Source organism: Geodermatophilus sp. URMC 64 (assembly GCF_053502555.1).
Window position 1 is genome coordinate 3,490,078 of the sequence record NZ_CP199955.1, and the last position, 55,841, is coordinate 3,545,918.

Annotated in this window: 55 protein-coding genes (1 of these 55 running past the window's edge); 19 read left to right on the top strand and 36 right to left on the bottom strand. The window is 73.3% G+C overall.

The genetic code is table 11. From position 1 onward, the window contains the following. Positions 1–853 precede the first annotated feature (853 nt). The gene (locus tag ACWIYF_RS16975; RefSeq protein ID WP_448624003.1) at positions 854–1,039 is read left to right on the top strand and encodes a hypothetical protein; all 186 of its coding nucleotides are present in this window, start codon (positions 854–856) and stop codon (positions 1,037–1,039) included. Next, on the top strand, positions 1,040–1,276 hold the full coding sequence (locus ACWIYF_RS16980) for a helix-turn-helix domain-containing protein (protein WP_448624004.1): 237 nt from the start codon (positions 1,040–1,042) through the stop codon (positions 1,274–1,276). A gap of 27 nt (positions 1,277–1,303) precedes the next feature. Here ACWIYF_RS16980 and ligD read toward each other — a convergent pair whose 3' ends face one another. Both ligD and ACWIYF_RS16990 read right to left on the bottom strand, forming a co-directional pair. Beyond that, positions 1,304–2,266, bottom strand: a complete 963-nt coding sequence (gene ligD, locus ACWIYF_RS16985; RefSeq protein WP_448624005.1) for a non-homologous end-joining DNA ligase — start codon at positions 2,264–2,266, stop codon at positions 1,304–1,306. A gap of 145 nt (positions 2,267–2,411) precedes the next feature. Continuing rightward, positions 2,412–2,876, bottom strand: coding sequence for a hypothetical protein (locus ACWIYF_RS16990; RefSeq protein ID WP_448624006.1), 465 nt, complete (start codon positions 2,874–2,876; stop codon positions 2,412–2,414). Positions 2,877–3,234: 358 nt separating this feature from the next. Here ACWIYF_RS16990 and ACWIYF_RS16995 point away from each other — a divergent pair, with 358 nt between their 5' ends. Together ACWIYF_RS16995 and ACWIYF_RS17000 are read left to right on the top strand one after the other, a co-directional pair. Beyond that, on the top strand, positions 3,235–3,702 hold the full coding sequence (locus tag ACWIYF_RS16995) for a hypothetical protein (protein WP_448624007.1): 468 nt from the start codon (positions 3,235–3,237) through the stop codon (positions 3,700–3,702). A 274-nt stretch (positions 3,703–3,976) separates the two neighbouring features. Further along, a complete protein-coding gene (locus ACWIYF_RS17000; protein ID WP_448624008.1) occupies positions 3,977–5,257 on the top strand; it encodes a hypothetical protein in 1,281 nt (426 codons plus the stop codon). A 13-nt stretch (positions 5,258–5,270) separates the two neighbouring features. Here ACWIYF_RS17000 and ACWIYF_RS17005 read toward each other — a convergent pair whose 3' ends face one another. The 4 genes from ACWIYF_RS17005 to ACWIYF_RS17020 form a co-directional block, all read right to left on the bottom strand. Continuing rightward, positions 5,271–5,606, bottom strand: a complete 336-nt coding sequence (locus ACWIYF_RS17005) for an STAS domain-containing protein (protein WP_448624009.1) — start codon at positions 5,604–5,606, stop codon at positions 5,271–5,273. Between the two features lie 74 nt (positions 5,607–5,680). Further along, entirely contained in the window at positions 5,681–6,451 is a 771-nt protein-coding gene (locus ACWIYF_RS17010; RefSeq protein ID WP_448624010.1) for a hypothetical protein, read from the bottom strand. A gap of 71 nt (positions 6,452–6,522) precedes the next feature. Then, positions 6,523–7,422: a hypothetical protein gene (locus ACWIYF_RS17015; RefSeq protein ID WP_448624011.1), complete on the bottom strand. Its 900-nt coding sequence runs from the start codon at positions 7,420–7,422 to the stop codon at positions 6,523–6,525. Between the two features lie 149 nt (positions 7,423–7,571). Then, the gene (locus tag ACWIYF_RS17020) at positions 7,572–7,814 is read right to left on the bottom strand and encodes a hypothetical protein (protein ID WP_448624012.1); all 243 of its coding nucleotides are present in this window, start codon (positions 7,812–7,814) and stop codon (positions 7,572–7,574) included. Between the two features lie 139 nt (positions 7,815–7,953). Here ACWIYF_RS17020 and ACWIYF_RS17025 point away from each other — a divergent pair, with 139 nt between their 5' ends. Both ACWIYF_RS17025 and ACWIYF_RS17030 read left to right on the top strand, forming a co-directional pair. Next, positions 7,954–8,346 (top strand): hypothetical protein, encoded by a 393-nt coding sequence (locus tag ACWIYF_RS17025; protein ID WP_448624013.1) that lies wholly within the window; start codon positions 7,954–7,956, stop codon positions 8,344–8,346. Positions 8,347–8,585: 239 nt separating this feature from the next. Next, the gene (locus tag ACWIYF_RS17030) at positions 8,586–10,295 is read left to right on the top strand and encodes an alpha/beta hydrolase (protein WP_448624014.1); all 1,710 of its coding nucleotides are present in this window, start codon (positions 8,586–8,588) and stop codon (positions 10,293–10,295) included. A gap of 9 nt (positions 10,296–10,304) precedes the next feature. Here the strand turns inward: ACWIYF_RS17030 and ACWIYF_RS17035 are convergent, their stop codons facing one another. From ACWIYF_RS17035 to ACWIYF_RS17090, 12 genes are all read right to left on the bottom strand, one after another. Next, entirely contained in the window at positions 10,305–11,447 is a 1,143-nt protein-coding gene (locus ACWIYF_RS17035) for a YVTN family beta-propeller repeat protein (RefSeq protein WP_448624015.1), read from the bottom strand. Between the two features lie 105 nt (positions 11,448–11,552). Beyond that, on the bottom strand, positions 11,553–11,942 hold the full coding sequence (locus tag ACWIYF_RS17040; protein ID WP_448624016.1) for a YybH family protein: 390 nt from the start codon (positions 11,940–11,942) through the stop codon (positions 11,553–11,555). Positions 11,943–12,017: 75 nt separating this feature from the next. Next, a complete protein-coding gene (locus tag ACWIYF_RS17045) occupies positions 12,018–13,142 on the bottom strand; it encodes a 5-methyltetrahydropteroyltriglutamate--homocysteine S-methyltransferase (RefSeq protein ID WP_448624017.1) in 1,125 nt (374 codons plus the stop codon). Positions 13,143–13,283: 141 nt separating this feature from the next. After that, positions 13,284–14,225 carry an RNA polymerase subunit sigma-70 gene (locus tag ACWIYF_RS17050; RefSeq protein ID WP_448624018.1) on the bottom strand — a complete coding sequence of 314 codons (942 nt, stop codon included), beginning with the start codon at positions 14,223–14,225 and terminating at the stop codon, positions 13,284–13,286. Then, a complete protein-coding gene (locus ACWIYF_RS17055) occupies positions 14,222–14,623 on the bottom strand; it encodes a VOC family protein (protein ID WP_448624019.1) in 402 nt (133 codons plus the stop codon). Before ACWIYF_RS17055 ends, ACWIYF_RS17050 begins: the two co-directional genes overlap by 4 nt. Positions 14,624–14,689: 66 nt before the next feature. After that, positions 14,690–15,319, bottom strand: a complete 630-nt coding sequence (locus tag ACWIYF_RS17060) for a class II aldolase/adducin family protein (protein WP_448624020.1) — start codon at positions 15,317–15,319, stop codon at positions 14,690–14,692. Beyond that, complete coding sequence (locus ACWIYF_RS17065) at positions 15,316–16,293, bottom strand: s-methyl-5-thioribose-1-phosphate isomerase (protein WP_448624021.1); 978 nt, start codon at positions 16,291–16,293, stop codon at positions 15,316–15,318. Before ACWIYF_RS17065 ends, ACWIYF_RS17060 begins: the two co-directional genes overlap by 4 nt. Before the next feature lie 83 nt (positions 16,294–16,376). Beyond that, the gene (gene pucD / locus ACWIYF_RS17070; protein ID WP_448624022.1) at positions 16,377–18,674 is read right to left on the bottom strand and encodes a xanthine dehydrogenase subunit D; all 2,298 of its coding nucleotides are present in this window, start codon (positions 18,672–18,674) and stop codon (positions 16,377–16,379) included. Then, complete coding sequence (locus tag ACWIYF_RS17075) at positions 18,671–19,141, bottom strand: (2Fe-2S)-binding protein (protein ID WP_448624023.1); 471 nt, start codon at positions 19,139–19,141, stop codon at positions 18,671–18,673. Before ACWIYF_RS17075 ends, pucD begins: the two co-directional genes overlap by 4 nt. 4 nt (positions 19,142–19,145) lie before the next feature. Beyond that, positions 19,146–20,018, bottom strand: a complete 873-nt coding sequence (locus ACWIYF_RS17080; protein ID WP_448624024.1) for an FAD binding domain-containing protein — start codon at positions 20,016–20,018, stop codon at positions 19,146–19,148. A gap of 297 nt (positions 20,019–20,315) precedes the next feature. Further along, positions 20,316–21,827, bottom strand: a complete 1,512-nt coding sequence (locus tag ACWIYF_RS17085; protein ID WP_448624025.1) for an MFS transporter — start codon at positions 21,825–21,827, stop codon at positions 20,316–20,318. 64 nt (positions 21,828–21,891) lie between these two features. Continuing rightward, positions 21,892–22,770 (bottom strand): SDR family NAD(P)-dependent oxidoreductase, encoded by an 879-nt coding sequence (locus tag ACWIYF_RS17090; protein WP_448624026.1) that lies wholly within the window; start codon positions 22,768–22,770, stop codon positions 21,892–21,894. A gap of 76 nt (positions 22,771–22,846) precedes the next feature. Here ACWIYF_RS17090 and ACWIYF_RS17095 point away from each other — a divergent pair, with 76 nt between their 5' ends. Next, positions 22,847–23,857 (top strand): iron-containing redox enzyme family protein, encoded by a 1,011-nt coding sequence (locus ACWIYF_RS17095; protein WP_448624027.1) that lies wholly within the window; start codon positions 22,847–22,849, stop codon positions 23,855–23,857. Positions 23,858–24,283: 426 nt separating this feature from the next. On the opposite strand, the gene ACWIYF_RS17100 is transcribed toward ACWIYF_RS17095, so the two are convergent. The 11 genes from ACWIYF_RS17100 to ACWIYF_RS17150 form a co-directional block, all read right to left on the bottom strand. Next, positions 24,284–24,553 (bottom strand): CDGSH iron-sulfur domain-containing protein, encoded by a 270-nt coding sequence (locus ACWIYF_RS17100; protein WP_448624028.1) that lies wholly within the window; start codon positions 24,551–24,553, stop codon positions 24,284–24,286. Between the two features lie 41 nt (positions 24,554–24,594). After that, positions 24,595–25,428 (bottom strand): aquaporin, encoded by an 834-nt coding sequence (locus tag ACWIYF_RS17105; protein ID WP_448624029.1) that lies wholly within the window; start codon positions 25,426–25,428, stop codon positions 24,595–24,597. A gap of 124 nt (positions 25,429–25,552) precedes the next feature. Next, the gene (locus ACWIYF_RS17110) at positions 25,553–26,170 is read right to left on the bottom strand and encodes an FMN-binding negative transcriptional regulator (RefSeq protein WP_448624030.1); all 618 of its coding nucleotides are present in this window, start codon (positions 26,168–26,170) and stop codon (positions 25,553–25,555) included. Positions 26,171–26,175: 5 nt separating this feature from the next. Next, a complete protein-coding gene (locus tag ACWIYF_RS17115; protein ID WP_448624031.1) occupies positions 26,176–29,271 on the bottom strand; it encodes a bifunctional [glutamine synthetase] adenylyltransferase/[glutamine synthetase]-adenylyl-L-tyrosine phosphorylase in 3,096 nt (1,031 codons plus the stop codon). Between the two features lie 2 nt (positions 29,272–29,273). Further along, positions 29,274–30,026, bottom strand: a complete 753-nt coding sequence (locus tag ACWIYF_RS17120; RefSeq protein WP_448624032.1) for a type 1 glutamine amidotransferase — start codon at positions 30,024–30,026, stop codon at positions 29,274–29,276. Positions 30,027–30,240: 214 nt separating this feature from the next. Next, positions 30,241–31,038: a pentapeptide repeat-containing protein gene (locus ACWIYF_RS17125; RefSeq protein ID WP_448624033.1), complete on the bottom strand. Its 798-nt coding sequence runs from the start codon at positions 31,036–31,038 to the stop codon at positions 30,241–30,243. Between the two features lie 108 nt (positions 31,039–31,146). Beyond that, complete coding sequence (locus tag ACWIYF_RS17130) at positions 31,147–32,487, bottom strand: glutamine synthetase family protein (protein ID WP_448624034.1); 1,341 nt, start codon at positions 32,485–32,487, stop codon at positions 31,147–31,149. Between the two features lie 46 nt (positions 32,488–32,533). Continuing rightward, a complete protein-coding gene (locus ACWIYF_RS17135; protein ID WP_448624035.1) occupies positions 32,534–32,905 on the bottom strand; it encodes a DUF488 domain-containing protein in 372 nt (123 codons plus the stop codon). Continuing rightward, positions 32,902–33,975 (bottom strand): flavin-containing monooxygenase, encoded by a 1,074-nt coding sequence (locus ACWIYF_RS17140; protein ID WP_448624036.1) that lies wholly within the window; start codon positions 33,973–33,975, stop codon positions 32,902–32,904. Before ACWIYF_RS17140 ends, ACWIYF_RS17135 begins: the two co-directional genes overlap by 4 nt. A 52-nt stretch (positions 33,976–34,027) precedes the next feature. Beyond that, positions 34,028–36,754 (bottom strand): AAA family ATPase, encoded by a 2,727-nt coding sequence (locus tag ACWIYF_RS17145; protein ID WP_448624037.1) that lies wholly within the window; start codon positions 36,752–36,754, stop codon positions 34,028–34,030. A gap of 49 nt (positions 36,755–36,803) precedes the next feature. Then, positions 36,804–38,159: an FAD-binding oxidoreductase gene (locus ACWIYF_RS17150; protein ID WP_448624038.1), complete on the bottom strand. Its 1,356-nt coding sequence runs from the start codon at positions 38,157–38,159 to the stop codon at positions 36,804–36,806. Positions 38,160–38,358: 199 nt separating this feature from the next. Between ACWIYF_RS17150 and ACWIYF_RS17155 the strand changes: the two genes are divergently transcribed. From ACWIYF_RS17155 to ACWIYF_RS17175, 5 genes are all read left to right on the top strand, one after another. After that, entirely contained in the window at positions 38,359–38,592 is a 234-nt protein-coding gene (locus ACWIYF_RS17155) for a heavy-metal-associated domain-containing protein (RefSeq protein WP_448624039.1), read from the top strand. Between the two features lie 26 nt (positions 38,593–38,618). Next, the gene (locus ACWIYF_RS17160) at positions 38,619–39,026 is read left to right on the top strand and encodes a hypothetical protein (protein ID WP_448624040.1); all 408 of its coding nucleotides are present in this window, start codon (positions 38,619–38,621) and stop codon (positions 39,024–39,026) included. 11 nt (positions 39,027–39,037) lie between these two features. Beyond that, positions 39,038–42,247 (top strand): heavy metal translocating P-type ATPase, encoded by a 3,210-nt coding sequence (locus ACWIYF_RS17165; RefSeq protein WP_448624041.1) that lies wholly within the window; start codon positions 39,038–39,040, stop codon positions 42,245–42,247. Further along, the gene (locus ACWIYF_RS17170) at positions 42,244–42,696 is read left to right on the top strand and encodes an N-acetyltransferase family protein (protein WP_448624042.1); all 453 of its coding nucleotides are present in this window, start codon (positions 42,244–42,246) and stop codon (positions 42,694–42,696) included. The genes ACWIYF_RS17165 and ACWIYF_RS17170 overlap by 4 nt, the downstream gene beginning before the upstream one ends. Positions 42,697–42,774: 78 nt before the next feature. Further along, positions 42,775–43,611 carry a slipin family protein gene (locus tag ACWIYF_RS17175; RefSeq protein WP_448624043.1) on the top strand — a complete coding sequence of 279 codons (837 nt, stop codon included), beginning with the start codon at positions 42,775–42,777 and terminating at the stop codon, positions 43,609–43,611. 19 nt (positions 43,612–43,630) lie between these two features. Here ACWIYF_RS17175 and ACWIYF_RS17180 read toward each other — a convergent pair whose 3' ends face one another. After that, the gene (locus ACWIYF_RS17180) at positions 43,631–44,350 is read right to left on the bottom strand and encodes a YcnI family copper-binding membrane protein (protein WP_448624044.1); all 720 of its coding nucleotides are present in this window, start codon (positions 44,348–44,350) and stop codon (positions 43,631–43,633) included. A 152-nt stretch (positions 44,351–44,502) separates the two neighbouring features. Beyond that, a complete protein-coding gene (locus ACWIYF_RS17185) occupies positions 44,503–45,531 on the bottom strand; it encodes an ion channel (protein WP_448624045.1) in 1,029 nt (342 codons plus the stop codon). Between the two features lie 109 nt (positions 45,532–45,640). Between ACWIYF_RS17185 and ACWIYF_RS17190 the strand changes: the two genes are divergently transcribed. The 6 genes from ACWIYF_RS17190 to ACWIYF_RS17215 all read left to right on the top strand — a co-directional run bounded on the left by ACWIYF_RS17190 (position 45,641) and on the right by ACWIYF_RS17215 (position 52,093). Further along, positions 45,641–46,129 carry a SixA phosphatase family protein gene (locus ACWIYF_RS17190; RefSeq protein ID WP_448624046.1) on the top strand — a complete coding sequence of 163 codons (489 nt, stop codon included), beginning with the start codon at positions 45,641–45,643 and terminating at the stop codon, positions 46,127–46,129. 48 nt (positions 46,130–46,177) lie between these two features. Further along, positions 46,178–48,022: an NAD+ synthase gene (locus tag ACWIYF_RS17195; protein ID WP_448624047.1), complete on the top strand. Its 1,845-nt coding sequence runs from the start codon at positions 46,178–46,180 to the stop codon at positions 48,020–48,022. Beyond that, positions 48,019–48,849: a 3-methyl-2-oxobutanoate hydroxymethyltransferase gene (gene panB / locus ACWIYF_RS17200; protein WP_448624048.1), complete on the top strand. Its 831-nt coding sequence runs from the start codon at positions 48,019–48,021 to the stop codon at positions 48,847–48,849. Before ACWIYF_RS17195 ends, panB begins: the two co-directional genes overlap by 4 nt. Positions 48,850–48,901: 52 nt before the next feature. Then, positions 48,902–50,020, top strand: coding sequence for a nucleotide disphospho-sugar-binding domain-containing protein (locus ACWIYF_RS17205; RefSeq protein WP_448624049.1), 1,119 nt, complete (start codon positions 48,902–48,904; stop codon positions 50,018–50,020). A gap of 10 nt (positions 50,021–50,030) precedes the next feature. Further along, positions 50,031–51,146, top strand: coding sequence for a glycosyltransferase (locus ACWIYF_RS17210; RefSeq protein WP_448624050.1), 1,116 nt, complete (start codon positions 50,031–50,033; stop codon positions 51,144–51,146). A gap of 92 nt (positions 51,147–51,238) precedes the next feature. Further along, entirely contained in the window at positions 51,239–52,093 is an 855-nt protein-coding gene (locus ACWIYF_RS17215; protein ID WP_448624051.1) for an alpha/beta fold hydrolase, read from the top strand. Here the strand turns inward: ACWIYF_RS17215 and ACWIYF_RS17220 are convergent. The 3 genes from ACWIYF_RS17220 to ACWIYF_RS17230 all read right to left on the bottom strand — a co-directional run bounded on the left by ACWIYF_RS17220 (position 52,042) and on the right by ACWIYF_RS17230 (position 53,458). Then, positions 52,042–52,413, bottom strand: coding sequence for a DUF2784 domain-containing protein (locus ACWIYF_RS17220; RefSeq protein WP_448624052.1), 372 nt, complete (start codon positions 52,411–52,413; stop codon positions 52,042–52,044). The two genes, ACWIYF_RS17215 and ACWIYF_RS17220, sit on opposite strands and share 52 nt — an antisense overlap. Before the next feature lie 113 nt (positions 52,414–52,526). Continuing rightward, on the bottom strand, positions 52,527–53,219 hold the full coding sequence (gene npdG / locus ACWIYF_RS17225; RefSeq protein WP_448624053.1) for an NADPH-dependent F420 reductase: 693 nt from the start codon (positions 53,217–53,219) through the stop codon (positions 52,527–52,529). A 56-nt stretch (positions 53,220–53,275) separates the two neighbouring features. Further along, positions 53,276–53,458, bottom strand: coding sequence for a hypothetical protein (locus ACWIYF_RS17230; protein WP_448624054.1), 183 nt, complete (start codon positions 53,456–53,458; stop codon positions 53,276–53,278). Between the two features lie 234 nt (positions 53,459–53,692). On the opposite strand from ACWIYF_RS17230, the gene ACWIYF_RS17235 reads away from it, so the two are divergent. Next, positions 53,693–53,920 (top strand): hypothetical protein, encoded by a 228-nt coding sequence (locus ACWIYF_RS17235; protein ID WP_448624055.1) that lies wholly within the window; start codon positions 53,693–53,695, stop codon positions 53,918–53,920. 664 nt (positions 53,921–54,584) lie between these two features. Here ACWIYF_RS17235 and ACWIYF_RS17240 read toward each other — a convergent pair. Together ACWIYF_RS17240 and ACWIYF_RS17245 are read right to left on the bottom strand one after the other, a co-directional pair. Further along, on the bottom strand, positions 54,585–54,851 hold the full coding sequence (locus ACWIYF_RS17240; RefSeq protein ID WP_448624056.1) for a hypothetical protein: 267 nt from the start codon (positions 54,849–54,851) through the stop codon (positions 54,585–54,587). Between the two features lie 317 nt (positions 54,852–55,168). After that, a protein-coding gene (locus tag ACWIYF_RS17245) for a DUF6414 family protein (protein WP_448624057.1) crosses the window boundary here: on the bottom strand, positions 55,169–55,841 show its 3' portion. 206 nt of this gene lie beyond the right edge of the window; only the last 673 of its 879 coding nucleotides appear in the window; the start codon falls outside the window, past its right edge; the stop codon is at positions 55,169–55,171.

The following is a 55,841-nucleotide window of genomic DNA, read 5'->3' on the forward strand; positions in this document are numbered from 1 at the left end:
CGCGACACGTAGTCCGGGTCGGCTGAGCTGAGCGGCGGGAGCACCGCTCAACAGCCGGGCCGAGCGTGCCGGCTTCAGCGGGTCGCCCCAAGGGCGCTGCGCGTCCGTTCGGGATGGGCCTGCGGCCGCGACGGGACGCCAGCGTCAGTCTTGCCATCTCCCCCTTCCTCAAGGGCGTCACCGCTTGACGCGGCACTAGAGAACGCGGTGAGCCCCCAGCTCCAGTCCCCATTTAGTCCCCAAGACGTTCAGCGAGACCCGTCCGCCTCCATATGTGCACAACCTTGAAAGCTCAGGTCAGCGGCACTATCCGTTGACAGCCAGGAGTCCTCAATCACGCAGGGGGAGTTCGCGATGTACTACGACATCTGAGTCTTACGGCCGCCGACCTGCGGTTCTGCTGCAGGTCGGCGGCCGAGCTCCGCACCGAGTCCGCACGAGCAGCCGGTACCGCACCCACAGCCCCCTCGTGCGGACTCGTTGCTGTCCGACCCCAGCTCCGTCCAGGTGTCCGACGGGGCTTGGCTTATCGACAAAAGCGACTCCCTCCCCTACGGCGACACGCTCCGGGTCCCGATGCAGATCTCCACCGAGGACCTGGGCCCACTCCCGTCAGCGCTCGTCTTTGACTCCTGGGCCGACGTCACCGTCGATGTCAGGGATCCCACGGTCGGGCAGATGCTGCTGCAGTCGGCGCGGGACATGGGCCCGCTCGCGCTGGTCATCGGCGCGCTGTGGCTCGTGCGCGGACTCCTGCAGTCCGTGGTGCGCAAACGACCCCTTCGGTCCGAGCAACGTCCGCCGGCTGCGCAGCCTCGGAACACTGCTGGTCGCCGGCGGACTCGTCGTCGAGGTGGTCGACTACTCGCTGCGGACGGCGCTGTTCGACGACCTGCCACCCCAGGCGTCGGTCGACCTCGGCGTCGCCGGATTCACTCTGCCGGGCGGCCTCCTCCTCGGTGGCCTGCTGGCCTTCGCGCTCGCCGCGGTCTTCGCTCACGGCGCGGAACTGCAGGACGACGTCGCGGGAACGATCTGAATGGCGCCGGAGCAGGCGGAGCACCAGATCAGCGTGCACCTCGACCCGTTACTGACCGAGCGGGGCATGACCCTGACCGAGCTCGCCGCGCGCGCGAACATCACCATCGCGAACCTGTCGATCCTCAAGAACGACCGCGCACGTGCCATCCGGTTCTCCACCCTCACCACCCTGTGCGAGATCCTCGGCTGCCAGCCGGGTGACCTGCTCAGCTACACCGGGCGGTCCCCGGACTGACCGGCGCCGTGCGCGGACCGGCGGGAGTCACTCCGGCACCTCGCGGATCACCTCCGCCGGGTCCTTGTCGTCGCGCAGGCCGAGGAACCGCGGCTGGCGGAGCTGACCGTCGTCGGTCCACTCGGCGAAGCCGATCTGGGCGACCAGGCGCGGTTGCACCCAGTGCACTCCCCGGGGCGCCGGCAACCGCCCCTCGGTGAACGCCGGGGCATCGCGCTCCGCCGGGGCCAGCCGGTTCCGCAGATCTCTGAGCGTCGCGGTGTCGAACCCGGTGCCGACCTTGCCGGCGTAGACCAGGTCGTCGCCGTGGTAGTAGCCGAGCAGCAGCGCGCCGAAGCCCACCCGCGAGCGCTGCGGGTCGGTGTAGCCGCCGATCACGAACTCCTGCTCGTTCAGGCACTTGAACTTCAGCCAGTCCCGCGTCCGCCCGCCGAGGTACGGGGAGTCGGCGCGCTTGGCGATCAGCCCCTCCCAGCCGTCCCGGCAGGCCTGCGCGTAGAGGGCCTCGCCGTCCCGAGCGTGGTGCTCGGTCAACCGCAGTGGGCCATCGAATCCGAGGCTGCGGGCCAGGATCTCCTTGCGCTCCAGCAGCGGCCGCGACCGGACGTCCTCACCGTCGGCGAAGAGGACGTCGAAGACGCAGTAGACGACCGGCACCTCCCGGAGCAGTTCCTCGGACGGACGGACGACGCCGAGCCGGTGCTGCAGCCGCTCGAACCGAGTCTGCTCCCCGTCGAACGCCACGATCTCCCCGTCCACCAGCAGGTCCCGGCGGCGCTGGGCGGTCAGCGCGCCGGTGACCTCGGGGAACGTCGCCGTGATCTCCTTCCGGCTCCGGCTCATCAGCCGCACCCCGGACGAGTCGGCGAAACCCAGGCACCGCTCGCCGTCCAGCTTCCGTTCGAAGATCCACGCCGGGTCGGAGAACCGGTCGTGGGTCAGCGTCGCCAGCTCCGGCTCGACCCAGGAGGGCAGGACGTCCACGGCCATCGGTGCACCTTCCGGAGTGCTCGGCAGTCCACTTCCCGCATTGAACGGGCCGGCTCAGCCGAGGGGAACCAGGTGGCCGCCCCCGGCATACGGGAGTCCCACCAGAACGGACGTCCCTCGGCCCGGTGAGCACCGGATCGACCGATCACGCCTCGTCGAGGTCGGCGGTCAGGGCGTCCAGCAGCCGGCGGTGCGCCTCGGCCAGCGCCGACAGTTGGCGACGTAACCGGCGCACCTCGGTCTCGAGCGCCTCGACCCGCCCGGACGACGCCGGAGCGGCCACGCCGCGTCCGACCGTGCGCGGGACGGGATCCGGTTCCGACGCGATCGCCGGCGGTGCCGGCCGGACGTCCGCGGCCCGACCGGGCGGGGACGGCGGCGCTTCGGGTGGCGCCGCGGGAACCGCACCCCCCGCCTTCCCCAGGTAGCCGCGGGCGACGCTCACCGGGATGCGCCAGACCGTCCGCTGGCCCTGGAGCACCTGCTCACCGGCGAGGTTGCCGGCCCGCAGCTGTGCGCGGATGGCCGCCGGGGTGACCTGGCGCAGCTGGGCCAGCTGCTCCACCGTGAGGAAGTCACCCTCGAGGCCGTCGGCCGCCGAATCCGTCATGTTGCGCAACCTCGCGTCGGTCATTGCGCAACACCTCGTCGCGCCTGCGAATCCCGAGCCACGCTACCCGCAACGCTCTGACCCAGTGACGGGTCGCGACGGAGCAGTCATTGCGCAACTGACGGCAGAAATGGTGTGAGTAATTGCGCAAGCTGAGCACTTTCGCAACTAGGGAGGGTCACCCCCGAAGAGCCGACGCAGGGCGTGGGACCACTCCGGGGATTCGCCCCCCGATTGGGACTGGAGGGACGTACCCCGCGAACTCCCGGGACGGACCCCGCGAGTCGTGCGGGCGGGCTCCTCGGCGCGTGTGAGGATTTCGCCGGTCAATCACACGCGTGTAACTCGAGGAGGTCTGGTGGCGACGAGCAGCGCGGCGCCCACCCGAGCGCGCCGTACCTCTCGTGAGCCGGGGTTCTACACCCGCGCACAGGTGGAGGACGAGCTCGGACTGACGGCGACGGAGCTGGACACCTTCGAGCGCGCCGGCGTGCTCGGCGCCGAGCAGCGACGCCGTCGCGGCGACACCCGCCCGGTCCTCTACTCGACCAGCGATCTGGCCGTCGGCCGCTTCGCGATGGCCGCGCACCGGCTCGGTGTCCGCGGTGAGCAGCTGCGCCGGCTCAGTGATGCGCTACGGCTCAAGCGCAAGCGGCTGCAGCCCGGCTGGAGCGGCCTGGTGGTCATCGACGGGGACGGCGACGTCGAGCTCCTGAACGACGCCGGCGGCCTGGCGGACTACCTGCGCAGCTACCCGCTGCCGGACGCGTCGCTGCTGGTGATCACCCTGTCGGTGCCCGACGTGGTCGCCGGCGCCGCCGCGTGATCGTCGCGATGCAGGAGAAAGATGCGGTGACGATGCGTCCGCACACCACTGACGCGCCCTGCGGGAGGGGCGTCGTGAGCTGATCGCCCCCAGAAACGCAACGTGGCACCAGCCTGCCAGCTGATGCCACGCACACGCCCGACGGCCTGCGAAAGCCTCCGGAGTAGACGCCACACAGGCTAGCAGGGTCCGCCGGGTTGTTCTGTTGCCTTCGGGACGAGTGGGTCCGCTGTTGCGGTGCCGCACGCCCAGCGCCAGAGAAAGTCGCCTGACGATGACCCTTCCCCCTCCCCCGGTGCCGGGGGCCAGTGCGCCGACCGCTGCCCGGCCGACGCTCGTCTTCGAGGTCACCAAGACCATCGCCGCCTACACGACCGACGGGATCGCGCCCGGCGGCGGCCTGAAGGTGACCGTGATGCCCGAGGCCGCCCTGCAGTTGCAGAAGGCCCTCGGTGTCAAGCTGTTCTCGGCGCTGTTCACGCTGATCTGCATGGCCGGCGACGACGGCTACCGCCTGGTCGTCGACACCAACGCCACGAAGCTCGCCGAGCAGCTCGGCTGCAGCCGGCAGAAGGCCGGCGAGATGGTCACCCAGCTGGAGCAGGCCGGCTTCCTCGACCGCCAGCAGGCCCGCGGTGTCGGCGGGCGTGCCGACCGGTTCGGCCGCGGCCGGTACGTGCTCTGCCCGGAGCTCTACCGCGCGGTCGAACGCCGGCAGACCCTCACGCTCAGTGACCGGCCGTTGGGTGATGCGTCCACCGTTGTCACGAAAGCTAACGCCGGTTCTGCGGCAGCCGATGTCACCGAAACCGACATCACGTCGACCGGTGTCACCACACCTGACATCAGGACCGGATCCGCAGGTCGCACCGGTGGCAGGTTCTCCGACACCGGTGCGCGCAGTCACCGTCATGAGGATGAGATGAATGAAGATCATTCATCTCTCTCGACTCCCGACGCGCGGCTGACGCCGCCGTCGGTCGCGGCTCGAGCGGACGAGTCGGGTCCGGCCCCGCTGCCGGCCGTCGTCGCGGGCCTTCCGGCAGCCGACGTCGTCGCGATGCTCGAGCAGTGGGGCGTGTTCGACGCCGAGTCCGTCGTCCGCACCGCCGACCCGGAGGTGCTCGAGGCCGCCCTGCGGGAGATCTCCGCGCGGTTCGCCGAGATCAAGAACCCCGGTGCCTACCTGCGCCGGCTGCTGGCCGGCGGCGGCCCGGCGGCACCGCGGAGCCGGCCGGTCGTCCCCGCGTCGCCCCAGACCGCCCCGGCGGCCCCGGTCGCCGCCGCACCGGTCGCGCCCGTCGCGGCCGCTGCTCCGGCAGCCGACGTGCCGGTGCCGGCCGGGCCCAGCCTGCCGGAGCTGACCGGCGCACAGCTCGTCGCGGTGTACGCGCAGCTACCCGAGGACGCGCGTGCCGAGGTCGATCGCACCCTCGGCCGGATGGCGCAGGTCGCCGGCCACGGGTGGTGCAACGTCCCGGAGCTGATCCGTCCCCGCCGGCTCTACCTGGTCGGCGTCCTCGAGCGACTGGGCCTGCTGGACGGGGTCCGGTGACCGGCCCCTCCCGTCAGCCCTCGCGGACGAACATGGAGCTCAGCCCGATGAGCTCCAGCGTCTGGTCGAACCGGGCGGTGGCCCCCCGGATCAGCGCCGGCCGGTCTTCCAGCGCGCAGTCCTTCGCCCACTGCACGAGGAAGGCCAGGCCGGTCGAGTCGATGTAGGTCATCGCGCCGACGTCGACCGCGATGACCTTCGGCGCTTCGTCGTGGGTCGAGTTCCGCCACCGGTCCATCGCCAGTGCGTCGATCTCACCCTGCATGTGCAGGACGACGCCGTCGGGCTCTGCCTTCACCTCGATGCTGCCGGCTGACAGGTCCGGCCCACCCCATGGCCAGGAATCCACGGGGCCCACCCTGCAACCCCGCGGTGCCGGCGACAAGTGCTTTCGCGGTCATGTTCCTCGGTCGGGTGGTGTCCTCAGGCGGTGGCGACCTGGTCGGCCGGCGGGGCGCTGATGCGGACCGGCTCGTCGAACTCGCTGAAGGTCACCACCGTGGCGACGTCCTGGCCCTGGACGGTCAGCTCCTGGCCGGCCTGCACCGGCCGGCCCTCGACGTCGACCCACAACTGCACCGGCAGTCGCACCACGCCGGCGCTGAGCAGGTCCCGCCGGCCGGGGATGTCGTTCGGGAGCTGCAGGACGTCGACGGTCAGCGCGTAGTGGGTCGCGACCACACCGGCCACCTCCTCCTCCCCCACCACCTCGAGCGTCGCCGCCTCGGTGAAAGTGGCGTACTGGTCCAGGTTGCTGGACTGCGTGAGCGAGTCCAGGGACGCGGCGAGTCGCCGCACCGCCGCATTGCCGCTGGTCGAGGAGATGAGCAGCCACGGCTTGTCGGAGGGGTTGACCGCTTCCGGCAGCTGCACGTACGTCTCCCCGTCGACCAGCACCACGCGGATGTCCCCGGCGCCGGGGATGGTCTGGGTCAGGTCCAGCGTCTCGGTGCGCCCGTCGTCCAGCGTCTCGTCGCCGCTACCGGTGATCGTGGCGCCGGCGGCCGTGGCCTCCAGGTCGACGTGCGCCGAGCGCAGGGCCGCGATGCCCTCCCGCAGCAACGCCGCCAGGCCGGGAGCGTCGGTCGGCATCGCCGCCCGGGCGACCTCGTCGAGCCACGCCGTCTGGTCACAGCCGACGAGGAGGGTCGCGGCCACGGCGAGCACCGGGACGACGGCCCGCTTCCTGGTCACCCTGCGGACGGTAGCCGCGGGCGCAAGAACCCGGGCCCGCGCCGCGCGTGCGGAGGGAGCGGCGGGCTCCGTCAGCAGTACGCGGGACGAGTGCTGAGCACCGTCACGAACTCGAGCCGCAGGCTGTCCGAACGCGGGAGGAGGATTGCCGGCCGCGCATCGGGCGCCCAGTCGGGAGGGAGCAGGAGGTACTGCTCCCCGGGCTGCGGAACGAGCTTGAGCCCCGGGTACCGGAAGGGGTAGCCCTGCTCCGTCTCCGGCGAGGTGTCCGGCGAGCGCTCCTCGGCGACGCCGGAAGCTCCCAGGTTGAGGCTGCGCGCGCTGTAGAGCGTCACGTCCGGCCCGCACGCCAGATGGACCGCGAATCCGCGCGCATCCTCCAGGCCCACCCGGAGCGCGTAGCTGCCGACCGCCCAGAACAGTCCGACGCCGATCAGCGTGCAGAGACACACCCATTTCGCCACCGTCAGCGCGACCGGCTCGCCCGTGGACCGACGGGCGCGCCGCGAGCGCAGGAACGTGCGACGCAGTCGGGACGCATAGCCCAGGCACGCCATCCCGATGGTGAGGCTGAGTCCGCGGCCCTCGTAGAACTTCCCGAACACCGGCGCGCCGAAGAGGACGTCGGCTCCCACCAGGCCCAGCAGCACGGCGCCGGCCGCGGCCACCGCGGGAAGCAGGCCCCGGACGACGAGCCGCCGCGCCGCCGGGGATGCCCGGTCCAGGGGCTGCCGGTAGACCCACAGGACCAGGAGCGCCGCGCCGGCGAGCACGGCCAGCGGGAGGACCGCCGCGCTGGCGCTGAGGGTCAGGACGCCCGTGAACGGCAGCTCGAGCACGGTGTAGTTGATGCCGAAGAACCGGTAGTACGCGATCGCGTAGAGCAGGCCGAAGTAGAAGAACAACCCCGTGAGGAGCGTCGTCGGGGCGACGACGGAGCCGAGCACCTGCATGACACGGGGCAGGGCCACGGCCGCTTCGTAGGACGCATCCCCCGGGACGTCGCTGCTCGCCACCTGGGCGACAGGCTCGCGATCGGCGGTCGTGGGCGAGTCGTCGGATCCCGCTTCGCGGACCGCACCGTCCGGAGCCGCCGCGGCGACGTGCTCGGTCGGGAACCTCACGGTGCGGTCCCGTCCTCCTGGTCGGTGCCGCCGGTGCCGTCGTCCTCACCCCCGCCGCCGGGCTGCTCCTCGTCCGCGCGGCACACGATCGTGAGGTGGATGACGGTGCCGACCGGCACCGGGGTCTTCGGCGATGGCTCGAGCCGCTCCACCCGGCAGCTGTACGTGCCGTCGCGGTCGTCGTACTCGTCGCCGGGATTGACGATCGGGGTGCGCGCGCCGCCCTCTTCCGCGTACACCTCGTAGCTGAACGTCAGACAGTCCCGTTCGAAGCCGTCGTCGTCGCAGCCGTTCCGGAGGCCCTCTTCCCACTGCTGCTGCTGGTGCAGGTCGTCGCCCTTCCCGGGAAGGTCGTACGAGGTCGTCCCCGGCGGCGGATTGGGATTCGACCGCGACCGGGAGGACGAGGACGCCGACGGCGAGGATGCCGACGGCGGCGGCGCAGCCGATGTCCGGGATGCCGATGTCCGCGATGCCGAGGACGCCGTTGCCCCGGACGCCGCAGACCCGGGTGACGAGTACGAGGACGAACCGGCCGACATCGCTGACGACGGCGAGGTCGTGGGCGACTGCCCGGTCGGCGATGCCGTATCCGACGACGCCGCCTGCGACGCCGACGATGACGAGATCGCCGCCTGGGGCGAGCAACCGCACAGCACCAGCCCGCACAGGAGAGCGACCGCAGGCAGGCCCGACCGCCGGCTCCGGATGTCCACGGCGCCCCCTTCCGACGGTGTCCCGTGCAGAAGAGGCGCAGGACCCAGCGGTTGATACCGGGGAATGGTGCGCCGGCCAGCGTAGAGGGAACGGCGTTGTTCCGGAGCCCTTGCGACGCCGGCCGGACCGAGACCCGGGAGAACTGCTCGGGACCAACGTCACCGGTCCTGGTTGCGGTGGTCGACCGGGTGCCGCCGACCGCCCTACGCTCGTCCCCCGAGCGCCGGCCCGCGCCCCGACGCCCGCAGGACCCCGTGCTCCGACCCGCTCTCGGACCGCTGGTGGTGGGGCAGATGACGACACTGGACCAGGTCGAGGCGCCGGCACCGGCGCCGGCCGGCACGCGGAAGCGGGCGCGACCCGAGCGACGGTTGCAGCGCTGGCGCTGGCGCTGGCGGTACACGCTGCCGGGCCTCTCCGGCGCCCTGGTGTTCGCCTGCCTGTCGCTGACGCCGTCCCTGCTGCCGCGCAGCGGGCTGATCCAGGGGATCGTCTGCGGCATCACCGCGGCGATCGGCTACGGCGTTGGAGTGCTGGCCGCGTGGATCTGGCGTGCCTTCGCCGACCGGGAGGAGCGCCCGCCCCGCCGCCGCTCCTGGCAGGTGTTCGCCGTCGTCGCGCTGGTCCTGTTCACCGTCGCCTCGGCGTTCGGGCGCTCCTGGCAGACGCGGATCCGGGAGCTGATGGGGCTGCCGCCGGACGGCCTGAGCTCGCTGCTCGTCGTCCCTCTGGTCGCCGCGGTCCTGTTCGCGTTCCTGATCGCGGTGTCCCGGGCGCTGCGCTGGGTCTACCGGTGGCTGGCCAGCCGGCTCAACCGGTGGATAGGCGAGCGTGCGGCGCGGGCGGTCGGCTGGGCCGTCGTCGCCGTCAGCGCGCTGCTGATCGGCAACGGGGTCGTGCTCGACGCCCTGGTCTCGGCGGCGGACCGCACCTTCTCCCTGAGCAACGGGCGCACCGACGAGGGGGTGACCCGGCCCGAGGTGCCGGAGCGATCCGGCAGCCCCGCGTCGCTGGTCTCCTGGACGTCGCTGGGCCGGGAGGGCCGCAGCTTCACCGGGACCGGCCCGACCGCGGCCGAGATCGCCGCGTTCACCGGCGCCCCGGCGCAGGAGCCGATCCGGGCGTACGCCGGCCTGGACTCGGCCCCGTCGCCCGAGCGGCGGGCCCGGCTCGCCGTCGACGACCTGCAGCGCGCCGGCGGGTTCGACCGCGCGACGCTGGTCGTGGTGACGAGCACCGGTTCCGGCTGGGTCGATCCCGGGGCGGTCGACTCGGTGGAGTACCTGACCGGCGGCGACGTCGCGACGGTCGCGATGCAGTACTCCTACCTGCCGTCGGTGATGTCCTACCTGGTCGACCAGGACCGGGCGCGCGAGGCGGGACGGGACCTGTTCGACGTCGTGTACGACCGCTGGTCGAGGCTGCCGCTCACCGACCGGCCGCGGCTCGTCGTCGTCGGCGAGAGCCTGGGCTCCTTCGGCGGCGAGACCGCCTTCAGTGGCGAGTACGACCTGCGCAACCGGACCGGCGGCGCCATCTTCACCGGTCCGCCGAACTTCAACACGCTCTTCCGGGAGTTCGTCGACGGCCGCGACGAGGGCAGCCCCGAGGTGGCACCGGAGTACCGGGACGGGCGGACGGTGCGCTTCACCGACGACCCGGCCGGTGTGATCGGTCCCGTCGACTCGGCGTGGAGCGGATCGCGGGTGCTCTACGTGATGCACTCCTCGGACCCCATCGTGTGGTGGAGCCCGCAGCTGATCTACGCGCGGCCGGACTGGCTGGAGGAGGCGCCCGGCGACGACGTCCTCGGCGAGATGACGTGGATCCCGTTCGTGACCTTCTGGCAGGTCACCGCCGATCTGCCGTTCGCGTCGGGCGTGCCGTCCGGGCACGGGCACGTCTACACCCGCGAGTACGTCGACGCCTGGGCCCAGGTGCTGCGGCCGGCCGGGTGGACGGAGGACGACGCCGCGCGGCTCCGGGAGCTGGTCGACCCCTGACCGGCGTCCTCACGACCCCGTCTCGAGCACCGCCACGGTGCCGTCGTCGAAGTTGGTCACGAACGCGGTGCTGCCGTCCGGGGTCAGCCCGACGCCGGTCGGGCTGACCCCGGTGGGCATCCGGGCGGTGACCGTCGCGGCCGCCACGTCGACCACGGCGACGGTGCCGTCACCGCCGTTGGTGGTGTACAGGTGCCGGCCGTCCGGCGCGAAGGCGACATCCTGGGGTCCGGCGCCGACGGCGGGCACGGTCGCGACGACGGCGGCGGTCGCCGGATCGATCAGCGTGACGTCGTTGCTGAGGTAGTCGGCCACCGCCAGCCTCGTGCCGTCCGGTGACATCTCGACGCTGTGCGGGGCGTCGCCCACGGGGATCTCGGAGACGACCCGCCGCGCCGCCAGGTCGAGGATGCTCACCTCGTCGGAGAAGTGGTTGGCGACGTACCCCGTGCGGCCGTCGCGGCTGAGCGCGATCCAGTGCGGGCTCGGGGGGGCCGGGATCCGGCCGACCACCGTGCCCCCGACCGGATCGATGACGACCACCTCGTCGCCGCCGTACAGCGCGACGTAGAGCAGGCGGCCGTCCGGGCTGGGGGCGAGCGCGTACGGCCCGGGGCCGACGGGGACCCGGCCGACCACCGCGTCGGTGGCGGTGTCGACGACGGCCACGAGGCCGGTCGTGTAGTCCTCGGTGTAGACGCTGACGTAGGCCTGCCGGCCGTCCGGGGAGAACGCCAGCATCTGCGGAGGCCCCTCGGGGACCAGGATCTTGCCGGTGACGCGGCGGGCCTCGGTGTCCACCCGGTACAGGGCCCCGTCGGCGGGGTCGGCCACGTAGGCGAAGCGTCCGTCGGGGGCCACCGCGACGGCGTGCGGCGCCGTCCCCACGGCGATCGCCTCCCCCAGCGTGGGCGTGGCCGAGCTGGCCACCGTCACCGGTGCGGCCGGGGTCGCCGTCCCGTCGGGCGAGGGCTCCGCGCGCTCGGTGTCGGCGCTCGGGGTGCTCCCGCGGGCCTGCGGTGTGTCGTCGCCGTTCCACCACAGCACGGCGGCGACGGCCCCGGCGGCGAGCACGGCGACGGCGATCAGCGCCAGGCGCAGCCGCTTGCGCCGGCGCCGGTGCTTTCCGTGGTGGTGGTGGAGGAGTTCCATCGACGCACCCGTTCGCTGAGGAGAGCCGTGGAAGCAGCGTCCTCCCCGGAGCGCCGTCGCGGAACACCGGACGGAACGGTGTCGTATCCCGCTCCCCCGCGACGGTCAGGCGCTGGCCATCGCGGCGGGGTCCATCACGGTGAACGGGTGGTCGAGGATCCACAGCCAGCCGCCGTCCGGCTGCCGCTGCGCCACCTCCGACGAGACGCAGGTGGCCGACTCGTCCCCGACGGACAGCGTCCACTCCGCGCTCAGCAGCGCCAGGTCGCCGGACTCCATGACGTAGCGGGTGCTCATGGACAGCCGGCCGCCCGGCACCGAGAAGAACGCGTCCAGCTCCTCGCGGATCGCCTGGAGGCCGGTGAGGTACGTGCCGTCCTGCCGCGCCAGGGTGGCGCCCGGCGCGTACAGCGCCAGGACCTGGTCGAGGTCGTGGGCGTTGTAGCCGGCCTCGAAGGCCGGGTGCAGTTCTCGCAGTTCGACGCCGCGTGGCATGAGCCCTCCTCCGTCGCAGGGAGCGGTCGGGAGGACGGCGACGTTAGTCCCGGGTGGGTGCCGGGGGCAGGGCCCTCAGCCCCAGACCTCCTCGGCGGTCTCGACGATGAGCGCAAGCTTGGCGATCTGCTCGTCCCGGGTCAGGTTGTTGCCCTCGACGGTCGAGGAGAAGCCGCACTGCGGGGACAGGCACAGCTGCTCCAGCGGGACGACCTTCGCCGCCTCGTCGATGCGCCGCTTGAGCTCGTCCTTGCTCTCCAGCTGCGGCCGCTTGGTCGTCACCAGGCCGAGGACGACGCGCTTGCCCGGCGGCACGAACCGCAGCGGCTCGAACCCGCCGGAGCGGGCGTCGTCGTACTCCAGGAAGAACCCGTCGACCTCCAGCCCGCCGAACAGGGCCTCGGCGACGAAGTCGTAGCCGCCTTCGGCCACCCACGAGGAGCGGAAGTTGCCGCGGCACATGTGCGTGGTGACGGTCAGCCCCTCCGGCCGCCCGGCCAGCGCGGCGTTGATCTGCCGGATGTAGCGCTCGTGCTGGTGCTCGGCGTCGCGGCCCTGCTCGGCGAGCTCGGCCCGCTGCGCCGGGTCGTTGAGGTAGGCGAGGCTGGTGTCGTCGAGCTGCAGATAGGTGCAGCCCTGCGCGGCGATGCCCCGCACCTGGGACGCGTAGGCGGCCGACAGCGCGTCCCAGAACTGGTCCTCGTCGGGGTACACCGCCGGATCGATCGCCGCCGGGCCGCCGCGGTAGTGGACCATCGACGGCGACGGGATCGTCAACTTCGCCGTCTGGTCCTCGCTCACCTGGCTCTGCAGGTAGGCGAAGTGGTCGCCGAAGATCGGCCGGTCGATGGAGAGCGGGCCGTCGACGTGCAGCCCCGCCGGCGTCCAGTCGATCGTGCCGTCGGCGTTGCGGAAGTGCACCGGCCGGCCCTGGCCCTCCACCTTGGTGATCCCGTTGATCGAGTAGATGAAGTCCATGTGCCACGTCGCCCGGCGGAACTCGCCGTCGGTCGCCGTCCGCAGGCCGACGTCGCGCTGCAGTCGGACGACGTCGGCGATCGCCTCGTCCTCGATGCCGCGCAACTCGTCGTCGTCGATCTCGCCGGCCGCGTGCCGGGCGCGGGCGTCGAGGAGCTTCTCGGGTCGCAGCAGGCTGCCGACGTGGTCGGCGCGGAACGGAGGACCGGAGGCATCAGTCATGCCCCGCAGCATGGTCGAGTCCTCCGTCCCGCGCAGCCCCCTCGCGCCCCCTCTGACGGTGTGCGCGGACCGACAGTTCCGCCACCTGCACCTGGCACCGTGCGCACACCGTTGCCCGCGCACATCGTCGCCGACCCGGGCTCATTCCACCGTCAGCGGCAGGGCCATCGCCTCGAACAGAGCGGGTCCGAACGTGGTGATCTCGGCGATCGCGCCGTCCTCGATGCGCAGCACGTCGAGCTTGAAGGCACGGAAGACCGTGTCGCCGGGCCGGCGCAGGTAGCTCGCCGCGGCCGGCATCCGGTTCGCGCTGGTGGCGAGCAGCCGCCAGTCGCCGTCCCGGTCCGGCCCGAAGGCGCGCTCCAGGAGCGGGGCGAGCGCGTCCCGCCCGTCGAAGCGCCACGGGTAGGGCGGCATCGTGACGCGGATGTCCTCGGCGGCCACCGCGAGCGCGGCCGCGGCGTCGCAGCGCTCGTGCGCGGCGATGAACCGGTCGAGCAACTCCTTCTCGGCCGGGCTCGGCTCGCGGGCCGACCAGTCGGCGCGGTGCGACGGCAGGTGCTGGGCCATGGTGGCCCGGGCCCGCTGGAGCGCGCTGTTCGCCGCGGCGACGCTGGTCTCCAGCAGCTCCGCCGTCTCCGCGGCCGGCATGCCGAGCACCTCCCTCGCCAGCAGCGCCGCCCGCTGCCGGGCGGGCAGCACCTGCAGGGCGGCGAGGAAGGCCAGCTCGATCGTCTCCCGGGCCACCGCCAGCTCGTCCGGCGAGGCGTCGTCCGCCGGGATCTCGTCGAGCAGCCGGTCGGGGTACGGCGTCAGCCAGGCGACCTCGGTCGCCCGCTCGGGCGCGCGCCGGGCCCGGGCGCGGATGAGGTCGGTGCACACGTTGGTCGCGATCCGGTACAGCCAGGCACGCGGGTGCTGCCCGTCGAAGCCGTCCCACGCCCGCCAGGCGCGCAGGTAGGTCTCCTGGACGGCGTCCTCGGCGTCGTCGAAGGAGGCCAGCATCCGGTAGCAGTGCACGTGCAGCTCCCGCCGGTGCGGCGCGGTCGCCGCGTCGAAGTCGCGCTCGAGCGCCGCGGTCACCGCTTGCCCTGCTGCACCGACCAGGTGTTGCCGTCGAGGTCGTCGAAGAAGACAAACGTGCCGAAGTCGGCGTCCTGCGGGTCGCGCCCGGGCGTCTGCACTCCGTCGGCGAAGTGCACCATCCCGCTGTGCTCGATCCCGGCGGCGGTCAGCTGGTCGGCGGCCGCAGCGATGTCGGCGACGACGAACTGACAGCCCTTCATCTGCGAGCCCGAGGGCAGGCCCTTGCCGAACACGATCGAGCACGCCGAGCCCGGCGGGGTCACCTGCACGACGCGGAAGTGCTCGTTCGGTGCGAAGTCGGTGTCGAGGGCGAAGCCGAGCTTGCCGGCGTAGAACTCCTTCGCACGGTCCACGTCGCTCACCGGGACGACGACGACTTCGAGCTTCCAGTCCATGACCTGCCTCTTCTCCGCAGCGGTGTGATGCCTTCTGCCTACTGGAACGACGGCCGCGGCGGGAACTCATCGGTGCAGCGGAACACCCGTCGGGAACGCGGTGGTCGTGTCCCCGAGGAGCAAGCAGCGGTAGGTGGCGACGGCGGCCTCCTCGAGGTTGAGCGCCCGCCGGAAGGCCGTGCCGACGTCCGGGCCGAGCGCCGAGCAGCCGTGGTGGGACAGCACGATGCAGTCGTGCTCCCGGGCCTGCGCGGCGGCGCCGTCGGCCAGCTCGTCCGAGCCGTTCGGGAAGTACGGCACCGTGCCGATCGAGTGCACGTAGGTGGCGTGGTCGAGCGTGATCAGCCGGATCGGGTGGCCCAGGGCGTCGACCAGGACGGCGTGCTGCGGGTGCAGATGCACGACCGCGTTGACGTCCGGCCGCGCCCGGTAGGTCCGCTGGTGCAGCTTCCACTCGGTGGACGGCCCCTCTGCGCCGCCCACCACCTCGCCGTCCAGCGTCATCGTGCTGAAGTCGGCGGGTGCGAGCCGGTCGAGCCACGTGCCGGCGCCGGTCACCACGAACTCGGCCGCGCCGGGCAGCCGCGCCGACAGGTTGCCCCCGCTGGCCAGCACCAGGCCGCGCTCGACGGACAGCCGGCCGACCTCGATCAGCTGCTCGACCGCCTCCTCGCGCGTCCTCGCCGGCGCCCTCATGCGTAGTAGGAGGCGACGTCGGCCGGCGCGAAGCGGCCGCGGTCGGTCACGACGACGCTCACGAACCGCGGCGGCGTGACGTCGAAGGCCGGGTAGACGCCGGTCACCCGCGCCGACGCCGTCCGCCGGCCCAGGCAGTGCAGCACCTCGTCGCCGTCCCGGTCCTCGAGCTCGACGTCGGCGGCCGTCGCCGCCTGCCGGTCCGGGGCCTGCACCAGCGCGACGAACGGCACCCCGAAGGCCTGCGCCGACACCGCGATCTGCAGCGTGCCGATCTTGTTGACCACCGACCCGTCCATCGTCACCCGGTCCGCGCCGGAGACGAACGTGGTGATCTCGCCGCGGCTCATGAGGTGCGCGGCCATGCCGTCGGTGATCAGCCGGGTGGGCACGCCCATCTCGGCCAGGCTCTCCGCGGTCAGCCGGGCGCCCTGCAGGTAGGGGCGGGTCTCGGTGCAGATCGCGGCGATCCGCTTGGCCGAGCGCAGCACCGCGGCGACCGTCTCGGTCAGGTAGGCGTCGGCCCAGCAGTGGGTGAGCACGGTGGCGCCGTCCGGGATGAGGGGCGCGGCGTGCTCGCCCAGCGCCCGGTAGCCGGCTCGGTACCGCTGGGCCAGGGCGTCGGCCGCCCGCTCGACGTCCCCGCCCCTCTCCGCGACCGCGAGCAGCTCCCCGACGACGTCCCGGATGCCGTTGTTGGTCGGCCGGGTGGCGACCAGCCGCCGGGCGGCCTCCCGGACCGCGTCGATACCGCGAGCCGAGCGCGCCGCCAGCACCATGCCGCCGGCGGCCGCGAAGGGCGGCCCGAGGCTCTGCGTGACCATGTCCTCGATGGCCTTGGCGACGTCCTCGTACGAGCGGCAGGTCACCCAGGTGCGCTCGAACGGGAAGACCCGGCGGTCGAGGATGCGGACGGCGTCCGGCTCGACCACCACGCTCTCCCCGACCAGCGTCGGCACGGGGACGTCGGTCATGTGCCTACCTTTCCGGCGAGATCGGCGATCTCGCCGTCATCACGGGCTCCAAGGAGGCGAGATCGCCGATCTCGCCGAGGATCTCACGTGCCGGCGATGTGCTCGGGGCGGATCGGCACCCGGCGCAGCTTCACACCGGTCGCCGCGCGCACGGCCGCCGCGACCGCCGGGCCGGAGGAGATCGTCGGCGGCTCCCCCACCCCGCGCACCCCGTAGGGCGCGTGCGGGTCGGCGTACTCGAGCAGCTCGATGCGCATCGGCGGCATGTCGAGGATGGTCGGGATCAGGTAGTCGGTGAACGACGGGTTGCGCACGTGCCCGTCGGTGACGACGACCTCCTCCATCAGCGCCAGCCCCATGCCCTGCGCGCTGCCGCCCTGGATCTGCCCGATCACGGCGTCCGGGTTGATGGCCTTGCCGACGTCCTGCGCGGTGTCCAGCGCGACCACCTTGACCAGGCCGAGCTCGGTGTCGACGTCGACCACGGCGCGGTGCGCGGAGAACGCGAACTGCACGTGCGCGTCGCCCTGGCCGGTCTCGGGGTCGACCGCGTGCGTCGGCCGGTGCCGCCACTCGACGGTCTCCTCGACCGCGTCGGTCCCGAGGACGTCGCCCAGGCTGGTCAGCACCTCGCCGGAGAGCCCGACGATCTTCTCGCCGTCCAGGGACAGCGAGCCGACCGGCCGGTCCAGCGCGATCGCCGCCCGCTGCAGCACCGTCGCGCGCACCGCCTCGCAGGCGGCCTTCACCGCGCCGCCGGTGACGTAGGTCTGCCGGGACGCCGACGTCGACCCGCCGGACCCCACCTGCGTGTCGGCCGGGACGACGACCACCCGCTCCACGCCGAGCTCGGTGCGGGCGATCTGCGGCTGGATCGTGATCAGCCCCTGCCCCACCTCGGCCGCCGCCGTGTGCACGGTGGCGACCGCCTCCCCGCCGGTCAGCTGCAGCCGCACCCGCGCGGTCGAGTAGTCGTCGAACCCCTCCGAGAACCCGATGTTCTTGTAGGTGACCGCGTAGCCGATCCCGCGCCGCACGCCCTCGCCGTGCGTGGTGTTGCCGACCGCGCCCGGCAGCGTGAGCAGGTCCCGCTCGCCCTCGGCCGGAGGGGGCAGCGGCAGGTCGCGCACCTTCTGCAGCAGCTCCGCGACCGGCGCCGCGGAGTCGATGACCTGGCCGGTGATGTTGCGGTCGCCCTCGCGCATGCCGTTGCGCACGCGGATCTCGACCGGGTCGAGGCCGAGCACCTCGGCCAGCTCGTCCATCAGCGCCTCGTGCGCGAACGCCGCCTGCACGCAACCGAACCCGCGCATCGCGCCGCACGGCGGGTTGTGCGTGTAGACCCCGCGGACGTCGACGGCCACGTTCGGGATCCGGTACGGGCCGAGCCCCAGCGTCCCGGCGTTGCCCACGACCGCCGTCGTCGACGACGCGTACGCCCCGCCGTCAAGCAGCGTGTCGGCCTTGGCGTAGACCAGCGTGCCGTCGCGCTCGGCGCCGAACTCGTAGTGCAGCCAGGCCGGGTGGCGGTGCACGTGGCCGTAGAAGGACTCCTCCCGGCCGTAGACCATCTTCACCGGCCGGCTGGTGCGCAGCGCCAGCATGCAGGCGTGGATGTGCACCGAGAGGTCCTCCCGCCCGCCGAACGCGCCGCCCACGCCGGCGAGGGTCAGCCGGACCTTCTCGGGCGGCATGCCCAGCGCCAGGCACATCTGCCGCTGGTCGACGTGCAGCCACTGGGTGGCGACGTAGAGGTCGATCCCGCCGTCCTCGGCCGGCACCGCCAGCCCGGACTCCGGGCCGAGGAAGGCCTGGTCCTGCATGCCGACCTCGAAGTCGAGCGAGACGACCACGGGCGCGGTGGCGCCCGGGTCGCCGCGGCGCAGCTTCAGGTGCCGCACCAGGTTGCCGGCCGGGTTGACCGGCGGCGCGTCGTCGTCCAGGGCCCGGCGCGGATCGGTGACCGCGGGCAGCGGCTCGTAGTCCACGCGGATCCGCCGGGCCGCCCGGCGGGCGGTCTCCGGGTGGTCGGCGGCCACCAGCGCCACCGGCTCGCCCTCGTAGCGCACCTCGCCGGAGGCCAGCACCGGCTGGTCGGCGTGCTCGAGCCCGTAGGCGTTCTCCCCCGGGACGTCGTCGGCGGTGAGGACGGCGAACACTCCCGGCACCGTGAGCGCCTCGGTGAGGTCGATGCCGCGGATCCGCGCGTGCGGGTGCGGGCTGCGCAGCGTGACGCCCCAGACCATGTCGTCGTGCCACAGGTCGCTGGCGTAGGCGAACTCGCCGGTGACCTTCAGCGTGCCGTCCGGCCGCAGGGGGCTGTCCCCCACCCGGCCGGTCGTCGTGGTCGGCCCGGCCGGGCGGGTGCTCGTCGACGTCACGGCTGCACCTGCTTGGCGGCGGCCAGCCGCACGGCGTCGAGGATCTTCTCGTAGCCGGTGCAGCGGCAGAGGTTGCCGGCCAGCGCCTCGCGGATCTCCAGGTCCGACGGCGACGGCACCCGGACCAGCAGGTCGTGCGCGGCGACGACCAGCCCGGGCGTGCAGAACCCGCACTGGACGGCGCCTGCTTCGACGAACGCCTCCTGGACCGGGTGCAACGACTCGCCCGATGCGAGCCCCTCGACGGTGACGACGTCGCGGTCGATCGCCTGGCCGGCCGCCACCAGGCACGAGCACACCGGCTCGCCGTCCAGGTAGACGGTGCACGACCCGCACTCGCCCTGCTCGCAGGCGTTCTTCGACCCGGGCAGGCCGAGCCGCTCGCGCAGCAGGAACAGCAGGCTCTCGCCGGGCCAGACGTCGTCGACCGCCTGCTCGGTGCCGTTCACGGTGGTGGTGACGCGCATGCTGCTATGCCGCCTTCCGCAGGTCGTCCCAGGCCCAGGTGACCGCTCGGCGGGCCATCACCGACAGCGCGTGCCGCCGGTAGGCCGCGCTGCCGCGGACGTCGTCGATGGGGTCGGCCGCCGCCGCGACCCGCTCGCCGAACGCGCCGGCCAGCGACTCGGGCAGGACGGCGCGGGAGTCCCACAGGCCGGCGGCGTCCAGCTCGCCGGCGAGGAACTCCTCGGCCTCCCCAGCCCGCCGCGGGGTGGGCGCGGCCGAGCCGATGCCGGTGCCCACCGCCCGCCGGTCGGGGTACAGGGCGACGGCGAACGCGGTCACCGCGATGACCATCGCGTTGCGGGTGCCGATCTTGCAGAACTGCTGCGGGCCGGCCGCCGTCGGCACCACGACCGCGGCGATCAGCTCGTCGGGTTCGAGGGCGTTGCGCTTCACGCCGGTGTAGAACTCGGCGGCCGGGACCATCCGGCTCCCCCGCTCGGCCGAGGCCACCTCGACCACCGCGTCGGCGGCCAGCAGCGGCGGGTGCGCGTCGCCGGCCGGGGACGCCGCGCCGAGGTTGCCGCCGACGGTCCCCCGGATCCGGATCTGCGGTGACCCGACCGTGCGCGACGCCATGGCCAGGCCGGGCAGCTGCGCGCCGAGCTCATCGATGACGCGGGCGTAGGTCACCCCGGCCCCGAGCCGGACCACCCCGTCGCCGCTCGACCACTCCCGCAGCTCGGGCACCCGCCCGAGGTCGAGCAGGGCTCCCGGCCGGCGCCGGTCGAAGTTGAGCTCCACCATGACGTCGGTGCCACCGGCGATCGGCAGCGCGTCCGGCCGCTCGGCGCGCAGCGCCAGGGCCTGCGCCCACGACGTCGGTTGCAGGAAGTCCATTGCGCCCCCTCGCCGTCCGAAACGGTTCGGCGAAAGGGAACCCCTCCGTCGAGGAACTGGCAAGGCACCTGCGCCTGCCGCCCGTCGACGAGGCGGCAGGCGCCTCAGGAGGCGAACAGCTGCCCGGCCCAGAGCACGAGCACGAGCACGATCAGCGCGAGCACCCACGCGGTGACGCGCTCGTCGCCCCACTTGTCGCCCATCGCCTCCAGGGTTGCGCGCCGGGAGCGCCGTCACCACCCCGGGACGCGCCGTGGCCCCCGACCCGGGCGGGTCGGGGGCCACGGGGCCGAGGGGTCAGCTGGTGTAGCGCGGCGAGGCCGAGCCCTCCACCCGCGTGCTGCCGGCGCGCCGCGCCGCGAAGGGCGTGGCGACGTCCTCCAGCGACTTGTTCTCGGCCGCGATGCCGATGAACGCGGCGATCAGCCCGCCGAGGACCATCACGCCCGCGCCGAGCAGGTACCCGTAGAACAGCGGGATCCGGGACTGGCCCTCGCCGATCAGCGCGCTGTAGATGAACGGGCCGAACGTGCCGAAGATCTGCGCCAGTGCGAAGAAGACGGCGATCGCCTTCGCCCTGACCTCCTGCGGGAAGATCTCGCTGACCGTCAGGTAGGCCGAGCTGGCGCCGGCGGAGGCGAAGTAGAAGATCACCGTCCAGGCGATGGTCTGCGTGGTCGCGTTGAGGACGTCCGCGCGGAACAGGAACGCGGTGACCGCCAGCAGGACCCCGGAGAGGATGTAGGTGCCGGCGATCATCTTCTTGCGGCCGATGGTGTCGAACAGGTGCCCGATGGTGAGCGGGCCGGCGAGGTTGCCCACCGCGAAGGCGATGAGGAACAGCGGCACGGTGCCCGAGTCGACGCCGTAGAAGTTGCCCAGCACCAGCGCGTAGGTGAAGAAGATCGCGTTGTAGAGGAACGACTGCGTGATCATCAGCGAGGCGCCGTAGACGGCCCGGCGCGGGTACTCCTTGAACAGCACCCGGGCGAGGGCGAAGTAGCCGATGTCCTCGGCCGGCGTCAGGTCGATCGCCTTGTCCTCGGGCACCCGCGGCAGCTGCCGGCCGCCCTGCTCGACCTCGTGCTCGATGAAGTCGATCGTCCGCTCGGCCTCCTCCTGGTGGCCGTGCATGATCTGCCACCGCGGGCTCTCGGGCAGGTGTCGCCGGACGACGAGGATCACCAGACCGAGCACCGGGCCGAGCAGGAAGGCCAGCCGCCAGCCGACGCCCGGCTCCATCGCGTTGAGGAAGATGAAGGTGCCGATCGTGCCGAGGACCGCGCCGGCCCAGTAGGTGCCGTTGACGGCGATGTCGACCCGGCCGCGGAAGCGCGCGGGGATCAGCTCGTCGATCGCGGAGTTGATGGCGGCGTACTCGCCGCCGATGCCCATCCCGGCGATGAACCGGGTGAGGTACAGGAAGCCCACCCAGGCCAGGCTGTTGCCGAGCGTCAGCGCGGTCAGGCCGCTGCCGATCAGGTACACCGCCAGCGTGACCATGAAGAGCTTCCGACGCCCCAGCTTGTCCGAGAGCCGGCCGAAGAAGAGCGCGCCCACGACCTCACCGGCGAGGTAGACCGACGCGATCAGCCCGACCTGCGTCGACGACAGCGCGAGGGTGTCCTCCTCGGTCAGCCGCTCCACGACCGCGCTGGCGACGGTGATCTCCAGGCCGTCGAGGATCCACGCGATCCCCAGCGCGATCACCATGCGGGTGTGGTACGGGGACCAGGGCAACCGGTCGATCCGGGCCGGGATGAGGCTGCGGATCACGCCGGGTGCCGGTGCCTCGCGCGTCGTCGTCACTCAGGCCTCCAGGCTGGGCTCATTCGGTTGTAAGCGGAAACCGTTCTGCCCCGCCGGAACCGGATCAATCTCCGGGACGTTCACCCGCCTCGGTGTGATGCACGTCACGTCTGGCCAGCATCCGCTCCGTTCCGGTGCGGATCCGCTCGGTCTGCCGGGCGAGGACGGCGTCCAGCAGCCGGTTCACCGGGGTCACCTCGCCGAGGCGGGCCACCCCGAACCACCGGGGGACGGCGACGGTGCGCGACCCCGGCGCGGTGAGGCAGCGCGCCACCGCCTCCGCCACGCGCGCGGGGTCGATCCCCGGGGCGAGCCGCCCGCGGGCGTCGTCGTCCGAGATCGGTGCGTAGCCGTGGCCCCGGACCAGCCACTCCGTGGCGACGAAGCCGGGGTTGACGGTGTGCACCCGCACGCCGCGGCGGGTGACCTCGCGGCGCAGCCCCTTCACGAACCCCTGCACGCCGGCCTTGGTGGCCGAGTAGACGGTGAGCGGCGGGACCTGCGACCAGGCGGCGGCCGAGCCGATCGTGAGGACGTCGCCCCGGCCCCGGTCGCGGGCGGCGGCGAACAGGTGCGGCAACGCGAGCCGGGTCAGCTCGATGACGCCGGTGAGGTTGAGCGCGACCGTGCCCTCCACCGCCTCGCCCGGCATGTCCTCGAACAGCCCCGCCCAGCCCAGACCCGCGTTGAGCACGACGGCGTCGAGCCGGCCGTGCTCGGCGAGCACTCGCTCGAGCAGCATCGCCCGGTCGGCGGCGTCGGCCGCGTCGGCCACCACGCCGGTCGCCCCGGGGACGCCGGCCAGCGCCTCGGTCAGCCGGTCCCCGTGCCGGGCGCAGGTGACGACGCGGGCGCCCTCGGCGGCCAGCCGGTGGACGGTGGCGCGGCCGATGCCGGCGCTACCGCCGGTGACCAGGACGACGCGGTCGCGCAGCGAGCTCATGCCGCCTGTCCTACCCCCGGGGGACTTCGCACACAGGGGCGCATCGAACGCGCTGGTCGTGGGCATGCTTGCCGGCATGCAGCTCCCCGAACCGAGGGGCCCGTTGAGCCTCGCCGTCCGCGCCGACCTGGCCGGCGGCACCACCCTGTCCGCGACCACCCTCGCCCTCGCCGAGCGCGTGGCGGCCACCGCGGCCGACCCGCTGCTCGACGACGACCTGCAGCTCACCCTGGCCGTCTGCTACGAGCTGCACTACCGCGGGTTCGACGGGGTCGCGGAGGAGTGGGAGTGGGACCCGGAGCTGCTGCGGCTGCGCGCCCTGCTCGAGCGCCGGCATATCGAGGCGCTGCGCGCGCTGGCCGGCCCGATCGAGGCCACCGGTGACCCGATCGACCGGCAGCTCGCCGCCCTGATCGCGGCCGACGACTCGCCGTCGCTGTCGTCCTTCCTGGCGCGCAAGGGCACCGTCGAGCAGTGGCGGGAGTACCTGACCGTCCGGTCGGTGTACCACCTCAAGGAGGGCGATCCGCACACCTTCGCCGTTCCCCGCCTGGGCGGGCGGGCCAAGGCCGCGATGGTGGAGATCCAGGCCGACGAGTACGGCGGCGGCGCGCCCGAGCGCATGCACAGCGAGCTGTTCGCCGGGATGATGCGCGACCTGGATCTCGACGCCGCCTACGGCGCGCTGTGGGACGACGCCCCCGCGATCGCCTTCGCCTCGGTGAACACGATGTCGCTGTTCGGGCTGCACCGCCGGTGGCGCGCTGCCGCGCTGGGCCACCTCACCGCGGTGGAGATGACGTCGTCCGAGCCGAGCCGCCGCTACTCCGCCGGGCTGCGCCGGCTGGGCTTCGACGAGCGGACGACGGTCTTCTACGACGAGCACGTGGAGGCCGACGCCGTCCACGAGCAGATCGCCGCGGTCGACATGTGCGGCTCGCTGGTCGCCGAGTCCCCCGACCTGGCCGGTGACGTGCTCTTCGGCGCGGCCTGCGCGCTCGCCGTCGACGGCCTGGCCGCCCGGGAGCTGCTGGCGACCTGGGAGTCCGGGGCCTCCGTGCTGCGTGCCGCACCGGTGGCAGCCTGACCTGTGGGGTTGCAGATCGTTCCGGTTCCGGCTCAACGTCGATCCGGTTCGGGCGAAGGTTGCTTCATGCGATGGTGGCGCGACAGCAATTCCCCCTCCCCGGCCGCCGCACCGGCGGTCACCCCCGACGACGGCGAGCTCACCGAGCACCGCGGCTGAGCCGGCGCTGCCGCTCGCCGCGGGCACGGGGCTCTCGCCGGGTGGGACGGTGTGCGCTCAGGCCGGGAAATCACGGCCTGAAATGCGGCCACGGCGCACATCGTTGCCGCCCGGCGGTCCCCGTCACCCCGCTCGGTCGGATAGACGCGAGGATGACCGCGCCGGCCCCGGTGGTCGGCAGCGATGTGCACAGAAGGCGCGTTCTCGTCACAGACATGCGCCATCCGCGCACGTCGTTGCCCGCGGTGAACCGCGGAGCCCTCGCAGCTAGGGCCGTTGCTCCCGGGCGGAACGCAGGATCTGGGCCGCGGGCCGCGGGCGCGACGGCGCGCTCGGAGCGGAGAAGCCCGCGCGCTTGTGGGTGCCGTCGCAGAACGGCTTGATGCCCGACTTGCCGCAGCGGCACAGCGCGATCGTGTCGCGGCCGGGATCGATCTCGACGCCGTCCTGGTCGACCAGCCGGAAGTCGCCGCGCACGATCAGCGGGCCGTCCCGGTACGGGGTGATGGTGGCGCGGGGATCCTCCGGCTCGGACACGCCCCTCCCCTGCCCCGGAACGGCGGGCGGCACACCCGGGGTCACCCGGGCGGGGGCGTCCGCCGCGTCTCGACCGCCTCCTCGTCCTCCGCCGGGCGCCGCGCACCGGGGATGCCCTCGGCGGGCACCTGGGCGCCGGTCCGGTCGACGGGCCCGGCGTCCTCGCGGAGGGCCTCCTCGGTGACCAGCGGCGGCGTCAGTGCCCGGACGACGCCGACGGCGACGACCGCGCCGACCAGCGGGGCGAGCAGGAACAGCCAGACGTGGGCCAGTGGGTCGCCGCCGGCGAACAGCGCCGGGCCGAGCGAGCGCGCGGGGTTGACCGACGTGCCGTCCAGCGGGATGCCGACGAGGTGCACCGCGGTCAGGGTGAGGCCGATCGCCAGGCCGGCGAAGCCGGGCGTGGCCGAGCGGCCGGTGACCAGCAGCACGACGGTGACCAGCACCATCGTGAGCAGGACCTCGAGCAGGAAGGCCCCGGCCGCGCTGATGTTCGCGCCCCAGTCGTTCGACCCCAGTGCGCCGGTCGTGTCGGTGACGTCGCCGAAGCCGCTGGTCATCAGCTTCAGCAGCGCCGCGCCGGCGATGCCGCCGGCGAACTGGGCGATCCAGTAGAGACCGGCCTCGCTCGCGGTCATGCCGCGGGAGAGCAGCACCCCGAGGGTGACCGCCGGGTTGATGTGGCAGCCCGAGATCGGGCCGATCGCGTAGGCCAGGGCGAGCAGCACCAGGCCGAACGCCAGGGCGACGCCGACCACGCCGGAGACGAGGCCGTCGCCGGTGACCCCCGCGACGGCCGCGCCGACGGCGAGGAAGACGAGCAGCAGCGTGCCGACGAACTCGGCGATCAGGGAACGGACGAGCGTGGAAGACACGTGCGGGACCTCCGCGGCGCCGCAGCCGCTCCCCCGTGCCGCCCGTCCACGGCAACGATGCGGATCGGCGCCCAGGCTGGCCCCCTCCGGCGCGACACGCCAGAGGCATCCGGCACCGGGTCGTTCAGCGATCCGCGGGTCGCGCCTCGGCGACCGCGTCGGCGACGTCCGTGCGGCCGTCGGCAGTCAGCCCGGCGACGACGCCGTCGATGTCGGCGCCCGGCCGGTTCTGGGACATCTTCCACTTCGCCTCGACGCGGCGGATCCGGACCTCGATCCCGACGATCGCCCGCAGCTGCCCGGCCACGAACCGCTCCGGCGCGTCGGCCACCGCCCAGGGGGTGTCGCGGGCCGCCTCGTGGGTGTCGGTGAGCCGGCGGACGTGCGCGTCCAGCCACCCCGGGTCGTCGTGCACGACGAGCTCGCCGTGCACGTGGGCGACCACGTAGTTCCAGGTCGGGACGACGCGGCCGTGCTCGGCCTTGCTGGCGTACCACCCCGGCGAGACGTAGGCGTCCGGGCCGCGGACGATCACCAGGACGTCGCCGATCGTCTCCCGCCACTGCGGATTGCTCCGGGCGAGGTGGCCGACCAGCGACCCGGCGTCCGGGTCGTGCAGCATCGGCAGGGTCGTGGCGGTGAGCCCGTCGGCGGTGCTGCTCACCAGGTCGACCGCGCCGGGTGCGGCCAGCAGCCGGTCGACGGCGTCGGCGGGTGCGGCGAAGTGCGCGGGCACGTACACGGCGCTCAGCCTCCCGTGCCGTAGAAGATCTCGTCCACGACGCCGCGGGCCCGCCGGGTGGTGCGGCGGTAGTCGTCGACGAACCGGCCCGGGTCCTGGTCGGGCCCGTAGCCGCAGGCCCGGGCCACGCCGGCCAGCTCCAGGCCGGGCCGCGGCAGCTGGTCGCTCGGCCGGCCGCGCACCAGGAAGATCGCGTTGCGCGCCCGGCTGGCCAGCTCCCAGGCGGCCCGCAGCGCACCGGCCTGGTCCGCGGTCAGGTGCCCGTGCTGCTGGAGGGCGGCGAGCGCGTCGGTCGTCGAGGGCACCCGCAGGGCGTCGTCCTCGGCCGCGTGCTGCAGCTGCAGCAGCTGGACGGTCCACTCGACGTCGGCCAGCCCGCCACGGCCGAGCTTGGTGTGGGTGGCCGGGTCGGCGCCGCGCGGCAGCCGCTCGCGCTCCACCCGGGCCTTGATCCGGCGGATCTCGGCGACCTGCTCGGCGGAGAGGCCGCCGTCCGGGTAGCGCAGCGGGTCGATCAGCGCCACGAAATCGCCGCCGAGCTCCTCGTCGCCGGCCACCGGGACGGCGCGCAGCAGCGCCTGCACCTCCCAGACGTCGACCCAGCGCTCGTAGTACTCGCGGAAGGCGTCGAGGCTGCGCACCAGCGCGCCCTTCCTGCCCTCCGGCCGCAGGTCGGCGTCGACGTCGAAGGCCGGGTCGGGCGCGGGCTCGCCGAGCAGCCGCCGCAGGGCGTGGGCCACCGCGTTGGCGGCCGCGGCGGCCTTGCCCTGGTCCGCGCCCGGGCGGGGCCGGTGCACGAACAGCACGTCGGCGTCGGAGCCGTAGCCCATCTCGCCGCCGCCGAGCCGGCCCATGCCGATGACGGCGAGGTCCATCGGGACGTCGGCGACGTCCATGCCGGTCTCGTGCGCGTGCGCCCGGAGCGCGACGTCCAGCCCGGCCTGCAGCGTGGCCATGGCGATGTCGGTCAGCGCCTGCCCGACCCGGACGACGTCGAGCCGGCCCAGCAGGTCGGCGCAGGCGACCCGGAGCAGCTCCTGGCGGCGCAGCCCGCGCAGCACGCGGATGCCGGCCTGCGCGTCCGGCGCCCGCCCGGCCGCGGACCGCCACGCCCCGGCGAGGGCGGCCGCGCTGCGTGGCTCGAGCTCGGCGTCGTCGGCGAGCAGCTTGAGCGCCTCCGGCGTGCGGGTCAGCAGGCCGGCCACGTACTGGCTCGAGCCGAGCAGCATGGCCAGCCGCTCGGCCACCTGGCCCTCGTCGCGCAGCAGCCGCAGGAACCACTGGTTGCCGCCCAGCGCCTCGCTGACCTTGCGGTAGGCCAGCAGCCCGGCGTCGGGGTCGGCGGAGGAGGCGAAGGTCTGCAGCAGCACCGGCAGCAGGTACTTCTGGATCGACGCGGAGCGGGAGACGCCGCCGGTGAGCGCCGCCATGTGCCGCAGCGCCCCCTCGGGGTCGGCGAAACCGAGCGCCCGCAGCCAGTCCCCCGCCGCCTTGGACCCGAGCTGCAGCTGCTCGCCGGGCACGCGGGCGACGGCCGTGAGCAGCGGGCGGTAGAAGAGCTTCTCGTGCAGCCGGCGGACCTCGCGGTTGTGCAGCCCCAGCTCGTGCCGCAGGACGGCGACGGCGTCCCCGCGCTGGTCGGGCTTGTAGCCGAGCGAGCGGGCCAGCCAGCGCAGCTGCTGCTCGTCGGTGGGCAGCAGGTGGGTGCGGCGCATGCGCAGCAGCTGCAGCCGGTGCTCCACCGTGCGCAGGAACCGGTAGGAGGCGATGAGGGTGTCGGCGTCGTCCCGGCCGACGTAGCCGCCGGCGCGCAGTGCCATCAGCGCGGGCAGCGTGCCGCCCACCCGCAGGCTCGGGTCGGCGCGGCCGTGGACCAGCTGCAGCAGCTGGACGGCGAACTCGACGTCCCGCAGCCCGCCGCGGCCGAGCTTGAGCTCCCGCTCGGCGTGGGCCGCCGGGATGTTGTCCTCGACGCGGCGGCGCATGGCCTGCACCTCGCCGACGAAGCCGGGCCGGTCACCGGCCTTCCACACCAGCGGCCACAGCGCCTCGACGTAGGCGCGGCCCAGGTCGGGGTCGCCGGCGACCGGCCGCATCTTCAGCAGCGCCTGGAACTCCCAGGTGCTGGCCCACTGCTCGTAGTAGCTCCGGTGGCCGGTGATCGTGCGGACCAGCGCGCCGGCCTTGCCCTCGGGTCGCAGTGCGGCGTCGACCTCCCACGCGGCCTCGCGGCAGATCCGCATGAGCGCGGCGGCGACCCGGGTCGCGCTCTGCACGGCCGGCGCCTCCGCGTCGGTCGGGTCGACCGGCTCGGCCACGAAGACGACGTCGACGTCGCTGACGTAGTTCAGCTCGCGGCCGCCGCACTTGCCCAGGCCGATGACGGCCAGCCGGCAGGCGGCGGCGTCGGCCGGCTGCTCGGCGACCGCGATCGCCAGCGCGGCGCCGAGGACGGCGGCGGCGATGTCGGCCAGCTCGCCGGCGACGTCCTCGGCCGACAGGTTCTCGCCCAGGTCGCGGCCGGCGAGGGAGACCAGCGCGCGCCGGTAGGCCAGCCGGAGGCCGGTGACCCGGTCGGGGGCGGCATCGGGCGCGGCCTTGCCCAGCCGGACGCCCCACGGCGGGTCGTCGGGGTCGGCGCCGACCGCGGCGAGCATCTGCCGCTCGAGGGCGTGGGCCGTGGGCCGGGCGGAGCCGCGGGAGTCGCTGTCGAGCACCGTCCAGTCGCCGGGGTTGGCGGCCAGGTGGTCGGCCAGCCCGGCGCTGGCGCCGAGCAGGGACAGCAGCCGGCTGCGCAGGAGGGCCGAGCCGCGCAGGCGGGCGAGCAGCGCGGCGGCCGAGCCGCCGCTGGGGTCCTCGCGGTCGAGGGACTCGACCAGCCGGTGCAGCGAGCGGATCGCCAGGTCGGGGTCGCCGGCGCGGGCCAGCGCGGAGACGACCGGACCGGCCTCCGGGTCGGCCGGCTCGTTGCGCTCGAGGTCCCACAGGCCCAGCGAGGGATCGGCCAGGTAGCGCGCCGCGCGTTCGCCGTCCTCGAAGCCGAACCGGACCAGCCGGACGACGGCCGGGCGCGGCACCTCGGCGGCGCCGGTGCCGGCCACGGTCAGGCGGCCTGTCGGGAGGCGGTGCGGACCAGCTCGGCGAACCGGCCGGCGAAGGGCGCCCAGACCTCTTCGATGTCGGGATGCGCGGCGGCGGAGCGGGCGCAGATCGTCTCCCGGTCGAAGGGGCTGGCGGCGACGCCGACGACGTCCCGCTCGGCCCACTCCTCGACGATCTCGGGCGTCGTCTCGATGTGGAACTGGATCCCGTAGACGTGCCGGCCGACGCGGAACGCCTGGTGGGCGTACAACGGGCTGCTGGCCAGCAGGGTGGCGCCGGGCGGCAGTTGCGAGATCTCGTCGTGGTGGAACTGGATCACGTCGGGGGTCATCGGCAGCGGCCGGAACAGCGGGTCGGTGTCGGCGATGTCGCGCTTGGCCACCAGCAGCGCGCCGACCTCGGGTCCGTCGACGCCCTTGCGGACCCGCCCGTCGCCGACCTCGGCCAGCAGCTGCGCGCCGAGGCAGACCGCCAGCGTCGGGACGTCGTCCGCGATCGCCTGGCGCAGCAGCGCGCGGACGCCGACCAGCTCGGGGCTCACCTCCGGCGGGTCCAGCGCCGACTGCGGGCCGCCGAGCACCAGCAGGCCGTCGTAGCCGTCGAGGCTGGCGGGCAGCTCGTCGCCGCCGTCCTCGGCCCGCACGTACCGCTCGTCGAGCTCGAGACCCGCCGCGCGCAGCCACTCGCCGAGGCGGGCCGGCGGATCGGTGCGGCTGGGGACGACGACGAGCAGGCGGGCGGTGCTGGCTGACACGGCGTCGAGCCTAGTTCGCCGCCCGGAGGTGGCTGCCGATCCGCCGCTCCTGGGGGCGAACTCGCCCTTCCGGAGTCCTGCAGGACCCCCGAGGCGCGAGTTCGACCCCTGTTCCCGCGTGCGCGGGTGGCTCTTGCGGTGTCCTGCACGCTTCCGCGACGTTGCAGCACCGCAAGAGCGGCTAGAACACCGCAAGAGTGGTACCCAGGGCGGTTCACGGATCGGGGTGGACGACACTTCCCGCAGGGGCCACCTGATCGCCGTCGAGAAGACGGGCCACGTTCTCAGGGATGTCGTGAGCTCCCGCGAAACGTGCCTTGCCGATGCGCGCCCCACCGAACTTGGCACCCTTCATTTGGGCCTCACGGAAGTCGGCCTCCTCCAGATCCGCGTCCGTGAACACCGTCTTGAGCAGCGTGCTTTGGTAGAAGACCGTCTTCTTGGCAGTGACCCCCTTGAAGGAGGCTCGGTCGCACACAGCCCCGAAGAGGTCAGCGCGCGACAGGTCGAGCGGACGCTTGTCCCCTTCCTTCCGGCCGAGGTAGGCCTCGCGGAGGTCGCAGTGCTGCAGATCCATGTCACGCAGATCGACCGCGTAGCGGAGCCCGTCTGCCAGGACCTTCTGGAGCCGTTCGCTCGGCTCCGACCGCAGAAGTCCTGCTATGACCTCGACGGCTTCTCGCGAGTAGGGAGCTCCTGCCTCCCCCTGCTCCGTCTGGCCGTCGAAGAACCGGCGCAGGAGGACGGCGCCTGCCATGCGCTTCGTCTCGTTGTCCGAAGCCAGTCCCTCCACCGTGGCGGCGAAAAACGTTCCGACCGCGGCCAGACGGTCGCGCTTGTCCCGGTACCTGAAGTACTTGAAGATCCCGAGAACCGCCGTCAGGAAGGCAGCTCCGGCAGCGATCCATGCCTGGATCGTCTGAGCCGCCAACGGATCCCCCACCGCAGGAACTGGTGCGACGAGCGTGCGGTACTCGCCGCCCGTCCAGGGCAGGAGCCCTGACCAGCCCATCTTCGGCCACGCCCCAGGGCACGCTCAATCGCCGGCTTCGTTGAGTCGGGCGGCGACCCATCAGCGCTTTTCGGCGCCGAAACGGCTTCCGGCGCCGAAAGCGGTAGGTCAGAGCCCGGGGAGGTAGCGCTGCAGCTCGAACGGCGTGACGTTCTTCCGGTAGGAGGCGAACTCCTCCTTCTTGTTGCGCAGGAAGAAGTCGAACACGTGCTCGCCCAGGGTCTCGGCGACCAGCTCGCTGCTCTCCATCGCGGTCAGCGCCTCGCCGAGGGACACCGGCAGGTCCTCGTAGCCGGCGGCGCGGCGCTCGGTGTCGGTGAGCGACCAGACGTCGTCCTCCGCCTCCGGCGGCAGCTCGTAGCCCTTCTCGATCCCGCGCAGCCCGGCGGCCAGCAGGACGGCGAAGGTGAGGTACGGGTTGCACGCCGAGTCGGGCGAGCGGACCTCGACCCGCGCCGAGTTCGCCTTCGACGGCTTGTAGGACGGCACCCGCACCAGCGCCGACCGGTTGGCCCGACCCCAGGTCACCGCGGTCGGGGCCTCGGTGCCGGCGAGCAGCCGCCGGTAGGAGTTGACCGTCTGGTTGGTGATGGCGGTGAACTCGCGGGCGTGGGTGAGCAGGCCGGCGATGAACTGCTTGCCCGTCGTCGACAGCCGGAGCGGGTCCGACGCGTCGTGGAAGGCGTTGCGGTCGCCCTCGAACAGCGACAGGTGGGTGTGCATCGCCGAGCCGGCCAGGTCGGTGAACGGCTTGGGCATGAAGGTGGCGTGCACGCCCTGGGCCAGCGCCACCTCACGGACGACGTGCCGCAGCGTCATGATGTTGTCCGCCATCGACAGCGCGTCGGCGTAGCGCAGGTCGATCTCCTGCTGCCCCGGTGAGACCTCGTGGTGGCTGAACTCCACCGAGATGCCCATCGCCTCCAGCGCGAAGACCGCCTCGCGGCGGAAGTCGTGCGCGACGTTGTGCGTGGACAGGTCGAAGTAGCCGCCGGTGTCGGCCGGTTCGGGGCAGCTGCCGTCGGTGGGCAGGTCCTTGAGCAGGAAGAACTCGACCTCGGGGTGGGTGTAGAAGGTGAAGCCCATGTCGGCGGCCTTGGCCAGGGTCCGCCGCAGCACGTGCCGGGGGTCGGCCCAGGCCGGTGACCCGTCGGGCAGGGTGATGTCGCAGAACATCCGCGCGGTGTCGCTGGGCCGGCCCTCGCGCGCGGGCATCACCTGGAACGTGCCCGGGTCGGGCTTGGCGAGCATGTCGGACTCGTAGATCCGCGCGAAGCCCTCGATCGCCGAACCGTCGAAGCCGATGCCCTCGGCGAAGGCCGCCTCGATCTCGGCGGGGGCGACGGCCACCGCCTTCAGGTAGCCCGAGACGTCGGTGAACCACAGCCGCACGAAGCGGATGTCGCGTTCCTCGAGGGTGCGCAGGACGAACTCCTGCTGTCGGTCCATGCTCGCCATGATCCAGTCCGCTCGTTTCCTCTGTGTGACGACCCGGTCAGCCTGCCCTGCCGCCGTCCAGTCTCTCCAGCAGGTGCTCGCGCAGCACCACCGCGTTGTTGTGGTCGGCGTCCCGCGCGGCGTAGAGCAGGACGACGTCGCCGTCCTCGGCCGCCTCCAGCAGGGGACGGACGGCGTCCGGGGCGTCGGCGAGCTCGGCGCGGTACCGCCGCCGGAACTCCGGCCACCGCGCGACGTCGTGACCGAACCAGCGCCGCAGCCCGTCGCTCGGCGCCACGTCCCGCAGCCAGCCCTCGAGCGCCACCTCGTCGCGGCGGACGCCGCGGGGCCAGAGCCGGTCCACGAGGAACCGCCGTCCGGGCGGCAGCGCCTCCCGGTCGTAGATCCGGGCGATGTGGATCCGGCTCACGCCGGGGAGTATGCGACGGCGCGCGCATCGGTCGACAGCCGCTGGGCGAGCCAGGCGGCGTCCTCCCGGACGAAGCCGAGCAGGGCCGAGCCGCGGGTGGACTGCCAGGGCAGGCCGAGGAAGGCCAGCCCGGGCACCGGGCTGAGGCCGCGCTGGTGCGCCACCTGCCCGTCGAGCAGCGCGCCGGGGACGTCGAGCCACGAGTGGTCCGGCCGGTAGCCGGTCGCCCACACGACCGCGTCGACGTCGAGCGCGGAGCCGTCGGCGAACCGCACGGTCCGGCCGTCCGCCGCGACCGCCCGCGGCCGCAGCCCGATCCCGAGGGACCGCACCCGGCGCCACGTCGTCCCGACGACCAGCTCGCGGGCGCGGAACCGCCGCCCCAGGCGCGAGTCGGCGCGGGCCCGGACGAGGCCGAGCGTCGTGAGCCACCAGAACAGGTCGCGGCCCAGCGGCCGCTGCGGCACCGTCTTCGGCCGGCTGCCGACCGCGACGGTGACCGCCCGGCCCGCGCCGGCCAGCTCCTCGGCGATCTGCAGCCCCGAGTTGCCCGCGCCGACGACCAGCACCGACCCGGCCGGGACGTCGTCCGGACGCCGGTACTGCGCGCTGTGCACCTGCGGCACCTCCGCGCCGAGACCGAGCGCCGGCACGTGCGGCGTCTGGAACGGCCCGGTGGCGACGACGACCTGCCGGGCGGCGATCGGCCCGGTCGTCGTCTCGGCGCGGAAGCCGCCGTCGGCCCGCGACAGGCGGGTGACCCGGGTGCCGAGTCGCACCGGCAGCTCGAACGCCTCGGCGTAGGCGGCGAGGTAGTCGGCGACCTGGTCCTTGGTCGGGTAGGTGCCGGCCGGTGCCGGGAAGGCCATGCCGGGCAGCGCGTCGTACTCGGCGGCCGTGAACAGCCGCAGCGAGTCCCAGCGGGAGCGCCACACGTGCCCGATCCGGTCGCCCGCGTCGACGACGAGGAACCGGGTGCCGGAGCGCTGCAGGTGCCAGGCGAGGGCGAGACCGGCCTGGCCGGCGCCGATCACGAGCACGTCCAGGGGCTGGTCGAGGTCCGAGGTCATGCCGGGGACGCTAGGAACCGCGACCGTTCCTCGGACCGGCGAAACCACCGGGTCAGTCGAGGGCGAGGGCGGCGAGCTCCGTGCGGCTGCTGACCCCGAGCTTGGTGAACACGTTGCGCAGGTGGAAGTCGACCGTGCGGGGGCTCAGGAACAGCCGCGCGGCGATGTCGCGGTTGGTCAGACCCTGGCGCACCAGCCCGGCGACCTGCTGCTCCTGCGCGGTGAGCGTGGGCAGAGCGGCGTCGTCCCGCCGGCGCGCGGTCTCGCCCGAGGCACGCAGCTCCTGCCGGGAGCGCTCGGCCCAGGGCTCGGCGCCGAGGTCCTCGAAGGTCTCCAGCGCGGCGCGCAGGTGGGTGCGGGCGTCGACCCGGCGGCGGGAGCGGCGCAGGAACTCGCCGTACGCCAGCTGGGTCCGCGCCCGGGCGGGCACCCGCAGCGACCCGGCGTGCGCGTCCAGCGCCCGCCGGAAGTGTGCCTCGGCCTCCGCGCCGTCACCGAGCACCCCGCGACCGTGCTCGGCCAGCGCGGTGGCCCACGCCGAGCCGGTGGCCTCCGCGAAGCCGGCGAGGTCGGCGAGCCACTCGTTCGCCAGTTCCGGCCGCCCGGCGTGCACCGCGGCCTCGATCCGGTCGAGGGCCGCCCAGCGCTGCACGATCGGGTGCTCCAGCTGCTGGAGGTACCGCAGCGAGGACGCCGTGCCGGCGCCGGCCCGCACGGCCCGCGCCCACCGCGCCAGGTCGGGGACAGTCCCGGCCAGGATCCCGAGGGGATGGCCGGCCACGACCTCGTCGAGCGCGGCCAGGTGCAGGTCGGCCGCGGCGGCGTCCCCCCGCCACGCCGCCACGAGCGCCAGCACGGCCAGCGGCAACCCGGTGAGCCCGCGCTGGCCGGTGCTCTCGGCCAGCGGCAGCGCCTCGGTCGCACCGGCGACCGCCGCCGTCCAGCGCCCGGTCGCCAGCTGCGGGAGCGCCCGCCGGGTCAGCGCGTAGAGCACCATCACCAGCGCGCCGGTGCCGCGGGCCCGCGCCAGCAGCCGGTCGTCGAAGCGGAACGCCGCCTCGTCGTCCCCGATGTGCAGGGCGGCGATGCCCAGGTTGGGTAGCAGGTCCTGGTCGTCGTCGGCGAGGTCCTCGGCCAGCGCGAGCGCTCGGTGCAGGTGCGTCGCGGCGAGGCCCCAGTCGCCCGAGGCCACCGCGGCCAGGCCGCGCAGCAGGTCGTCGAAGCAGCGCACCCGCATCGGCGCGTCCGGCGGCGGCACCGGCACCAGGGACGTCGGGTCGATCCCGGTGCCCGACCGCGCCCCGAAGGCGGCCAGGGCCGCCGCGAACATGGCCATCTCCCGGGCGCGCTGCTCGTCGGACGGCGCCACCTCGGCCGCGGCCTCCAGCACCAGCCGGTGCCCCAGGTCCAGCGATCCGGTGTTCCACTCGATCCGCGCCCGCAGCCGCCGGACGTCGGCCAGCAGCCCCGGCTCCTCCGCCTGCGCCGCCGCGGCGTCGGCCAGCCCCCGCGCCCGGGCCGGCTGGGCGGCCAGCCAGGCGCAGCGCGCCGCCGTGTAGAACCGCTGCGCCCGGGCCTCCCGGCCCACCGACAGCTCGGCGGCCCGCTCGGCCGCGGCCGAGGCCGACTCGTGACCGCCGCGGTGGTGGGCCCGCTCGGCCGCGCGGTCGAGCTCCGCCACGACCGCCTCGTCGGGTTCCGCGACGGAGGCCGCCAGGTGCCAGGCGCGGCGGTCCGCGTCGTCGGCGGTGGTGGTCATCGCCGTGGCGAGGGCTCGGTGCACCCGCCGCCGTTGGGTGCCGGTCGCGGCGCCGTAGACCGCGGAGCGGACCAGCGGGTGCCACAGCTCCACCGTCCCGCTCCGGAAGCTGACCAGCCCGGAGCGCTCGGCGGCCTCCAGCCCGTCCTCCCCCACCCCCAGCTCGGCGACGGCGCCGCGGACGGTCGCCACCCGCCCCGAGTCGTCCGCCGCGGCGACCAGCAGAACGGTCTGCGCGTCCTCGGGCAGGCGCCGGCAGCGGTCGAGGAACGCCCGCTCGACGCCCTCGGTCAGCGGCAGCCGCTCGGGCAGCGCCGCCGTCCCGGCCAGCTGGTCGGTGCCCAGTGCGCGGGTCAGTTCGACCAGCGCCAGCGGGTTGCCGCCCGTGCTGGCCACCAGGGTCTCGCTGACCGCCGGCGGCACCGGCACACCGGCGCGGTCGCTGAGCAGCGCGCGGGCCGCGTCCCGGTCGATGCCCCCGAGGTCGACCGCCGGGAGGTCCCCCGCGTCGAAGGTCCGGACATCGCCGGTGCGGGCGGCGAACAGCACGCCGACGTGCTCGAGCTCCAGCCGGCGGGCCACGAACAGCAGCGCCCCGGCGGAGGCCTCGTCGAGCCAGTGCGCGTCGTCGACGACGGCGAGCACCGGCTCCCGCTCCCCCGCCTCGGCCAGCAGGCTCAGCACCGAGAGGTAGACGAGGAACCGGTCGTCGGCGCCGCCCTCCACCTCCCCGAAGACGGCGCGCAGCGCCCGGGTCTGCCGCGCGGGCAGGCGGTCGGCGAAGGCCATGACCGGCCGCAGCAGCCGCTGCAGCGCGGCGAACGGGAGCGGGAACTCCGACTCGATCCCCTGGGTCCGCAGGACGGTGAGGTCCTCGGCGACGGCGACGGCGTCGGCCAGCAGGGCGGACTTGCCCACGCCGGGCTGCCCGCGCAGCACGAGGGCGCCGCCCCGGCCGGCCCGCGTCCGCTCGACCAGGTCGGCGACCGCGGCCCGTTCGGTCTCGCGGCCCTGCAGCACGGGTGCGCAGCGTAGTTGCGGGACGGGACCGGCCGGTGGACCGGCGGTCCTACGGCCGGATGTTCTGGTTGCTGCGGAACACGTTCTGGGGGTCGTACCTGCGCTTGAGGTCCGCCAGCCGCGCGTAGTGGTGGCCGTACGCGGCGCGGACCCGCTCGTCGCCCTCCTCGCTGAGGTAGTTCACGTAGACGTCGCCGGTGCTGTACGGCTGCATGGCCTCCCAGAACCTCCGGGCCCAGTCGACGTGGGCCTCCTGTTCCTCGGGCTGCGACCAGATCGCGGCGATGATCAGGTCGTACGCGGCGTCCCGGTGCCCGAAGGCGGTCGCGTCGGCCGGGACCCGGGCGACCGCCCCGCCGAACTGGTCGATGATGACCGCCGGCCGCAGCGAGGGCGCGGCCTCCATGAAGTCGACCATGGTCTCGATCGCCCCGTCGCTGAGCTCGCCGATGTTGCTCGACTTCCAGTAGTTGAGCAGCCCGTAGGGAAAGTCGGCGTCGTAGGCCCGCTGGACGTCGCAGTAGCTCATCGGCCCGATCACGACCTCGAGCGGGGTGCCGAACTCGCGCACCGGCCTGAGCACGGCCTCGGCTGTCTCGAGCGGCCCGGCGTAGACGACGAACAGCAGGACCGCCCGCTGCCCGTCGGGCAGCGCCGCCAGCCCGAACTCCACGAACAGGTCGTCCGGCGCCGACCCCGCGTAGTCCCGGTAGAACCGGAACACGTCCCGGGCGGCGCTGAAGGGATACAGCGCCGGGCCCGCGACCAGCTGCCCCACCGGGTGCAGCCGGTACTCGAAGGAGGTGACGACCCCGAAGTTCCCGCCGCCTCCGCGCAGACCCCAGAACAGGTCGGCGTTCTCCGAGTCGCTCGCGGTCAGGAACCGACCGTCCGCGGTGACGACGTCCGCCGACAGCAGGTTGTCGCAGGTGAGCCCGAACTTCCGCTGCAACCAGCCGATCCCGCCGCCCAGGGTCAGCCCGGCGATGCCCGTCGTCGAGACTGCACCGCCGGTGGTCGCGAGCCCGAAGGCCTGTGTCTCCCGGTCGAACTCACCCCAGGTCAGACCGGCCTGCGCCTGTGCGATCCGGCGGCCCGGGTCCACCCGCATCCCCTTCATCGGAGACAGGTCGAGGACGATCCCGTCGTCGCAGACCGCCTTGCCCGCGACGTTGTGCCCACCGCCGCGTACGGCGATCGGCAGGTCGTGCGTGATCCCGAACTCCAGCGCGGCCATCACGTCGGCCACGCCCGTGCAGCGGGCGATCACCGCCGGCCGCTTGTCGATCATTCCGTTGTGGACCCGGCGAGCGGTGTCGTACTCCGCGTCGGCCGGGCCGATCACGGCACCCCGCATCTGCGCCCTCAGCGAGTCGAATGCGGGACTTTCCAGCAGCAGCGTCATGGCGCGGCTCCTCTCCGGACCGGGGAACCATCGCGCGGCCGCGCCCGGACCCGCCAGAGCCGTCCGGCCCCGTCCTCCCGGTAATCGCCCCGGTGACATCCCGGTGATCGACCTGGCGATTTCCCCGGCGCCAGCAGGGTGCCGCCGGACCGAGTCTCGGTCCGTCCGATCCACCCCGATCCCGGAGGTTCCGATCCCGATGCTGAGCAACACCCCCCGCGCCTTCGTCGGCACGACCACCTTCCAGGTCACCGGCATGACCTGCGACCACTGCCGGCGCGCGGTCACCGAGGAGATCGGCCGCGTCGACGGCGTCACCGGCGTGGTCGTGGACGTGCCGACCGGCACGGTCACCGTCTCCGCCGAGCACCCGGTCGACCGCGCCGACATCGCCGCCGCCGTCGACGAGGCCGGCTACGTCCTCGTCCCCTGACCCGCCGCCCACCCTGGAGGCCTCCCATGAGCACGCTGCACGAGCACCGCCTCAGCAAGAAGAAGTTCGTCCTGCACTACCTCGAGATGGTCGTCGCGATGGCCGTCGGCATGGTGGCGCTCCACCCCGTCTGGTCGTTCCTGCTCGACGTCCTCGACGCGTCCTGGCTGATGTCGAACGACTACACCGGCGCGCTGATCATGGCGACCAACATGACGGTCGCGATGTCGGCCTGGATGCGCTTCCGCGGCCACGGCTGGCAGCCGATCGCCGAGATGGGCGTCGCGATGTACCTGCCGTTCGTCGTCCTGTTCCTGCCCCTGGCGCTCGGCCTGATCACCTCGGGCGGGCTGATGCTCTGGGGCCACGTCGGGATGCTGTTCGCGATGGCGCTGGCCATGGCGCTGCGCCCGGCCGAGTACGCGCACTGCTGAGGACGCCGGCCATGACCACCACCACTCCCCCCACCGTGTGCGACACGTTCACCGTCGGCGGCATGACCTGCGCGTCCTGCGTCGGCCGGGTCGAGAAGGCGCTGCGCCGGGTCGACGGCGTCCGCGAGGCCGCGGTCAATCTCGCCACCGAGACGGCGACCGTGGAGTACGACGCCGGCCTGGCCGGCCCCGCCGACCTGGCCGCGGCGGTCGCCAAGGCCGGCTACAGCGCCACGCTGCGCCGTCCCGACCCCGAGCCCGCCGCGCCCGCCGCGGAGCAGCCGGAGGACGACGGGCTGACCACCCTGAAGCGCCGCTGGCAGGTCGCGCTGGCGACCGGCCTCGGGCTCATGGCCGTCATGTACGTGCCGCTGCACCTGGACACGATGGACTGGCTGATGCCGGCGATCCTCGTCGTCGCGACCGTCGTGCAGTTCTGGGCCGGCCGGGACGTCTACCGCGCGGCCTGGGCCGCCGCCCGGCACCGCAGCACGACCATGAACACCCTCGTCGCGCTCGGCACCGCCGTGGCGTACGGCTACAGCGCCTTCGTCACGCTGTGGCCGGGCCTGGCCGAGAGCTGGGGGCTGCCGCTGCACGTCTACTTCGAGACGTCGCTGGTCGTCATCGCCCTGGTGCTCATGGGCCGCTGGCTGGAGGCGAAGGCGAAGAAGCGGACCGCGGCGGCGATCACCGCGCTCGTCGGCCTGGCCCCGAAGACCGCCCGCGTCCTGCGCGGCGACGTCGAGGTCGACGTCCCGGTCGAGCAGGTCGTCGCCGGCGACCTGGTGCGCGTCCGGCCCGGCGAGAAGGTGCCGGTGGACGGCGTGGTCACCGCCGGCCGCACGGCGGTCGACGAGAGCATGCTGACCGGCGAGAGCCTGCCGGTCGAGAAGGCCGTCGGCGACACCCTCATCGGCGCGACGCTCAACCGCACCGGCTCGGTGGTGCTGCGCGCCACCGCCGTCGGCGCCGACACCGCGCTGGCCCAGATCGTGCGGCTGGTCGAGGACGCGCAGGGCGCCAAGGCGCCGATGCAGCGGCTGGTCGACCGGGTCGCCGCGGTGTTCGTGCCGACGGTGCTGCTGCTGGCCGCGGCCACGTTCGCGGTGTGGGCGCTGTTCGGGCCCGAGCCCGGCCGGCTCACGATGGCGATCACCACGACGGTCGCCGTCCTGATCATCGCCTGCCCGTGCGCGCTGGGGCTGGCCACGCCGACGGCGGTCATGGTCGGCACCGGGCGGGCCGCGGAGCTCGGCGTCCTCATCGGCAACGGCGAGGCGCTCGAGCAGGCCCGCCGGCTGACCGCCGTCGTCCTCGACAAGACCGGCACGATCACCCGCGGCCGGCCCGCCGTCGTCGACGTCGCCGTGCGGCCCGGCTGGACCGAGGCCGAGGTGCTGGCCCTGGCCGGCGCCGCCGAGACCGGCAGCGAGCACCCGCTCGGCGAGGCGATCGTCGCGGCGGTCCGCGAGCGCGGCCTGCCGCTGCCGGTCGCGGAGTCGTTCGAGGCCGTGCCCGGCCGCGGCGTGGACGCCGTCGTCGCCGGCCGGCGGGTGCGCGTCGGCAACCGCGCCCTGCTGTCCGGCACGGACCTGGGCGGGCTGGACGACGCCGGCCGCGCGGCCGCCGCGGCCGGGCGGACGCCGATGTTCGTCGCCGTCGACGGCGAGGCCGTCGCGGTGGTGACCGTGGCCGACCCCGTCCGGCCGGAGTCGGCGGACGCCGTCGCCCAGCTGCAGGCGCTCGGCCTCGAGGTCTGGATGCTCACCGGCGACAACGAGGCGACGGCCCGGTCGGTGGCCGCCCAGGTCGGCATCGCGAACGTGATCGCCGACGTGCTGCCGGCGCAGAAGGACGCGGCGGTGGCCCGGCTGCAGGCCGACGGCCACGTCGTCGCGATGGTCGGCGACGGGATCAACGACGCCCCGGCGCTGGCCCGGGCCGACCTCGGCATCGCCATCGGCACCGGCGCGGACGTCGCGATCGCGGCGTCCGACGTGACGCTGATCGGCGGCGACCTGCGCGGCATCGTGTCGGCGATCGCGCTGTCGCGGCGCACCGTCGCCACGATCCGGCAGGGCCTGGTGTGGGCCTTCGGCTACAACGTGCTGCTCATCCCGGTCGCCGCGGGCGCCCTGTACTGGTGGGACGGGCTGCTGCTCGACCCCGTGCTGGCCTCGGCCGCCATGGCGATGAGCTCGGTCAGCGTGGTGACCAACGCGCTGCGGCTGCGCCGGTTCCGCCGCCCGTCCGGCGCCGCGGAGATCGCGCACCCGCCGCTGCGGACGCGGCTCTCCTCCGCGGCGTACCTCGCGACGGTCGCCGTCGTCGCGCTGGCCCTCGGCGCCGGGTTCACCTGGGCCTCGCGCACCGAGGCGGCCACGCGCGGCATGAACGGCCTGCTGGCCTGGACCGAGTCGACCGGGATGCCGATGCGGCCCGCGATGAGCGAGATGATGACCGCCGAGGTCGAGGCCGGCGAGGCGGCCGAGGCGGGGCTGTCCGTCCGGCTCGACGTCCCGGCCGACGTGCGCCCCGGGCGGCCGGCGCGGGTGACCGCGACCGTCGTCGACGAGGCCGGCCGGCCCGTCGAGGACCTCACCCGCAGCCACCAGGCGTGGATGCACCTCATCGCCACCCGCGCCGACCTGGCGACGTTCGCCCACGTGCACCCCGAGCCCACGGGCAACCCGGGTGAGCTCGCCGTCGACCTGGTGTTCCCGACCGCCGGCGACTACGTGGTCAACACGGAGTTCCGGCTGCGGGGCGAGATGGCCGACCTGCACCAGCGGCAGGTGGTGACCGTGCGCGGCACGGCGCCGGCGGCCGAGGTCGCCACCCCCGGCCCGCGCAGCGTGGTCGTGGACGGCGTCCGCGTGCAGCTGCGCGGGGACGCGGAGGTCGGCTCGCCCAGCGACCTGGCGTTCGTGCTCAGCGACACGGCGACCGGCCGCCCGGTCGACGACCTGCAGCCCTACCTGGCCGCGGCCGGGCACATCGTGGTCATGCGGGCGGACGGCGAGACCTTCGCCCACGAGCACGCCGAGGTCACCGACCCCGACGGCCGGCCGGTGTTCGCCGTCCCGGGCACCCGCTTCGGCCCCGAGCTGGACGTGCACGCCGAGTTCGACACCCCCGGCGTGTACCGCCTGTGGGCGCAGTTCCGGCTGGCCGATGGCCGGGTCATCACCGCCCCGTTCACCGTGAGCGCGTCGTGACGGCCCACGTGCGCCGGGCCGGCCCGGCCGACGCCGGTGTCGTCCTGGCCATGGTCCGCGAGATCGCGGCGCAGGAGGGCGACGCGTACGAGGGCACCGAGGAGCGCTGGGCCCGGATGCTCGGTCGGGAGGACGTGGTCGTCCTGCTGGCCGAGCGGGACGGCGCGCCGGTCGGGTACGTGTCGGCCCTGCGCGGGCTGCACCTGTGGGAGGGCCGGGACATCCTCCGGCTCGACGACCTGTTCGTCCGCGACGGGCACCGCGACGCCGGCGTGGGCCGGCTGCTCATGACCGGACTGGCCCGGCTGGCGGCGCCCGAGCGGCTGCTGATCCGGTGGGAGATGCAGGAGGACAACGTGGCGGCGCAGCGGTTCTACCGCCGGCTGGGCGCGTCGCTGCGCACCAAGGTGATCGCCGCGTGGCAACCGGACGGCGGAGTTCCGGCCTAGCATGTGGGCGCCATCACGGGGCGCCGCGGCACGGGCGCGACCTGCGCGTCCGCCGCGGCGCCGGTGGCGGAGGGCGAGATGGATGCCGTTCTCGCAGTGCTGGTCATCGTGTTCCTGTGCGGGCTGGTGCTCGCCGGCGCGAGCGTCCGGGTGGTCAACCAGTTCGAGCGGGGCGTCGTCCTCCGCTTCGGCCGGCTCCGCGGTGAACCCCGCGAGCCCGGGCTGGCGCTGATCGCCCCCGGCGCCGACCGGCTGCACAAGGTGAACATGCAGGTGATCACCATGCCGGTGCCGGCTCAGGAGGGGATCACCCGCGACAACGTCACCGTCAAGGTCGACGCCGTCGTCTACTACAAGGTCTACGACCCGGTGCGGGTGGTCGTGGGCGTGCAGAACTACCAGGCCGCGATCGCGCAGGTGGCGCAGGCGTCGCTGCGGTCGATCATCGGCAAGAGCGACCTGGACGACCTGCTGTCCAACCGCGAGCGGCTCAACCAGGGCCTGGAGCTGATGCTGGACAACCCGGCGGTCGACTGGGGCATCCACATCGACCGCGTCGACATCAAGGACGTCGCCCTGCCCGAGTCGATGAAGCGGTCGATGTCGCGGCAGGCCGAGGCCGAGCGCGAGCGCCGCTCGCGCGTGATCACCGCCGAGGGCGAGCTGCAGGCCTCGGAGAAGCTGTCGCAGGCGGCGAAGGTCATGAGCGAGCAGCCCGCGGCCCTGCAACTGCGGCTGCTGCAGACGATGGTCGAGGTCGCCGCCGAGAAGAACTCGACCGTCGTCCTGCCCTTCCCGGTCGAGCTGCTGCGGTTCCTGGAGCGGGCGACACCTCCGGAGCCGTCCGCGGCTCCGGAGGTGCCTGCTCCCCGGCCGGCCACCGAGCTCACGCCGCCGTCGCCTAACGGCCGCTGAGTCCCGGGGCCCGGCGGTATCAGACGCCCGCGGTGTCCCGCTGCGGCTCGGCCGCGGCGGAGGCGGCGGGCGCGCTGCGCCGGCGGGCGCCGAGAGCCAGGGCCACACCGGCGATGCCGGCCAGCAGCCCGACGATGCCCACCACGAGCGCGGTCACGGCCAGGCCGTTGCCCTCGTCCTCGGTGCCGGCCGTAGGCGTGGTGGCCGCCGGGGCCGCCTCGTCGCCGGCCGCGGTCAGCGACAGGGTCGGCGCGGGGTGCTCCGGCTCGGCCTGGCCCTCGACGCTCGGCTCGACCCAGGCGACCTCGGTGCCGTCGTCGTAGCCCTGGATGGCGGGCAGGACGAGGCTCTCGGCGTCGGGCAGCGGGCCGGCGCTGATCGAGAAGGACTGGTACTCGCCCGGCTGGATGCCGGCCCCCGGGTCGGCGGTCCAGGTGACCTGGCTGACCGCCTCGCTGATCTCGCTGCCCTCGACGGTGACCGGCGGGTCCAGCGGGGTGGTCTCGACGGTGGCGGTCCAGCCGGGCACCGGCTTGACGCTCACGAACGCCAGCGGTGTGTCGGTGGGCAGCTGCACGCGCAGCGACGTCGTCGAGGCGGTGTCGCTCTCGGTGGGGACACGGAACGTCAGCTCGCCGAACCCGCCGGCGGCGGCGTCGGTCGAGCTGACGGTGACGTGCGCCGATGCCACCCCGACCCCGAGGGCCAGGACGGCGACGACGGCTGCGAGAGCAGCCACGGCGGCACGACGGAGACGCAAGAGCACGTGAACCCCCCGGGACACGGTCGGTCCGGCCGGTGCCGGTCCGTTCGGGAGAGATAGTCGTGCCTGGCGGGCTCCTGGTTCCTCCCCCGAAGGAGGAGTGCCGTCGAATGAGGACGGAGCCCGGCTCAGCGGCGCGCCGGCAGCCGGTCGACGTCGATGCGCTGCCGGGCCACGTAGTACAGCGTCGCGCCCACCGGGACGGGCGTGTCCCAGGGTGGGCTGACCACCAGGTCGCCGTCGGTGCGCACGGCGAGCACGGTCGCGCCGAAGCTCCGGCCGAGGAACGTCTGCGCGTCTCCGAAGGTCCCGCCGGGAAAGCCGCGCGGCACCTGCAGGGAGTACGTGTTGCCGTGGCCGCCGGCGCTCATCAGGTCGTTGTAGACCTGGGTGATGCCAGGATCGGCCGCCTCCTCGGACAGCAGGAACGGCATGTGCCATTGCACGACCTGCACACGTTCGTTGACGTAGCGCAGGTTCTCCCGGCGGCCCAGGTCCCGCACGGCGGCGACGAGGTGGATCCGCGGGTTCGCGTGGTCGACCGCGACCGCGACCGCCAGGGTCTCGTTGTCGTCGCGGACGTCGAGGATCGCCGTGCGCGCCGTCCCGACGCAGGCCCGCGTCATGACGTCGTCCCGGGTGAGGTCGCCGCGGACGAAGTGCACGGCCGGCCGGTCGGGCATGGGGTTCTCGGCGACGTCGTCCCACGCGCACAGGGCGACCCGGTGCCGGTCCTCCGCGGTCAGCTCGGCCACGATCCGCTCGCTGCGCCCGGGCGTGTAGCCCAGGAGGACGACGTGGTCCCGGAGATCCAGGGCGCCCACTCCTCTCATGCGCTTGCCCCGCGCCGTCTGGAGCGCGGTGGCCAGCTGCGTGAACAGCAACGTGAGGGTCACGATGCCGCCGACGATGACGTAGACCCCGACGACGCGGCCACCGGTCGAGACCGGGAAGAAGTCGCCGTAGCCCACCGTGGCTGCCGTGACGATGAAGTACCACCAGTAGGTGTCCGGTGTGATGAGCTCGCTGCCCGGCTCGACCCACCACATGGCCACCCAGCTGGTGAGGAACACGGCGACGGCGACGGCGACCGGCAACCTCCAGCTGCGCAGCCGGAGCCGCACGAACCGGATGAGGCGGTCGAGCACGAACGGCATCAGATCTCCTGCGAGCCCCGGACGTAGCGCGCAACGTACCGCCGGAGCTGCGGGAATCCTTCGTCCGATCACCGGCCACCGCGGTGGGCGGCGGTGCGAGACTCGGCCGGTGGAAGAGCGCCGACTCCTGCTGGTCCGCCACGCCCAGGCCGCTCACGGCGGCGCCGACGCGGAGCGGCCGCTGACCGACCAGGGCGAGCGGACCGCGACGGCGATCGGGGCGTGGCTGCTCGACGCCGGTCTGACGCCCGACCGGGTGCTCGTCTCCCCTGCCCGCCGGGCCGTGCAGACCTGGGAACGCGCCGGCGGCGAACTGAAGGCCACGGTCGAGCCGATGGTCGACGAGCGCATCTACGACAACACCGTCGAGGCGCTGCTCGCCGTCCTCCGGGAGACGCCCGAGGACGTGCGGACGCTCGCGCTCGTCGGCCACAACCCGTCGATCGGCGAGCTCGCCGGCATCCTCGACGACGGCCGCGGCGACGTCGGCGGCGGGTTCCCGGCCGGCGCCCTCGCGGTGTTCGCCCTCGCCGCTCCGTTCGCGGCCCTCGGGCCGGGCGCGGCGACCCTGCACGACTTCGCGGTGCCCCGCGCCTGAACCCGCCCCACGTGGCCGCCCCACCTGCACCGGGACGAGGATGGAGGCGTGGACGAACAGCAGCCGGTGCAGCTGCGGGTGGCCCTCGCCCAGGTCGACACCCGCGTCGGTGATCTGTCGGGCAACGTGGAGCTGGTGACCCGGTGGACGGCGAAGGCGCGGGACGCGGGCGCGCATCTCGTCGTGTTCCCCGAGATGACGCTCACCGGCTACCCGCCCGAGGACCTCGTGCTCCGCGAGTCCTTCGCGCGGGCCAGCGAGGACGCACTCGTCGAGCTCGCCGGCGACCTCGACCGGCAGGGCCTGGGCGGCACCGCCGTCGTCGTCGGGTACCTGGCGCACACCGAGGGCGCGGGCCCGGCGCCGGTCGACTCGCCGCCCACCGACGAGGACGACCGCCCCGGCGACGCCAACCCCCGCCGCGGCGCCCCCCGCAACGCCGCCGCGCTGCTGTGCGGCGGCGAGGTCGTCGCCCGCTACTACAAGCGGCACCTGCCCAACTACGGCGTCTTCGACGAGGCGCGCTACTTCGTGCCCGGCAACGAGCTGCACGTCGTGCGGCTGCACGGCGTCGACGTCGCCCTGACCATCTGCGAGGACCTCTGGGTCGAGGGCGGGCCGTGCGGCGTCGCCGGCCAGGCCGGCGTCGACCTCGTCGTCTCCCCCAACGCCTCGCCGTACGAGCGGGCCAAGGACGACGCACGGCTGCCGCTGGTCCGCCGCCGCGCGACCGAGGCGCACGCGCCGGTCGTCTACTGCAACCAGGTCGGCGGCCAGGACGAGCTGGTCTTCGACGGCGACTCGATGGTCGTGCTGGCCGACGGCGAGCTGCTCGCGCGGGCGCCGCAGTTCGTCGAGCACCTCATGTGCGTCGACCTGACGCTGGACCGGGCCGCGGTGGCCGAGCGGCGGGAGGGTCGGATCGGGCCGATGACGGTGATCCGGCACGTGGTCTCCGAGGAGCCGGTCGAGCCGTTCGAGGCGCAGCCGTGCTCGATCGCGACCCCGCTCGAGGACTGCGAGGAGGTCTGGCGGGCCCTGGTGCTGGGGCTGAAGGACTTCATCGACAAGAACGGCTTCCCGTCGGTGATCCTCGGGCTCTCCGGCGGCATCGACTCGGCGCTGGTCGCCGCGATCGCCGTCGACGGGCTCGGCGCCGACCGGGTGTACGGCGTCGGGCTGCCGTCCAAGTGGTCGAGCGAGCACTCGCTCGCCGACGCCGAGGACCTCGCGACGCGGCTCGGGCTGCACTACTCGGTCGTGCCGATCGCGCCGATCGTCGAGGGGTTCGAGCGTCAGATCGAGCTCACCGGCGTGGCGGCGGAGAACCTGCAGGCGCGCATCCGCGGCACGCTGCTCATGGGCCTGTCCAACCAGCACGGGCACCTGCTGCTGGCCACCAGCAACAAGAGCGAGGCGGCCGTCGGCTACTCCACCCTCTACGGCGACGCGGCGGGCGGGTTCGCCCCGATCAAGGACGTGCCGAAGACGCTGGTCTGGGAGCTCGCCCGGTGGCGCAACGCCTACGCCCGCAAGCACGGCGACACCGAGCCGATCCCGCAGAACTCGATCGACAAGCCGCCGTCGGCGGAGCTGGCGCCCGGGCAGAAGGACAGCGACTCGCTGCCCTCCTACGACGAGCTCGACGCCGTGATCGCCGACTACGTCGACCACGACCTCGGCATGGCCGAGCTGCTGGAGCGCGGGCACGACCCGGAGGTGGTGGCGCGGGTCCTGCGGTTGGTGGACATCGCCGAGTTCAAGCGCCGCCAGTCCGCACCGGGAACGAAGATCTCGATGAAGGCGTTCGGCCGGGATCGGCGCCTGCCGATCACCAACCGCTGGCGGGAGAGCCTGCCCAGCGTCCGCGAAGGAGCGGCATCGCACTCATGACAGAGTCGGTTCTCTACGGCGGGACGTCGTCCGCCCGGGTGCGCGTGCACCACCTGCAGCAGGCCAAGGAGCGCGGCGAGAAGTGGGCGATGCTCACCGCCTACGACACCAACAGCGCCGCGGTCTTCGAGGAGGCCGGCATCCCGGTGCTGCTGGTGGGCGATTCGGCCGGCAACGTCGTCCTCGGCTACACGAGCACAGTGCCGGTGACGCTCGACGACATCCTGCTGATGACCAAGGCGGTCACGCGCTCGACCAAGCGGGTGCTGGTGGTCGGGGACATGCCGTTCGGCACCTACGAGGCCGGGCCGACCGAGGCGCTGGCCAACGCCATGCGGCTGATGAAGGAGGGCGGCGCGCAGGCGGTCAAGCTCGAGGGCGGCGTCCGCGTGGCCCCGCAGATCAAGGCGCTCACCGAGAACGGCATCCCGGTCATGGCGCACATCGGGTTCACGCCGCAGAGCGAGCACGCCCTCGGCGGCTTCCGGGTGCAGGGCCGCGGCGCCGGCGCAGACCAGCTGCTGGACGACGCGCACGCGGTGCAGGAGGCCGGCGCGTTCGCCGTCGTCCTGGAGATGGTGCCCGCGGAGCTGGCCGCGCAGGTCACCAAGGAGCTGTCGATCCCGACGATCGGGATCGGCGCCGGGGTGGACTGCGACGCCCAGGTGCTGGTGTGGCCCGACATGGCCGGGCTGACCGGCGGCCGCGTGCCGCGGTTCGTGAAGAAGTACGCCGACCTGCGCGGGGAGCTGCTGCGGGCGGCCCGCGAGTACGCCGACGACGTCCGCAACGGCAGCTTCCCCGGGCCCGAGCACTCGTTCGACTAGACGCGCCGGACCGCCTTGTGCCGCAACCGGCGGGCGGCCAGAGTCGGGCGCCATGCGGGTCCTCGTCGTCGCCTCGCCGCTGACCGGGCACGTGCTCCCGCTGCTCCCGATCGCGACCGCGCTGCGCGATGCCGGGCACGAGGTGGTGGTCGGCACCACCGGCGACGGCCTGGCGGTCTGCGCCGGCGCGGTGCCGACGGACGACGTCGCCCCCGACCTGCGGCTGCGGCCGCTGTTCCTGCGGCTCATGTCGCGGCACCCGCGGCTCGCGCGGGAGGAGATGGCCGGCCGGGGCGGGACCCGCGTCGTCGGGCTGCTGTTCGCGGCGGTCGGTGAGCGGATGGTGGACGGCGTCGTCGGGCTGGCCGAGCGGTTCTCCCCCGACCTCGTGCTGCACGAGCCGCTGGCGGTGGCCGCCGCCGAGGCGGCCGCCCGGCTGCGGGTCCCCTCCGTGCTCGTCGACGCCTCGCTGTTCGACGCCGAGGAGCTGCTGGCCGCGACGACCGCGAGCTACGCCCCGCGCCGGGGCGCCGACGGCTTCCCGCCGCCGGTCGAGGTCCTGACCACGGCGCCGCCCAGCCTGGTCGGCGAACGGCGGGGCCGGCCGATGCGGTACGTGCCCGCCGGCTACGGGCGGCCGTTCCCCGAGGAGCTCGCGCGCCCGGGTGACCGGCCGCGGGTGCTGGTCAGCCGCAGCACCGTCGCCGATCCCCGGCGTGACCGGCTGATGAGCACGGTGGTCGACGCGGCCGCGGGCACCGACCTCGACGTCGTCCTGGTCCGGCCCGACCGCTGGGTGGGCAAGCGACAGCTGCCGCCGAACGTCCAGATGACCGACTGGCTGCCCTTTCCCACCGTGCTGCCCGCCGCGGCCGGCATCGTGCACCACGGCGGCGCGGGCACCGTGCTGACCGCGCTGGCCGCCGGGGTGCCGCAGCTGGTCGTCCGCGGCGCCGGCGACCGCCGGGTCAACGCCGATCTGGTCGCCGCCCGCGGGGCGGGCCTGGCCGCCGACCTGGGCGACCTCTCCCCCGCCCTGCTGGAGCGCCTGGTCACCGACGCGAGCCTGGCCGCGGCCGCCCGCGAGGTGGCCGCGGAGATGGCCGCCATGCCGCACCCCGCCGAGCTGGTGCCGGTCCTCACCGGGCTGGCCGCCCGGTCGACCGCGTGACCGGCCGGCCGTGCGTGCCCTCGTCGTCGCCACGCCCCTTCCCGGGCACCTGCTGCCGCTGCTCCCGCTGGCAGCGGCGCTGGAGGCGGCCGGGCACGACGTCACCCTCGCCACCTGCGGCGACGCACGAGCGGTGTGCCCGCCGCAGCTCGCCGCGGCCGACGTCGCGCCGGGCCTGCGCCTGTTCCCGCTGATGCTGCGCTTCGCCGCGCGGCACCCGAGGAAGGCCCGCGCCGCAGCAGCCGGCCGCGATGACCCGCGCGACATCGGGCTCCTGTGGGCGCCGGTCAACGCGCGGATGGCCGACGGCGTCGACGCCCTCGCCGCACGGACCCGGCCGGACCTCGTCGTGCACGAGCCGTTCGCCGTCGCCGCCGCGGACGCCGCGGCCCGGCGGGGAGTGCCCGCCGTCGTGGTGGAGCACTCGCTGTTCGACGCCGAGCAGCAGGTCGCGTCCCTCGTCACCGCCTACCGCTGGGCCGCCGGGCCGATCCCGCCCCCGGCCGAGATCCTCACCACCGCGCCGCCGAGCCTGGTCGGGCCTCGCCGCGGGCGGGCGATGCGCTTCGTGCCCGCCACCGCGGAGCGCCCGTACCCGGCGGAGTTCGCCCGCCCGGGTGACCGGCCGCGGGTGCTGGTCAGCCGCAGCACCGTCGCCGATCCCCGGCGTGACCGGCTGATGAGCACGGTGGTCGACGCGGCCGCGGGCACCGACCTCGACGTCGTCCTGGTCCGGCCGGACCGCTGGGTGGGCAAGCGACAGCTGCCGCCGAACGTCCAGATGACCGACTGGCTGCCCTTTCCCACCGTGCTGCCCGCCGCGGCCGGCATCGTGCACCACGGCGGCGCGGGCACCGTGCTGACCGCGCTGGCCGCCGGGGTGCCGCAGCTGGTCGTCCGCGGCGCCGGCGACCGCCGGGTCAACGCCGATCTGGTCGCCGCCCGCGGGGCGGGCCTGGCCGCCGACCTGGGCGACCTCTCCCCCGCCCTGCTGGAGCGCCTGGTCACCGACGCGAGCCTGGCCGCGGCCGCCCGCGAGGTAGCGGCGGAGATGGCCGCCATGCCGCACCCCGCCGAGCTGATACCGGTCCTGGCCGAGCTGGCGGCGAGCCGCCCCGGGCGCTGATCCGCCGGCCGTCGCGGCGCCGCACTTGCGATGTCGCCCGACCGGCGCGGGAGCCGACCCGCCGGTCGGGTGGCACTGAGAGGGGCGCTGCCGTGGACGACGTCGAGGTCGAGGGCGGCCGACTGGCCTACCGGCAGCAGGGCGCCGGCGAGCCCGTGCTGCTGATGCACCCCGGGTTCGTCGCCGACGGCATGCTGCCGCTGCTCGACCAGCCGGCGCTCGCCGCCTTCCGGCTCGTGCTGTACCACCGCCGCGGGTACGGACGCAGCAGTGGCGCCGGCGGCCCCGTCGGCATGGCCCGGCTGGCGCGGGACGCCGTCGCGGTGCTGGACCACCTCGGCATCGACCGGGTGCACCTCGTCGGGCACTCCCTCGGCGCGGACGTCGCCCTGCAGACCGCCCTGGACTTCCCGGACCGCGTCGCCTCCCTCGCCCTGCTGGAGCCGCTGCTCGGGTTCGCGCTGTCCCTGGAGGCCGCCGCCGGGGTCGAGGCGACGGTGCGCACGGCCCTTCCCCGGTTCGCCGCCGGGGACGCCGAGGGCGCCGTCGACGCCTGGCTGACCTCGGCGTTCGGTCCCGGGTACCGGGAGGCCCTCGAGCGCGCCCTGCCGGGGTCGTGGCCGGCGGTGGTGCGCGACGCCGCGACGGCGTTCGGCAGCGAGCTGCCGGCGCTGCAGGACTGGCCGCTCGGGCCGCAGGACCTGGCGCGGATCGACCTGCCGGTCCTGACGCTCACCCACGACGGCGACCCCTGGCCCGGGTTCGCCGAGACGCACGCCTTCCTCGCCGCCCGGATCCCCCGCTGCGCGGCCGAGGTCGTCGACGTGCCGTCGCACCTGCTGCAGCTGGCCGCGCCGGCGGCGGTGGCCGACGCGCTCGCCGCGTTCCTGGCCCGCTACCCCACCGGCTCGGACCGCCGGGCGGCCCGCACCGCGAGCAGGCCGTAGCCGACCACGTTCAGGCCGAGCGCGACCGTGTACATGCCGACCTGCACGACGGGGTCGTGCACGTCGAGCCCGAGCGGCGCGAACAGGTAGTGGCCGAGGAAGCCGCCGGAGTAATCCGACGCCCCGGCATCGGTGCGCAGCGCCAGTTCGAGCGTGGTGAGCGGGCACGCGGCCCCGGCCAGGTTGACCGCCAGGATCGCCAGCGCGACCGGCGCGTGCACGTACGCCAGCCCCCGCCAGCGGAGGGCGAGCAGTGCCCCGCACAGCATGAACAGGACGGCGGCGCCGTGCGCCACCGCGACCGCGGTCGCCAGGAGCACGGGCTCAGTCTGGCACCGCGGGGCGGTTCGACGGCCTGACTCCCGTTTCCCGTCCGGCCCCGTTCAGGGGCTCGCCCCGAGCTTGCGAGGGGTGAGGGGATCGGGGTCCTTCTTCAGACGTCGGTGATGCGCACTCCGGCGTGCGCCTTGTACCGGCGGTTGACCGACACCAGATTGATCGTCAGCGCCTCGACCTGACGGGCGTTGCGCAGCCGCCCGGCGTAGATCCCGCGCATCCCCGGCAGCCGCCCGGCCAGCGCCTGCACCAGATCGGTGGCCGCCCGGTCGTCCCCGACCACCATCACGTCGCCGTCCAGGGTCGGGCGGGCCAGGTCCTCCAGCAGCACCGCGGACAGGTGGTGGAACGCCCCCACCACGGTGGAATCGGGCAGCAGCGCGGCGGCCTGCTGGGCGACGCTGCCCTCCGCCACGTCGATGACGTGGGCGCCGAGCTCGTCGAAGCCCATCGGCACCACGCAGTCCACGACCACCTTGCCGGCCAGCGGCGCGGCCAGCGGCCGCAGGGTGTCGGCGTGCCCGCCGAAGGGCACCGCGACGATCACCAGGTCCGCCGCGCCGGCCACGTCGGCGTTGGTGCCGCCCTGCACGGAGACCTCCGCCCCTGCGAAGGTGCCCGCCCGCTCGGCCACCTGCGCGGCGATCTCGCCGCACCGGCCGGCGTCCCGCGAGCCCAGGAGGATGCGCTGCCCGGCCGCGGCCAGCCGCACCGCCAGCCCCCGGCCCTGCGGACCGGTGCCGCCCAGCACCCCGACGACGAGTTCCTCGACCGCGCGTCCGCTCGTCACGTCTCCCCTTCCCGGGGCGCCACCGCGACGTCCCGGGCCGCATCATGCCGGGTGCGTCAGTCGCCCTCCCACCTGCGGTCCTCGGCGGTCAGGCGCTCCTCGCGCTCAGCGACCGACTGCAGCGCGTGCTCGGCCTCCTCGCGGGTCGCGTACGGGCCCAGCCGGTGCCGCTCGGCGCAGCCGTCCCGCGGCTCGACGGTGTGGTGCTTGAGGCAGAAGAACCAAGGACCCTCGGCCATTGACGGTCTCCCAACTGTGGTGTTCCTTACAGCGTCACAGCGGAAGGTACACGCACCGTGGAAATCGGAACTCGGCCTTTGAGGGCACCAGCAAAAGGGATCTACGGCAATCGCCGTATACGCCTAAAAACCTCTTCAACCGTGCTGGTCGTAATGGCTGACTCCCTGACAAGAGAAAAGATTGAGACACGACTGCCAGCTATCGACAAGATTAGTGTCAGAAGGTCGGTGGCCATGGCCACCCGGTCGGCACTAGGAGTGAAGGTTCACGTCACCAATCCGCTACCCAAGCGATATACCAGCCTGCCGGACGGGGACTCCCTGCGCCTGGCGCTGATGCTGATTAAGTACGAGACACGTGAACTGCTCATGGCCTACGGCGGCCTACGATTAGGAAAAACGTGCGCCATGGCCAACTCGCAACAGGGCGGCGACCGATTGACCGTTAACCGACAGGTCTAGACCCTAACACCACGCCGGACCGACACCGCGTGCCCGCTTAGCGCCCACAAGCCTGGCTGAACGTGTTGCAACTCTCCGTCACTGGCTTCGACCCTTGTAGCGGCTCTCAGGGACACAGACAACTCAGGCGCTGTCCGCCAAGGCATCAAGCGAGCTGGACGGAAACCGGGGCTGGACCTGAGCCCGCACCTTCCCAGGCACTTCTACGCCACGACGTCGTTAGCCCCGCGGCGTTTCCATCGCTATGGTGTCCCGCCGACTTAGGCACTCAGAGTTGTCGACCACGACGAACACCTACGCCGATGCCCGGGGAACGTAGGGCAACGGATTGGCTCTTTGTCACAACTACGAGCTAGCGATCGACGGAGAGATGCTTTGATGATGACCATCTACGCGTGGTCGAACAGCATCTAGATCCAAGGTCACGAAGCGGAGGGCGTAAATAGATTCAGGATGCCGGGGCCTAGGCTCACTAAATGGGAGTGCCATTAGGCACAGGCAATTACCTCAAGCGGATTGGTGTGCACGTTCAACTTCCGACGACTAGGACGAACTTGTTTGACATCGCGCTATGAGGGTCGTTGCCTCAAGGCGCCCTTCCATAAAGCAGACGAACTACTGCTGCAGCAACCGGACCTAGCACCGTCCTTTCGGTGGCGCAGCACTATTCTGGCAGAGTCGCAGCGTTGTCATAGGTGATGAAGGCCGTTGGGATGGTAGCAGCAGCATTCTCGGTGATCGCCAGCCGAAAGGCTCGAAGTTGAATCCACTTCCTATCTTCCTCATATAGCACGTCCAACTCAGCCTCCACGACCCCCGCACGAAACCGAAACCCCGCCGGTCCTTCAAATTCTGAAAACCGTAAGATCGTCTGGCGACCGTCAACGACGAAGTTTGTGGCAAAATCCACTGTTGCATTGTCCAACTTCATTGCAGACCGGGTTCTAACGTGGTGCAGTACGACACTCTGATCACCTTGCGCAAGACTGAGTCGCAAGGCTCTGACGCCTAGGGCAACCGGGCCGGTGTTGCGCAGGGTTAGAGGAAGAAGCACCTGCGGCTCGCCCTGACGAGCGCTGGTCGCCCCGAATGTTCGGGGATAGCCAACCCTGAGTCTGCCTCGGCGAAGATTTATCCACCAGAAGCTGATGATTGTGAACAGGAGTGCCAATAGGCTCACGGTCAGGGGAAGCCAGGGAGACACACTTGACGAGGCGTTAGACGATTGGCCGCTACCTGCGAGCAGGATCAACTGTAGACCGCCAAGGGGCTCACAACAATCGCGGGGCCATGTAATACGAGCGAGTCGGGGTCAACGGCACCGCCCAACTCATCGGGCCACGTCTCAAAAAGCTTTAGAATAGCGTCTCGCAAACCTCCAGTCTGCGCACGATTGCGTCGCAGGGTGCGAGGTAAGACTTTGAGGTATTCCAAGAGGTCGAGTGTTTGCCCTCCCCTTACTTGCTGCTGCACCTTGCCTAACAGGGTCATTTCTCCATCAAAGTCTTCTCTGTCCACCAGAAGGTATCGGGGCTCAACAACACAGAGGATAGAGAGCTCGGCCTCATCGGAGCCCCGACTTAGCATCGGAACCCCTCGCTCGTCGCTGCCTTCGGCGCGGAACAGTAGGGACATGGCCGCCATCGCTTCGCGGGCCTCGGGGTCGATTGAGACGCCTGAAACACCGAGACTTCCAAGCCCCTGCATCATCTCCATCAGCTCGAATAGCGATTCGAGCATCTGCGTCACCGGAGAAGGCTCGAAGTTTCGAGTCACTTCAACGAGGGTACCCCTAGAACACTGAGCAATAGTCACGTCCGACCCAAGACGCAACATGTGCGGTTCAAGCTTGTCGTAGAGCCTAGAGAATGAGTGCTTAGCAGTGATGGTTAGAACTCTTTCCCTTACCAACTCGTGATGA

Excerpts from the sequence above, each read along its gene's own strand:
- ACWIYF_RS17065 (WP_448624021.1), bottom strand. The coding sequence starts at position 16,293 with ATGACCGACGTCCCCGTGCCGACGCTGGTCGGGGAGAGCGTGGTGGTC.
- ACWIYF_RS16990 (WP_448624006.1), bottom strand. The coding sequence starts at position 2,876 with ATGACGGATTCGGCGGCCGACGGCCTCGAGGGTGACTTCCTCACGGTG.
- ACWIYF_RS17230 (WP_448624054.1), bottom strand. The coding sequence starts at position 53,458 with ATGGCCGAGGGTCCTTGGTTCTTCTGCCTCAAGCACCACACCGTCGAG.
- ligD (WP_448624005.1), bottom strand. The coding sequence starts at position 2,266 with ATGGCCGTGGACGTCCTGCCCTCCTGGGTCGAGCCGGAGCTGGCGACG.
- ACWIYF_RS17235 (WP_448624055.1), top strand. The coding sequence starts at position 53,693 with ATGGCCACCCGGTCGGCACTAGGAGTGAAGGTTCACGTCACCAATCCG.
- ACWIYF_RS17040 (WP_448624016.1), bottom strand. The coding sequence starts at position 11,942 with ATGCCACGCGGCGTCGAACTGCGAGAACTGCACCCGGCCTTCGAGGCC.
- ACWIYF_RS17140 (WP_448624036.1), bottom strand. The coding sequence starts at position 33,975 with ATGACCTCGGACCTCGACCAGCCCCTGGACGTGCTCGTGATCGGCGCC.
- ACWIYF_RS17205 (WP_448624049.1), top strand. The coding sequence starts at position 48,902 with ATGCGGGTCCTCGTCGTCGCCTCGCCGCTGACCGGGCACGTGCTCCCG.
- ACWIYF_RS17080 (WP_448624024.1), bottom strand. The coding sequence starts at position 20,018 with ATGGACTTCCTGCAACCGACGTCGTGGGCGCAGGCCCTGGCGCTGCGC.
- ACWIYF_RS17045 (WP_448624017.1), bottom strand. The coding sequence starts at position 13,142 with ATGACTGATGCCTCCGGTCCTCCGTTCCGCGCCGACCACGTCGGCAGC.
- ACWIYF_RS17055 (WP_448624019.1), bottom strand. The coding sequence starts at position 14,623 with ATGGACTGGAAGCTCGAAGTCGTCGTCGTCCCGGTGAGCGACGTGGAC.
- ACWIYF_RS17165 (WP_448624041.1), top strand. The coding sequence starts at position 39,038 with ATGACCACCACCACTCCCCCCACCGTGTGCGACACGTTCACCGTCGGC.
- ACWIYF_RS17030 (WP_448624014.1), top strand. The coding sequence starts at position 8,586 with ATGACGACACTGGACCAGGTCGAGGCGCCGGCACCGGCGCCGGCCGGC.
- ACWIYF_RS17240 (WP_448624056.1), bottom strand. The coding sequence starts at position 54,851 with ATGAAGTTGGACAATGCAACAGTGGATTTTGCCACAAACTTCGTCGTT.
- ACWIYF_RS16980 (WP_448624004.1), top strand. The coding sequence starts at position 1,040 with ATGGCGCCGGAGCAGGCGGAGCACCAGATCAGCGTGCACCTCGACCCG.
- ACWIYF_RS17075 (WP_448624023.1), bottom strand. The coding sequence starts at position 19,141 with ATGCGCGTCACCACCACCGTGAACGGCACCGAGCAGGCGGTCGACGAC.
- ACWIYF_RS17060 (WP_448624020.1), bottom strand. The coding sequence starts at position 15,319 with ATGAGGGCGCCGGCGAGGACGCGCGAGGAGGCGGTCGAGCAGCTGATC.
- ACWIYF_RS17125 (WP_448624033.1), bottom strand. The coding sequence starts at position 31,038 with ATGGGCTGGTCAGGGCTCCTGCCCTGGACGGGCGGCGAGTACCGCACG.
- ACWIYF_RS17150 (WP_448624038.1), bottom strand. The coding sequence starts at position 38,159 with ATGACGCTGCTGCTGGAAAGTCCCGCATTCGACTCGCTGAGGGCGCAG.
- ACWIYF_RS17000 (WP_448624008.1), top strand. The coding sequence starts at position 3,977 with ATGACCCTTCCCCCTCCCCCGGTGCCGGGGGCCAGTGCGCCGACCGCT.
- panB (WP_448624048.1), top strand. The coding sequence starts at position 48,019 with ATGACAGAGTCGGTTCTCTACGGCGGGACGTCGTCCGCCCGGGTGCGC.
- ACWIYF_RS17095 (WP_448624027.1), top strand. The coding sequence starts at position 22,847 with ATGCAGCTCCCCGAACCGAGGGGCCCGTTGAGCCTCGCCGTCCGCGCC.
- ACWIYF_RS17090 (WP_448624026.1), bottom strand. The coding sequence starts at position 22,770 with ATGAGCTCGCTGCGCGACCGCGTCGTCCTGGTCACCGGCGGTAGCGCC.
- ACWIYF_RS17130 (WP_448624034.1), bottom strand. The coding sequence starts at position 32,487 with ATGGACCGACAGCAGGAGTTCGTCCTGCGCACCCTCGAGGAACGCGAC.
- ACWIYF_RS17035 (WP_448624015.1), bottom strand. The coding sequence starts at position 11,447 with ATGGAACTCCTCCACCACCACCACGGAAAGCACCGGCGCCGGCGCAAG.
- ACWIYF_RS17175 (WP_448624043.1), top strand. The coding sequence starts at position 42,775 with ATGGATGCCGTTCTCGCAGTGCTGGTCATCGTGTTCCTGTGCGGGCTG.
- ACWIYF_RS17160 (WP_448624040.1), top strand. The coding sequence starts at position 38,619 with ATGAGCACGCTGCACGAGCACCGCCTCAGCAAGAAGAAGTTCGTCCTG.
- ACWIYF_RS17185 (WP_448624045.1), bottom strand. The coding sequence starts at position 45,531 with ATGCCGTTCGTGCTCGACCGCCTCATCCGGTTCGTGCGGCTCCGGCTG.
- ACWIYF_RS17155 (WP_448624039.1), top strand. The coding sequence starts at position 38,359 with ATGCTGAGCAACACCCCCCGCGCCTTCGTCGGCACGACCACCTTCCAG.